This is a genomic window from Pseudomonas sp. NPDC087615 (assembly GCF_044743445.1).
In the GTDB taxonomy this organism is placed as follows: domain Bacteria; phylum Pseudomonadota; class Gammaproteobacteria; order Pseudomonadales; family Pseudomonadaceae; genus Aquipseudomonas; species Aquipseudomonas baetica_A.
In genome coordinates this window covers 59,260-101,527 of record NZ_JBIUWM010000015.1, presented here as the reverse complement: position 1 = coordinate 101,527, position 42,268 = coordinate 59,260, and the positions used below count along the sequence as shown (strand labels likewise).

42 protein-coding genes (1 of these 42 cut by a window edge) are annotated in these 42,268 nt (G+C 59.7%); 23 read left to right on the top strand and 19 right to left on the bottom strand.

Features of this window, described 5'->3' with window-relative positions; all coding sequences use genetic code 11:
• Window positions 1-437: 437 nt before the first annotated feature.
• The 6 genes from ACIOU6_RS10220 (at window position 438) to ACIOU6_RS10195 (ending at window position 6,622) form a co-directional block, all read left to right on the top strand.
• A complete protein-coding gene (locus tag ACIOU6_RS10220) occupies window positions 438-1,727 on the top strand; it encodes an OprD family porin (RefSeq protein WP_401135864.1) in 1,290 nt (429 codons plus the stop codon).
• Between the two features lie 206 nt (window positions 1,728-1,933).
• Window positions 1,934-2,758 (top strand): NAD(P)-dependent oxidoreductase, encoded by an 825-nt coding sequence (locus ACIOU6_RS10215; protein ID WP_221733602.1) that lies wholly within the window; start codon window positions 1,934-1,936, stop codon window positions 2,756-2,758.
• Between the two features lie 51 nt (window positions 2,759-2,809).
• Window positions 2,810-3,703, top strand: coding sequence for an SMP-30/gluconolactonase/LRE family protein (locus ACIOU6_RS10210; RefSeq protein WP_401135860.1), 894 nt, complete (start codon window positions 2,810-2,812; stop codon window positions 3,701-3,703).
• A 60-nt stretch (window positions 3,704-3,763) separates the two neighbouring features.
• Entirely contained in the window at window positions 3,764-4,735 is a 972-nt protein-coding gene (locus ACIOU6_RS10205; RefSeq protein ID WP_401135857.1) for a TRAP transporter substrate-binding protein, read from the top strand.
• A 79-nt stretch (window positions 4,736-4,814) separates the two neighbouring features.
• Entirely contained in the window at window positions 4,815-5,342 is a 528-nt protein-coding gene (locus tag ACIOU6_RS10200; protein ID WP_401135855.1) for a TRAP transporter small permease, read from the top strand.
• Window positions 5,342-6,622, top strand: coding sequence for a TRAP transporter large permease (locus ACIOU6_RS10195; RefSeq protein WP_221733606.1), 1,281 nt, complete (start codon window positions 5,342-5,344; stop codon window positions 6,620-6,622). Before ACIOU6_RS10200 ends, ACIOU6_RS10195 begins: the two co-directional genes overlap by 1 nt.
• A gap of 48 nt (window positions 6,623-6,670) precedes the next feature.
• On the opposite strand, the gene ACIOU6_RS10190 is transcribed toward ACIOU6_RS10195, so the two are convergent.
• The 3 genes from ACIOU6_RS10190 to ACIOU6_RS10180 form a co-directional block, all read right to left on the bottom strand.
• Complete coding sequence (locus ACIOU6_RS10190; protein ID WP_401135852.1) at window positions 6,671-7,471, bottom strand: sulfite exporter TauE/SafE family protein; 801 nt, start codon at window positions 7,469-7,471, stop codon at window positions 6,671-6,673.
• A 9-nt stretch (window positions 7,472-7,480) separates the two neighbouring features.
• A complete protein-coding gene (locus tag ACIOU6_RS10185; RefSeq protein ID WP_401135849.1) occupies window positions 7,481-8,725 on the bottom strand; it encodes an FAD-dependent oxidoreductase in 1,245 nt (414 codons plus the stop codon).
• A 168-nt stretch (window positions 8,726-8,893) separates the two neighbouring features.
• Window positions 8,894-9,235 carry a helix-turn-helix transcriptional regulator gene (locus ACIOU6_RS10180; protein ID WP_221733609.1) on the bottom strand — a complete coding sequence of 114 codons (342 nt, stop codon included), beginning with the start codon at window positions 9,233-9,235 and terminating at the stop codon, window positions 8,894-8,896.
• Window positions 9,236-9,347: 112 nt separating this feature from the next.
• Here ACIOU6_RS10180 and ACIOU6_RS10175 point away from each other — a divergent pair, with 112 nt between their 5' ends.
• Together ACIOU6_RS10175 and ACIOU6_RS10170 are read left to right on the top strand one after the other, a co-directional pair.
• Window positions 9,348-10,211, top strand: coding sequence for an MBL fold metallo-hydrolase (locus ACIOU6_RS10175; protein ID WP_221733610.1), 864 nt, complete (start codon window positions 9,348-9,350; stop codon window positions 10,209-10,211).
• Between the two features lie 125 nt (window positions 10,212-10,336).
• Window positions 10,337-11,188 (top strand): tyrosinase family protein, encoded by an 852-nt coding sequence (locus ACIOU6_RS10170; protein ID WP_221733611.1) that lies wholly within the window; start codon window positions 10,337-10,339, stop codon window positions 11,186-11,188.
• 13 nt (window positions 11,189-11,201) lie between these two features.
• On the opposite strand, the gene bkdR is transcribed toward ACIOU6_RS10170, so the two are convergent.
• Entirely contained in the window at window positions 11,202-11,690 is a 489-nt protein-coding gene (gene bkdR / locus ACIOU6_RS10165; RefSeq protein ID WP_007915088.1) for a Bkd operon transcriptional regulator BkdR, read from the bottom strand.
• 185 nt (window positions 11,691-11,875) lie between these two features.
• Between bkdR and ACIOU6_RS10160 the strand changes: the two genes are divergently transcribed.
• From ACIOU6_RS10160 to ACIOU6_RS10140, 5 genes are all read left to right on the top strand, one after another.
• Window positions 11,876-13,111: a 3-methyl-2-oxobutanoate dehydrogenase (2-methylpropanoyl-transferring) subunit alpha gene (locus ACIOU6_RS10160; protein ID WP_401135845.1), complete on the top strand. Its 1,236-nt coding sequence runs from the start codon at window positions 11,876-11,878 to the stop codon at window positions 13,109-13,111.
• 1 nt (window position 13,112) lies between these two features.
• The gene (locus ACIOU6_RS10155; protein WP_007952909.1) at window positions 13,113-14,171 is read left to right on the top strand and encodes an alpha-ketoacid dehydrogenase subunit beta; all 1,059 of its coding nucleotides are present in this window, start codon (window positions 13,113-13,115) and stop codon (window positions 14,169-14,171) included.
• Window positions 14,172-15,446 (top strand): dihydrolipoamide acetyltransferase family protein, encoded by a 1,275-nt coding sequence (locus tag ACIOU6_RS10150; RefSeq protein WP_221733613.1) that lies wholly within the window; start codon window positions 14,172-14,174, stop codon window positions 15,444-15,446.
• 7 nt (window positions 15,447-15,453) lie between these two features.
• Window positions 15,454-16,827, top strand: coding sequence for a dihydrolipoyl dehydrogenase (lpdA, locus tag ACIOU6_RS10145; protein WP_221733614.1), 1,374 nt, complete (start codon window positions 15,454-15,456; stop codon window positions 16,825-16,827).
• A gap of 231 nt (window positions 16,828-17,058) precedes the next feature.
• Window positions 17,059-18,078 carry a branched-chain amino acid aminotransferase gene (locus ACIOU6_RS10140; RefSeq protein WP_221733615.1) on the top strand — a complete coding sequence of 340 codons (1,020 nt, stop codon included), beginning with the start codon at window positions 17,059-17,061 and terminating at the stop codon, window positions 18,076-18,078.
• 62 nt (window positions 18,079-18,140) lie between these two features.
• On the opposite strand, the gene ACIOU6_RS10135 is transcribed toward ACIOU6_RS10140, so the two are convergent.
• From ACIOU6_RS10135 to ACIOU6_RS10125, 3 genes are all read right to left on the bottom strand, one after another.
• Window positions 18,141-18,962: a TIGR03915 family putative DNA repair protein gene (locus ACIOU6_RS10135; protein ID WP_221733616.1), complete on the bottom strand. Its 822-nt coding sequence runs from the start codon at window positions 18,960-18,962 to the stop codon at window positions 18,141-18,143.
• Complete coding sequence (locus ACIOU6_RS10130) at window positions 18,959-20,179, bottom strand: putative DNA modification/repair radical SAM protein (RefSeq protein ID WP_401135840.1); 1,221 nt, start codon at window positions 20,177-20,179, stop codon at window positions 18,959-18,961. Before ACIOU6_RS10130 ends, ACIOU6_RS10135 begins: the two co-directional genes overlap by 4 nt.
• Window positions 20,180-20,273: 94 nt before the next feature.
• Window positions 20,274-21,032, bottom strand: a complete 759-nt coding sequence (locus ACIOU6_RS10125; protein WP_401135837.1) for an ArsR/SmtB family transcription factor — start codon at window positions 21,030-21,032, stop codon at window positions 20,274-20,276.
• A 78-nt stretch (window positions 21,033-21,110) separates the two neighbouring features.
• Between ACIOU6_RS10125 and ACIOU6_RS10120 the strand changes: the two genes are divergently transcribed.
• Window positions 21,111-22,220, top strand: a complete 1,110-nt coding sequence (locus ACIOU6_RS10120) for a cytochrome P450 (RefSeq protein ID WP_221733619.1) — start codon at window positions 21,111-21,113, stop codon at window positions 22,218-22,220.
• Here the strand turns inward: ACIOU6_RS10120 and dmeF are convergent.
• The 4 genes from dmeF to ACIOU6_RS10100 form a co-directional block, all read right to left on the bottom strand.
• Window positions 22,217-23,146 carry a CDF family Co(II)/Ni(II) efflux transporter DmeF gene (gene dmeF, locus ACIOU6_RS10115; RefSeq protein WP_401135833.1) on the bottom strand — a complete coding sequence of 310 codons (930 nt, stop codon included), beginning with the start codon at window positions 23,144-23,146 and terminating at the stop codon, window positions 22,217-22,219. The two genes, ACIOU6_RS10120 and dmeF, sit on opposite strands and share 4 nt — an antisense overlap.
• 11 nt (window positions 23,147-23,157) lie before the next feature.
• Window positions 23,158-23,433 carry a metal/formaldehyde-sensitive transcriptional repressor gene (locus ACIOU6_RS10110; RefSeq protein WP_042559693.1) on the bottom strand — a complete coding sequence of 92 codons (276 nt, stop codon included), beginning with the start codon at window positions 23,431-23,433 and terminating at the stop codon, window positions 23,158-23,160.
• Window positions 23,434-23,608: 175 nt separating this feature from the next.
• Window positions 23,609-24,928: an Nramp family divalent metal transporter gene (locus ACIOU6_RS10105; RefSeq protein ID WP_401135830.1), complete on the bottom strand. Its 1,320-nt coding sequence runs from the start codon at window positions 24,926-24,928 to the stop codon at window positions 23,609-23,611.
• Window positions 24,929-24,990: 62 nt separating this feature from the next.
• A complete protein-coding gene (locus tag ACIOU6_RS10100) occupies window positions 24,991-25,530 on the bottom strand; it encodes a chalcone isomerase family protein (protein WP_221733622.1) in 540 nt (179 codons plus the stop codon).
• Window positions 25,531-25,675: 145 nt separating this feature from the next.
• Here ACIOU6_RS10100 and ACIOU6_RS10095 point away from each other — a divergent pair, with 145 nt between their 5' ends.
• Both ACIOU6_RS10095 and ACIOU6_RS10090 read left to right on the top strand, forming a co-directional pair.
• Entirely contained in the window at window positions 25,676-26,449 is a 774-nt protein-coding gene (locus tag ACIOU6_RS10095) for a hypothetical protein (protein ID WP_221733623.1), read from the top strand.
• 84 nt (window positions 26,450-26,533) lie between these two features.
• A complete protein-coding gene (locus ACIOU6_RS10090; RefSeq protein WP_221733624.1) occupies window positions 26,534-27,097 on the top strand; it encodes a hypothetical protein in 564 nt (187 codons plus the stop codon).
• Here the strand turns inward: ACIOU6_RS10090 and ACIOU6_RS10085 are convergent.
• The 4 genes from ACIOU6_RS10085 to ACIOU6_RS10070 form a co-directional block, all read right to left on the bottom strand.
• Window positions 27,087-27,803 (bottom strand): alpha/beta hydrolase, encoded by a 717-nt coding sequence (locus tag ACIOU6_RS10085; RefSeq protein ID WP_401135826.1) that lies wholly within the window; start codon window positions 27,801-27,803, stop codon window positions 27,087-27,089. The two genes, ACIOU6_RS10090 and ACIOU6_RS10085, sit on opposite strands and share 11 nt — an antisense overlap.
• A 186-nt stretch (window positions 27,804-27,989) precedes the next feature.
• Window positions 27,990-29,102: a succinylglutamate desuccinylase/aspartoacylase family protein gene (locus ACIOU6_RS10080; RefSeq protein ID WP_221733626.1), complete on the bottom strand. Its 1,113-nt coding sequence runs from the start codon at window positions 29,100-29,102 to the stop codon at window positions 27,990-27,992.
• Window positions 29,103-29,298: 196 nt separating this feature from the next.
• Window positions 29,299-30,078, bottom strand: coding sequence for an ABC transporter substrate-binding protein (locus ACIOU6_RS10075; RefSeq protein ID WP_221733627.1), 780 nt, complete (start codon window positions 30,076-30,078; stop codon window positions 29,299-29,301).
• Window positions 30,079-30,322: 244 nt separating this feature from the next.
• Window positions 30,323-30,751 (bottom strand): rhodanese-like domain-containing protein, encoded by a 429-nt coding sequence (locus tag ACIOU6_RS10070; RefSeq protein WP_401135822.1) that lies wholly within the window; start codon window positions 30,749-30,751, stop codon window positions 30,323-30,325.
• A 102-nt stretch (window positions 30,752-30,853) separates the two neighbouring features.
• On the opposite strand from ACIOU6_RS10070, the gene ftrA reads away from it, so the two are divergent.
• Window positions 30,854-31,828: a transcriptional regulator FtrA gene (gene ftrA, locus ACIOU6_RS10065; protein WP_221733629.1), complete on the top strand. Its 975-nt coding sequence runs from the start codon at window positions 30,854-30,856 to the stop codon at window positions 31,826-31,828.
• 148 nt (window positions 31,829-31,976) lie between these two features.
• On the opposite strand, the gene ACIOU6_RS10060 is transcribed toward ftrA, so the two are convergent.
• A complete protein-coding gene (locus ACIOU6_RS10060; RefSeq protein WP_221733630.1) occupies window positions 31,977-32,315 on the bottom strand; it encodes an FKBP-type peptidyl-prolyl cis-trans isomerase in 339 nt (112 codons plus the stop codon).
• A gap of 163 nt (window positions 32,316-32,478) precedes the next feature.
• Here ACIOU6_RS10060 and ACIOU6_RS10055 point away from each other — a divergent pair, with 163 nt between their 5' ends.
• Complete coding sequence (locus tag ACIOU6_RS10055; RefSeq protein ID WP_401135819.1) at window positions 32,479-33,558, top strand: diguanylate cyclase domain-containing protein; 1,080 nt, start codon at window positions 32,479-32,481, stop codon at window positions 33,556-33,558.
• A 9-nt stretch (window positions 33,559-33,567) separates the two neighbouring features.
• Here the strand turns inward: ACIOU6_RS10055 and ACIOU6_RS10050 are convergent, their stop codons facing one another.
• On the bottom strand, window positions 33,568-33,873 hold the full coding sequence (locus ACIOU6_RS10050) for an RcnB family protein (protein WP_221733632.1): 306 nt from the start codon (window positions 33,871-33,873) through the stop codon (window positions 33,568-33,570).
• A 246-nt stretch (window positions 33,874-34,119) separates the two neighbouring features.
• Here ACIOU6_RS10050 and ACIOU6_RS10045 point away from each other — a divergent pair, with 246 nt between their 5' ends.
• The 4 genes from ACIOU6_RS10045 to ACIOU6_RS10030 all read left to right on the top strand — a co-directional run bounded on the left by ACIOU6_RS10045 (window position 34,120) and on the right by ACIOU6_RS10030 (window position 38,064).
• Window positions 34,120-34,716, top strand: a complete 597-nt coding sequence (locus ACIOU6_RS10045) for a LemA family protein (protein WP_401135815.1) — start codon at window positions 34,120-34,122, stop codon at window positions 34,714-34,716.
• Between the two features lie 23 nt (window positions 34,717-34,739).
• Complete coding sequence (locus tag ACIOU6_RS10040) at window positions 34,740-35,615, top strand: M48 family metalloprotease (RefSeq protein ID WP_401135812.1); 876 nt, start codon at window positions 34,740-34,742, stop codon at window positions 35,613-35,615.
• A 375-nt stretch (window positions 35,616-35,990) separates the two neighbouring features.
• A complete protein-coding gene (locus tag ACIOU6_RS10035; RefSeq protein ID WP_401135810.1) occupies window positions 35,991-37,283 on the top strand; it encodes an MFS transporter in 1,293 nt (430 codons plus the stop codon).
• A 13-nt stretch (window positions 37,284-37,296) separates the two neighbouring features.
• The gene (locus tag ACIOU6_RS10030) at window positions 37,297-38,064 is read left to right on the top strand and encodes a substrate-binding domain-containing protein (protein WP_401135807.1); all 768 of its coding nucleotides are present in this window, start codon (window positions 37,297-37,299) and stop codon (window positions 38,062-38,064) included.
• On the opposite strand, the gene ACIOU6_RS10025 is transcribed toward ACIOU6_RS10030, so the two are convergent.
• Complete coding sequence (locus ACIOU6_RS10025; RefSeq protein ID WP_401135804.1) at window positions 38,054-38,968, bottom strand: LysR family transcriptional regulator; 915 nt, start codon at window positions 38,966-38,968, stop codon at window positions 38,054-38,056. The two genes, ACIOU6_RS10030 and ACIOU6_RS10025, sit on opposite strands and share 11 nt — an antisense overlap.
• A gap of 251 nt (window positions 38,969-39,219) precedes the next feature.
• On the opposite strand from ACIOU6_RS10025, the gene ACIOU6_RS10020 reads away from it, so the two are divergent.
• Window positions 39,220-41,028, top strand: coding sequence for a monovalent cation:proton antiporter-2 (CPA2) family protein (locus tag ACIOU6_RS10020; protein ID WP_221733637.1), 1,809 nt, complete (start codon window positions 39,220-39,222; stop codon window positions 41,026-41,028).
• Window positions 41,029-41,140: 112 nt separating this feature from the next.
• Here the strand turns inward: ACIOU6_RS10020 and hcnC are convergent, their stop codons facing one another.
• A protein-coding gene (gene hcnC, locus ACIOU6_RS10015) for a cyanide-forming glycine dehydrogenase subunit HcnC (protein ID WP_401135801.1) crosses the window boundary here: on the bottom strand, window positions 41,141-42,268 show its 3' portion. It continues 132 nt past the right edge of the window; 1,128 of the gene's 1,260 nt are visible here — the last part of the coding sequence; its start codon lies beyond the right edge, outside the window; the stop codon is at window positions 41,141-41,143.

The following is a 42,268-nucleotide window of genomic DNA, read 5'->3' as shown; positions in this document are numbered from 1 at the left end:
AGCATGGCGTGCACTCCTGCCGTTGAATAAGGCGATGGAGTGATTAGGGCGCAAAGGCGAGGATGGCGCACCTGTCAGATCTGACAGGTGCGCAAGGTGTTCCGACGAGTGGTCGTGGATGGCAGCGTCAAAAACACAAGATTGCAGCCTTTTGCAACTCGCCGAAGATTGTCGGGGCGTAAACGTGGTCTGCCCCTCGACCCGTTGGAGCTAGCTCGCGAAAGCGGTGGGGCAGCCAATAGAAATGTGGAAGTACCGGCGCCTTCGCGGGCAAGCCCGCACACAGGGAATAGGCGTGAATCCGGGATCGGCCCGCACTTTGAGAGTCATCGTATAACTTCCTGTTGACATTCCCCTGAAGCTCCGCAAATATCGCCTCCCAATGTTGTACGACAACGCACAACATAAATAAAAACAAGAAACAAGGGAGCGCCATAGTGAGCACATACGTCCGCAAATCCGTTCGTCATTCCCGCACGACTTTCATCCGCTCTCCCCTGAGCCTGATTGGCTGCAGCAGCCTCGTCTTGTTGGCGCCGCTGAGCGCCAGCGCTGAAGGCTTCGTCGATGATGCCAAAGCCACGCTGAACCTGCGCAACGCCTACTTCAACCGCAACTTCACCAACCCCAACAACGCACAGGGCAAGGCTGAGGAGTGGACGCAAAGCTTCATCCTCGACGCCAAGTCCGGCTTCACTCAAGGCACCGTCGGTTTCGGCCTGGACGTGCTGGGGCTGTATTCGCAGAAGCTCGATGGCGGCAAAGGCACCGGCGGCACGCAGCTATTGCCGATCCACGATGATGGGCGTCCGGCCGACAATTTCGGTCGCCTGGGTGTGGCACTCAAAGCCAAGGTATCGAAGACCGAATTGAAGGTCGGCGAGTGGATGCCGGTGCTGCCGATCCTGCGCTCCGACGATGGTCGCTCCCTGCCGCAGACCTTCCGCGGGGGCCAGATCACCTCCACCGAAATCAATGGCCTGAGCCTGTACGGCGGCCAGTTCCGCGCCAACAGCCCGCGTAACGATGCGAGCATGGAAGACATGTCGATGAACGGCAAAGGTGCGTTCACCTCAGACCGTTTCAACTTCGGCGGTGGCGAATACACCTTCAATGACAAGCGCACGCTGGTCGGCGTGTGGTACGCCGAACTCAGCGACATCTATCAGCAGCAGTACTTCAACCTCAGCCACAGCCAGCCTATGGGTGACTGGACCCTGGGCGCCAATCTCGGCTTCTTCAACGGCAAGGAGAATGGCAGCGCGCTGGCGGGCGATCTAGACAACAAAACCGCATTCGCCCTGCTCTCGGCCAAATACGGTGGCAACACTTTCTATGTCGGCCTGCAAAAGCTCAGTGGCGATAACGGCTGGATGCGGGTCAACGGTACCAGCGGCGGCACCCTGGCCAACGACAGTTACAACGCCAGTTACGACAACGCCAAAGAACGCTCCTGGCAGGTCCGCCACGACTACAACTTCGTCGCCCTCGGCATCCCCGGCCTGACCCTGATGAACCGCTACATCAGCGGCGATAACGTGCACACCGGGACAATTACCGACGGCAAGGAATGGGGTCGCGAGTCTGAACTGGCCTACACCGTACAGAGCGGGCCGCTGAAAAATCTCAACGTCAAATGGCGCAACGCGACGATTCGCCGGGACTTCAGCAACAACGAGTTCGATGAGAACCGGATTTTTATCAACTATCCGATTTCGTTGCTGTGAACCACTGAAGCCTCATCAAATCCCCTGTGGGACCGGGATTGGTCGCTCCCACAGTAGATCGCATGACGAGGCAGTTTTTTTGATTTGGCCCTTGCGTCATTTACACCAAAAGTCGCGTTGACAAGACCGGGAAACCCTACCGATACTTCGACGCAGTCATACGACAACCTACAACAAACCTAATAACAATGTGTTCAGGGATTGCCATGACGTCTGATTCTGATTCCCGCGCCCCCTTCAACCGCCTGCTGCTGACCGGCGCCGCTGGTGGTCTGGGCAAAGTTCTGCGTGAACGCCTGCGCCCGTACGCCCATGTCCTGCGGCTGTCGGACATCGCCGCCCTCACCCCGGCCGCTGATGATCGCGAGGAAGTCGTGCTCTGCGATCTGGCCGACAAACAGGCGGTTCACCAACTGGTCGAAGGCGTGGACGCGATCCTGCATTTCGGCGGTGTCTCCGTCGAGCGCTCGTTCGAAGAGATCCTTGGCGCCAACATCTGCGGCGTCTTCCACATCTATGAAGCGGCACGTCGCCATGGTGTGAAACGCGTAATCTTCGCCAGCTCCAACCACGTCATCGGCTTCTATCAGCAGGACGAGCACCTCGACGCCGGTTCTGCTCGCCGCCCCGACAGCTACTACGGACTGTCCAAGTCCTACGGCGAAGACATGGCCAGTTTCTATTTCGATCGCTACGGCATTGAAACCGTCAGCATCCGCATCGGATCTTCGTTCCCTGAGCCACAGAACCGTCGAATGATGCACACCTGGTTGAGCTTCGACGACCTCACCCAACTGCTCGAACACTCGCTGTATACCCCGAACGTCGGCCACACCGTGGTGTACGGCATGTCCGATAACAAGGACGTCTGGTGGGACAACCACTTGGCCAGCCACTTGGGTTTCGAAGCCCGGGACAGCTCCGAAGTGTTCCGCGACAAGGTCGAAGCGCAGCCAATGCCGGCGGCCGATGACCCGGCGCGGATCTATCAGGGCGGCGCTTTCGTCGCGGCCGGCCCCTTCGGTGACTAACCACTCTGCTGTCCACTTGATCCCCCTCCAATAAAAACCAAGGGAATGAGTATGCAAGCCGAATTGATCGTCGACGCCCGCAACGCGGTCGGCGAAAGCCCGGTCTGGGTCGCGCAGGAAAACGCTCTTTACTGGGTGGATATTCCCAATGGCGGGCTGCAACGCTGGAGCGCTGACACCGGGCATGTCCACGCGTGGAAAGCCCCCGAAATGCTCGCCTGCATCGCCCGTCACAGCCGTGGCGGCTGGGTGGCGGGCATGGAGAGCGGTTTCTTTCACTTGCACCCGCATAGCGATGGCAGCCTCGACAGCGAATTACTCGCCCAAGTCGAACACAGCCGTGGAGACATGCGCCTCAACGATGGTCGCTGCGACCGTCAGGGCCGTTTTTGGGCGGGCAGCATGGTGCTGAACATGGGTTTGAACGCCCCCGAAGGCCGGCTCTATCGCTACGGCGCCGGCCAGTCTGGAGTGATCGAAGCGCAACTCGATGGCTTTATCGTGCCCAACGGCCTGGGCTTCAGCCCGGACGGCAAGACGATGTACCTGTCCGACTCGCACCCCAACGTGCAACGGATCTGGGCATTTGACTACGACACCGCCAGCGGCACGCCGTCGAACCGCCGCGTGTTCGTCGACATGAATCACTACAGCGGTCGCCCCGATGGCGCCGCCGTTGACGCCGACGGTTGCTACTGGATCTGCGCCAACGACGCCGGACTCGTTCATCGTTTCACCCCCGACGGGCGACTCGATTACTCACTGCCCGTGCCGGTGAAAAAACCGACCATGTGCGCCTTCGGCGGTAGCCGGATGGACACCCTGTTCGTCGCCTCGATCCGCCCCGGCGACGATCACGACCCGCAGTCTCTGGCCGGGGGCTTGTTCGCTTTGAATACCGGCGTCAAAGGCTTGCCGGAACCGATTTTCGACAATTTGCTGTAACCCGCCTCTGCTGCACCGCTTTGCCTTGAACACAAAAATAACAAGACTGGAGACACCCTCATGGACTTCAAACGCACCTTGCTCGTCGCCGCACTTCCCCTCGCGTTCACCCTCAGCAGCGCCGTTCAGGCGCTGGAAATCAAGTTCGCCGATGTCCACCCGGCCGGATACCCGACCGTGGTCGCCGAAGAGCAACTGGGCAAAACCCTGGTCGCCGAGAGCGACGGCAAACTGACCTTCAAGATGTTCGCCGGTGGCGTGCTCGGCTCGGAAAAAGAAGTGGTCGAACAGGCTCAAGTCGGTGCGATCCAGATGGCCCGCGTCAGCCTCGGCATCGTCGGCCCGGTGGTGCCAGACGTGAACGTGTTCAACATGCCGTTCGTGTTTCGCGACCAGGCCCACATGCGCAAGATCATCGACGGTGAAATCGGCGACGAGATTCTCGACAAAATCACCAATTCCGAATTCAACCTGGTCGCCCTGGCCTGGATGGACGGCGGCACCCGTAACCTCTACACCAAAAAACCAGTGCGCAAACTTGAAGACCTCAAGGGCATGAAGATTCGTGTGCAGGGCAACCCGATGTTCATTGAAACCATCAACGCGATGGGCGGCAATGGCATTGCGATGGACACCGGCGAGATCTTCAGCGCCTTGCAAACCGGCGTGATCGACGGTGCAGAAAACAACCCGCCGACCATGCTTGAACACAACCACTATCAGAACGCCAAGTTCTACAGCCTGACCGGGCACTTGATCCTGCCCGAGCCAATCGTGATGTCGAAAACCACCTGGAACAAACTCACCCCGGATCAACAGACCCTGGTGAAAAAAGCGGCCAAGGCCGCGCAAGCCCAGGAGCGCACGCTGTGGGACGCCAAGACGGTGAGCAGTGAAGAAAAACTCAAGGCTGCCGGTGTCGAGTTCATTACCGTCGACAAAAAACCCTTCTACGAGGCCACCGCTTCGATCCGCGAGAAATACGGCGCGCCTTACGCCGATCTGATCAAGCGTATCGAAGCCGTTCAGTAACCCTCCCTGCCCTCAACGAAAGGCCCGGCAGCGCAGACCTCGATGGATGTCTGCGCCTGCCCGGTTACGGTGGAACCCGATGAAGAATCTGCTGCTGGGCATCAACGACCGGATCTACATGGCCTGCATATGGGTCGCCGGTCTGTCGGTGCTGACGATTTCCCTGATCATCCCTTGGGGTGTGTTTGCCCGTTACGTCCTCGGTACCGGTTCGAGCTGGCCGGAGCCGACGTCAATCCTGCTGATGATGGTCTTTACCTTCGTCGGCGCCGCCGCCAGTTATCGCGCTGGCGCACACATGGCCGTGGCCATGCTGACCGACCGCATGCCACCGCCACTGCGCAAATGCATGGGCATCGTGTCGCAATTGCTGATGGCCACCATTTGCCTGTTCATGACCATTTGGGGCGCCAAACTGTGCCTGTCGACCTGGAACCAGTTCATGAGCGCCCTGCCCACTTTGCGCGTGGGTATCACCTACATGCCCATCCCGATCGGTGGTGCGCTGACCATGATTTTCGTGCTGGAAAAATTGTTTCTGGGTGACCAGAGCAACCGCCGCGTGGTGCGGTTCGATCTGGTTGAAGAAAACGAAGGGGCTGCCTGATGGACGCGTTGATTCTGTTGGGCAGTTTTATTGTCTTGATCCTGATCGGCATGCCAGTGGCCTACGCCCTCGGGCTGTCGGCGTTGATCGGCGCGTGGTGGATCGACATCCCGTTCCAGGCCCTGATGATTCAGGTGGCCGGCGGGGTGAACAAGTTTTCGCTGTTGGCGATCCCGTTCTTCGTCCTCGCTGGCGCGATCATGGCCGAAGGTGGCATGTCGCGGCGGCTGGTGGCGTTTGCCGGGGTGCTGGTGGGATTCGTGCGCGGCGGCCTGTCGCTGGTCAACATCATGGCCTCGACGTTTTTTGGCGCGATCTCCGGCTCCTCGGTGGCCGATACCGCTTCGGTCGGTTCGGTGCTGATCCCGGAAATGGAGCGCAAAGGCTATCCGCGCGAGTTCTCCACGGCGGTCACCGTCAGTGGTTCGGTGCAGGCGTTGCTGACGCCGCCCAGCCATAACTCGGTGCTTTATTCCCTGGCGGCTGGCGGCACCGTGTCTATCGGCTCGCTGTTCATGGCCGGCGTCGTGCCCGGCCTGATGATGAGCGCGTGCCTGATGGCGCTGTGCTTGATCTTCGCGAAAAAACGCAACTACCCCAAAGGTGAAGTCATACCGCTGCGTGAGGCCCTGAAGATCTGCGGCGAGGCGATGTGGGGCATGATGGCGATGGTGATCATCCTGGGCGGGATTCTCTCGGGGATTTTTACCGCCACCGAGTCGGCGGCCATCGCCGTGCTGTGGTCATTCTTCGTGACGATGTTCATCTATCGCGACTACAAATGGAGCGAACTGCCGAAACTGATGCACCGCACCGTGCGGACCATTTCGATCGTGATGATCCTGATCGGCTTTGCCGCCAGCTTCGGCTACATCATGACCCTGATGCAGATCCCGGCGAAGATCACCACGATGTTCCTGACCCTGTCGGACAACCGCTACGTGATCCTGATGTGCATCAACGCCATGCTGCTGTTACTGGGCACGGTGATGGACATGGCGCCGCTGATCCTGATCCTGACGCCGATCCTGATGCCGGTGATTCTGGGCATTGGCGTTGACCCGGTGCAGTTCGGCATGATCATGCTGGTCAATCTGGGGATCGGGCTGATAACGCCGCCGGTGGGCGCGGTGCTGTTTGTCGGTTCGGCGGTGGGCAAGGTGAGTATCGAGAGCACCGTGAAAGCGCTTATGCCGTTTTATGCGGTGCTGTTTCTGGTATTGCTGCTGGTGACGTATGTTCCGGCGATTTCGCTGTGGTTGCCGCATTTGGTGCTGTAAACCGTAACGGTGGTGAGGGAGCGTGCGCCCCTCACCATAAGTTTCAACTCAAGCCCGCAGCAACATATAAGCGGCCACCACCACACACACACTGGCAAACCCCACCTGCAAGGCCCGCGCCGGCACCCGCGCGCTGAGCTTGCGGCCGATGATCATGCCGACAATGCTGGCGACGATAAACGCTACGCCCTGACTGTCGATTCGAACGCCGGCATGAAGCGCGCCGATCACACCGATGGCGGAAATCAGACTGATCACCATCAACGACGTCGCGACAATCCCGCGCATCTGCACATCGGTCAGTTGCTTGAATGCCGGCACGATCAGGAAGCCGCCTCCCACACCAAGCAACCCGGACACCACACCGGTAATCGCGCCCAGCGCCGCAAGCGTGGCGGTGCATTTGGCCGTCCAGTCCAAGCGCCCGGTTTGTTCATTGAGCATGCAATTCTTCTGGCCCCAACTGGCATGGCCATGATCGCTGGGGCCCTGCTCCTGACGCTCACGGCGCAGCATGCGCCAGGCCACCATGACCATCAGCAGGCTGAACAGAATCATCAGGATCTTTTCCGACAATTGATGCGCGAAGTAGATCCCCAGCGGCGAAAACACGGCGCCCAGTGCGGCAATCAGCAGCGCCGCACGATAACGCACCAGGCCATGGCGAAAGCCGTCGATGGCACCGACCGCCGCCGCACTGCCGACCGCAAACAACGCCACCGGCGCTGCCTGGGTCATCGTCCAGCCAAGCCCGAGTACCAGCGCCGGCACCGCGAGAATCCCGCCGCCCGCACCCGTCAGCCCAAGAACCAACCCCATCAGCACACCAAACAGACTTGCCAGCAACATAAGGAGTCCTCAGTCAACTTTGGACAGGGAAGTCAGCCACTCGCGTCCCTTGAGCATGCCGTGCCAGTAGAACCACGGCAGCAACGTTGCCTTGAGTAACCACGCCGAACGACGCGGTACCGTTGGGTCAAGGGGAAAGGTCGGCAACAACTTCCCGGCATAACCGAACTCGGCGAGGATCACCTTGCCCTTCTCCACCGTCAGTGGGCATGAGCCATAACCGTCGTATTTCAGCGGCAGCGGCTGTTGCTTGCGTTGGGCCAACAGATTTTGCGCCACCACCACGACTTGCTTGCGCACCGCCGCCGCGGTTTTCGCATTGGTTGTGCCGCAGATATCACCCAGTGCGAACACCTCGGGATAACGCGGGTGCTGCAGGCTGTGCTGATTGACCTCGCACCAGCCGGCGGCGTCGGCCAACGCACTTTGTGCGATGAAATCCGGGGAGACCTGCGGCGGCACGACGTGCAGCAGATCGAAGGTTTTTGCCTCACGGGTGACGTTGCCGTCAGCGTCCTTGATCTCGAACCATGCCGTTTTCCCGGGGCCGTCGACCTTGACCAGATTGGAATTGAAGGCCAGTCGGGCGTTGTACTTGTCGATGTACTTCATCAGTGGCGGCACGAACGTCGCTACGCCGAACAATGCGGCGCCAGCGAGGTTGAATTCAACATTGACATTATTCAGCACGCCGGTTTTGCGCCAGTGATCACAGGACAGGTACAGCGCCTTTTGCGGCGCCCCGGCGCATTTGATCGGCATCGCCGGTTGCGTGAACAGCGCTTTGCCAGCCCGCAATTTTTGCACCTGGTCCCACGTGTATTGCGCGTGCTGATAGCTGTAGTTGGAGGTCACGCCGTGCTGACCAAGGCTTTGCTGCAAGCCTTCGATTTTTTCCCAGGCCAGACGCAGGCCGGGGCAAACGATCAGGTTTTGATAGCTGACGATACGTTGATCGTTGAGGGTGAGTTGGCGAGTCTGCGGATCGACGTTGGTCACCGCTGCCTGCACCCAGTTGACTTGACGCGGTAGCACCTTGGTCATCGGTCTTACGGTGTCTTTCACGTCGTAGGCGCCAGCGCCGACCAGCGTCCACGCCGGTTGGTAGTAGTGCTGGGCGCTCGGTTCAATCACGGTAACGTTCAAGTGCGGATCGCGCTTGAGCAAACTGGCGACGAAAGCGATGCCGGCCGTACCGCCGCCGATGACCACGATATCTGCACTGATGGATGGGCCACCGTGTTGATCGTTCATTGCTTGTTCCTTTTGCTGCACGCAAGAATGGTGTCGCCTTGACGCAAATCCAGATATGGCAGCGGGCTTGCTCGCGAAGGGGTTGCGTCAGTCAATCGAGAGGTCGACTGATCCACCGCTTTCGCGAGCAAGCCATCCCCCACACTGAGTTTGTGGGATGGCTGACATTTATGAGTGGCCCCAGCTTTTGACTACCGCCCCGCAATACAAACCGGAGAGGGTTTTCATCACCTGGATGACTTCAGGACTGGCCAGGCCGTAAAAAATGTATTTGCCTTCGCGGCGCGTCGCGACCAAACCTTCATCACGCAGGATGCCGAGTTGCTGAGACAAGGTCGGTTGACGCACGCCGGTCATTTTTTCCAGTTCGCCGACGTTGCGCTCGCCCTGAGTCAACTGGCACAGGATCAACAAGCGGTCCTCGTTGGCCAGGGCCTTGAGCAAGGCACAGGCCTTGGAGGCCGAGGCGCGCAATTGCGCAACTTCACATTCGCTCAAACTGGATTGCATTTGCAGGAAGCCCTCAACGTCACTTAAGCTGCGAACATTATGTTTTTACATAAAGTGTTGCAAGCGACTTTTCGCCGCCTGACTTTTCTCCCCTCTGCACAGGTTCATGCCCATGCCCGCGCTGATTGAAGCTTTCCTCGACCCCACCTCCTGCACCTACACCTATGTGGTCTATGAGGCGGATGGCGGGCAATGCGCGATCGTCGACCCGGTGCTCGATTACGACGGCGCCGCCGGGCGCACCTGCACCGCTCAGGCCGACAAAATCATCACCTTCGTCCGCGCGCACAACCTGCAAGTGCAATGGCTGCTGGAAACCCACGCCCATGCCGATCATCTGTCCGCCGCACCGTATCTGCGTCGGGAACTGGGCGGGAAGATCGCTATAGGCGAATCAATCAGCAAAGTACAGAACGTGTTCAAGGCATTGTTCAATCTGGAGCCGGAGTTCTGCGTCGACGGCTCACAGTTCGATCATCTGTTCGCGCCGAACGAGTCATTCAGAATCGGCAACCTCAAGGCCACCGCCCTGCATGTCCCCGGTCACACCCCAGCTGACATGGCTTACCTGATCGACGGCGAACAGATTCTGGTCGGCGACACGTTGTTCATGCCCGACGTTGGCACTGCGCGCTGCGACTTCCCCGGCGGAAATGCTCATCAGTTGTTCAACTCGATCCATAAACTCCTGGCCTTCCCGGCGAGTGTGAAACTTTACGTTTGCCACGATTACCCGCCTGAAAGTCGCCAGGCACACTGCCAGACAACCGTCGGCGAGCAGCGCAAAAGCAATATCCATGTGCATGACGGCATCGATGAAGCGGCGTTTGTAGACATGCGCACAAAACGCGATGCCGGGTTGGGCATGCCGACGCTACTGCTGCCGGCGATCCAGGTGAATGTGCGAGCTGGGAATTTTCCGGCGCCAGAGGACAATGGCGCGGTTTACCTCAAGATCCCCCTGAATCTGTTGTAGGAATATTCTCTTAACTATCTGAAGTAACAGACTTTCCTACATTCTCCGGCGATAGAGATGAACTGGAGAAAATCCCGCCGGCAGCCAGACTTCATTGGGCATACATTCAATGGAGTCTTTACAACATGGATATTCGTCAAAACCACCGTGACATGACAACGGCGCAAAAATCCGCCTTCATCGATGCGGTTCTGCTACTTAAAAACAACGTCGACAGCGTCCTGCGCCCCGGGCAACAAAGTCGCTACGATGACTTTGTACAAATCCACAAAAACTCGATGGGGCGAGGCAACCCACTGACGCCTGCCCCACATCGCAGCCCCTTGTTCTTCCCTTGGCACCGAATTCTGATCCGCCAGTTTGAACGGGCGTTGCAGGTTGCCGCCAACAACCCAGGCATTACCCTCCCTTATTGGAACTGGCAAATCACAGGGGCGGACAATCCCTTCACCTCAGGTTTCATGGGCGGGAACGGTGACAACACACAAGATCAGCGCGTAACAAGCGGCCCATTTTCCAGTGAACAATCTCAATTCAACGTCGCCGTTTGGGACGAAGGCACCGGCAATCCGGGAATCCGCCGCAATCTGGGAGCAGTCGACACCTTGCCCTTACCCGAAACGGTTATTTCTGCCTTGAACAGAACGCCCTATTGGCAAGCCACCGATCAAGCAGGCTGGGAAAACTTCGCTGAACGCGAGCTTCACAATCCGGTGCATGCCTGGATCGGTGGCAGCATGGCCGAAGCCTCCTCGCCCAACGACCCGATCTTTTTCCTGCACCACTGCTACCTTGACCTGCTGTGGGAGCGCTGGAAGCACCAACACCCCAACACCCCTTCCTTTCCATCGGATGAAGTGAGCGGATCGATACTGGTGTTTCACCCCGCCAACGAGCCTGCGCCCTGGACGCAAACCTACACCGTGCAGCAGACGCTGTTCACTGATGAACTCGATTACCGCTACGAATACGTCTGACGGTACCTGACGCTCAGTTGCCCAAGGTCAAACCGTTCGCCGGCAATGGCAACGCGGTTTTGTAGCGCACTTGCTTGAGTGCAAAGCTCGACCGGATGTTCGCCACTCCCGGCACCTTGGTCAGAAAATCCATCATGAACCGCTCCAGCGACTGAATGGTCGGCACCAGGACCCTGATCAGGTAATCCGGGTCGCCGGCCATCAGGTAGCACTCCATTACCTCGGGGCGGTCGGAAATCGCTTCCTCGAAATGCTGCAGCGCTTCCTCGACCTGCTTTTCCAGGCTGACATGAATGAACACATTGACGTGCAGGCCGAGCAGATCGGCGTCCAGCAAAGTGACCTGCTCACGAATCAGCCCCAATTCTTCCATTGCTTTGACCCGGTTGAAGCACGGGGTTGGCGACAGATTCACCGAGCGTGCGAGGTCGGCGTTGGTGATACGCGCATTCTCCTGAAGGCTGTTGAGAATGCCGATGTCGGTACGGTCCAGTTTGCGCATGAGACAAAACCACCTGTTTTTTATGTTTATGCAGAATATTTATCTGCAAATGATCTGCGGCGCAATAAAACAGAGATAAATATTCTTCTTGGCCGGGCCTATGATTGTTGTAGGACAAGATTTCTTTTATCGAAGAATGACTGCCAGCTCACTACAAGAAATTCACAAGATCGAGCGTAGAAGCCATGACCCAAGCGTATGAACCGCTGCGTCTGCACGTCCCTGAACCTTCAGGCCGCCCAGGCTGCAAAACCGACTTTTCCTACCTGCATCTGACCGATGCCGGTACGGTGCGCAAACCTCCCATCGACGTAGAACCTGCCGACACCGCCGACTTGGCCCGTGGCCTGATTCGCGTGCTCGACGATCAAGGCAACGCTCTTGGCCCTTGGGCTGAAAACGTGCCGGTGGAGATTCTCCGCAAGGGCATGCGCGCCATGCTCAAGACGCGGATCTATGACAACCGCATGGTCGTCGCCCAACGTCAGAAAAAGATGTCCTTCTACATGCAGAGCCTCGGCGAAGAAGCCATCGGTAGCGCTCAGGCCCTGGCGCTGAATATCGACGACATGTGCTTCCCGACCTACCGCCAGCAAAGCATCCTGATGGCTCGCGAGGTACCGCTGGTCGACTTGATCTGCCAACTGCTGTCCAACGAGCGCGATCCGCTCAAGGGCCGTCAGTTGCCGATCATGTACTCGGTGAAAGAGGCCGGGTTCTTCACTATTTCCGGCAACCTCGCGACCCAGTTCATTCAGGCCGTAGGCTGGGGCATGGCTTCGGCAATCAAGGGCGACACCAAAATCGCCTCGGCGTGGATCGGCGACGGCGCCACCGCCGAATCGGACTTCCACACCGCCCTGACTTTCGCTCACGTTTATCGAGCGCCAGTGATTCTTAACGTGGTCAACAATCAGTGGGCCATTTCGACCTTCCAGGCCATCGCCGGGGGCGAAGCCACCACCTTCGCTGGACGCGGCGTCGGTTGCGGCATTGCCTCGTTGCGCGTCGATGGCAACGATTTCTACGCGGTCTACGCCGCCTCTGCCTGGGCTGCCGAACGCGCCCGCCGCAACCTTGGTCCGACCATGATCGAGTGGGTCACCTACCGCGCCGGCCCGCACTCGACCTCCGACGATCCTTCCAAATATCGCCCTGCCGATGACTGGAGCCACTTCCCGCTGGGCGACCCGATTGCCCGCCTGAAACAGCACCTGATCAAAGTCGGCCACTGGTCGGACGAAGAACATGCCGCCGTCAGTGCCGAACTCGAAGCTGAAGTGATTGCCGCACAGAAACAGGCCGAACAGTACGGCACCCTCGCCGGCGGCCAGATCCCGAGCGCCGCAACCATGTTCGAAGACGTCTACAAAGAGATGCCGGAGCACTTGAAGCGCCAGCGTCAGCAGTTGGGGATCTGACATGAACGATCACAACAACAATATTCAGTTGGAAACCGCCATGACCACGACCACCATGACCATGATCCAGGCCCTGCGCTCGGCCATGGATGTGATGCTTGAGCGTGATGACAACGTCGTCGTGTTCGGTCAGGACGTCGGCTATTTCGGTGGTGTGTTCCGTTGCACCGAAGGCTTGCAAACCAAGTACGGCACCTCGCGAGTATTCGACGCGCCGATCTCCGAAAGCGGCATCGTCGGCGTCGCCGTCGGCATGGGCGCTTACGGTCTGCGCCCGGTGGCCGAGATCCAGTTCGCCGACTATGTCTACCCGGCTTCCGACCAGATCATTTCCGAAGCGGCGCGCCTGCGTTACCGCTCGGCTGGCGAGTTCACCGCACCGATGACCCTGCGCATGCCTTGCGGTGGCGGCATCTACGGCGGCCAGACCCACAGCCAGAGCATCGAGGCGATGTTCACTCAAGTCTGCGGCCTGCGCACCGTCATGCCATCCAACCCGTATGACGCCAAGGGCCTGCTGATCGCCTCCATCGAAAACGATGACCCGGTGATCTTTCTTGAGCCAAAGCGCCTGTACAACGGCCCGTTCGATGGGCACCACGACCGCCCGGTCACGCCGTGGTCGAAACATCCCGCCGCACAAGTGCCGGACGGCTACTACACCGTGCCGCTGGACGTCGCCGCGATCACCCGTCCGGGCAAGGATGTGACCGTGCTGACCTACGGCACCACCGTTTATGTGTCGCAAGTCGCCGCTGAAGAGAGCGGTGTCGACGCCGAAGTCATCGACCTGCGCAGCCTGTGGCCGCTGGATCTGGAAACCATCGTCAAGTCGGTGAAGAAAACCGGGCGCTGCGTGGTGGTCCACGAAGCCACCCGCACCTGCGGTTTCGGCGCCGAGCTGGTGTCGCTGGTGCAAGAGCATTGCTTCCATCACCTGGAAGCGCCAATCGAACGCGTCACCGGTTGGGACACCCCCTACCCGCACGCGCAAGAGTGGGCGTATTTCCCTGGGCCGTCCCGAGTGGGTGCGGCGCTGAAACGGGTCATGGAGGTCTGAATGGGCACGCACGTTATCAAGATGCCGGACATCGGCGAAGGCATCGCAGAAGTAGAACTGTCGCAATGGCACGTCAAGGTGGGCGATCTGGTCGTTGAAGATCAGGTGCTGGCCGATGTGATGACCGACAAGGCGATGGTCGATATTCCGTCGCCGGTACACGGTAAGGTCATTGCGCTCGGCGGTCAGCCGGGCGAAGTGATGGCAGTCGGCAGTGTGCTGATCAGCATTGAAGTGGAAGGCGCGGGTAACTTGAAAGAGTCTGCCCCCCCTGCCCCCGTCAAAGAGGCAGCGGTTGCCGTACCTGCGAAAGCCGAAACTCCCGTTGAAAACAAATCCGCCGCCGCAGCGCGTCCAGCCCCTGCCTGCCAAGGCCCGATGGTCGCCCGTGAGGCCGATGAACGCCCGCTGGCCTCACCGGCCGTGCGTAAACATGCACTGGATCTGGGTATTCAATTGCGTCTGGTACGCGGCACTGGCCCGGCCGGCCGCGTCTTGCACGACGACCTCGAAGCCTATCTGGCGCAAGGTCAATCCAACGCCTCGGCGCCTGCATCGGCGGCCTACGCCCAGCGTCACGACGAAGAGCAGATTCAAGTGATCGGCATGCGCCGCAAGATCGCCCAGCGCATGCAGGACGCCACTCAGCGTGCCGCGCACTTCAGCTATGTCGAAGAAATCGACGTCACCGCGATCGAAGAACTGCGCGTGCATCTGAATGAAAAGCACGGGGCGAACCGTGGCAAGTTGACCTTGCTGCCATTTCTGGTACGCGCTCTGGTGGTTGCCCTGCGCGACTTCCCGCAGATGAACGCCCGTTACGATGACGAGGCCCAGGTCATCAACCGCCTCGGCGCAGTGCATGTCGGCGTCGCCACGCAAAGCGATGTCGGCCTGATGGTGCCGGTGGTGCGTCACGCCGAGGCGCGCAGCCTGTGGGACAGCGCCGCTGAAATTTCGCGCCTGGCCAACGCGGCACGCCATGGCAAGGCCAGCCGTGATGAACTGTCAGGTTCGACCATCACCCTGACCAGCCTCGGGGCGCTGGGTGGCATCGTTAGCACGCCGGTGCTGAACCTGCCGGAAGTGGCAATCGTCGGCGTCAACAAAATCGTCGAGCGGCCAATGGTCGTCAAAGGCCAGGTGGTGATCCGCAAGATGATGAACCTCTCCAGCTCCTTCGATCACCGTGTGGTCGATGGCATGGACGCGGCGCTCTTCATCCAGGCCATCCGTGGCTTGCTCGAACAACCCGCCACTTTGTTTGTGGAGTAAGGCGCGCATGCAAACTTTGAACACCACGCTGCTGATCATCGGCGGCGGCCCCGGCGGTTATGTGACGGCGATTCGCGCCGGACAACTGGGTATAGCGACGATACTGGTCGAAGGCCAATCGCTGGGCGGCACCTGCCTGAACATCGGCTGCATTCCGTCCAAGGCACTGATCCATGTGGCTGAGCAGTTTCATCAGACTCAGCATCACCATCAGCATTCGGCGCTGGGCATCAGCGTTTCGGCACCGACGCTGGACATTAACAAGAGCGTCGAGTGGAAGGATGGCATTGTTGATCGCCTGACCACAGGCGTCGCCGCCCTGCTGAAAAAGAACAAGGTTCAAGTCATCCAAGGCTGGGCCGACGTCATCGACGGCAAAACCGTCGAAGTGGCTGGCACTCGCATCCAGTGCGAACACTTGGTGCTGGCCACCGGTTCCACCAGCGTTAACTTGCCGATCCTGCCCATTGGCGGTCCGATCATTTCCTCCACCGAAGCTCTGGCGCCAAAGTCAGTGCCCAAGCGTTTGGTGGTGGTCGGTGGCGGTTACATCGGTCTGGAGTTGGGTATTGCTTATCGCAAGCTCGGTGCCGAGGTCAGTGTGGTCGAAGCGCAGGATCGCATCCTGCCGGCCTACGACGCCGAACTGACGCAACCGGTGCACGAAGCGCTGAAGCAACTGGGCGTAAAACTGTATCTCAAGCACAGTGTTCTGGGTTTCGACGGCACTTTGCAGGTGCGTGATCCGAACGGCGACACCCTTAATCTGGAAACCGATCAGGTGCTGGTCGCAGTCGGTCGCAAACCCAACACTCAGGGCTGGAACCTCGAAGCGCTGAATCTGCAGATGAACGGCTCGGCGATCAAGATCGACAGCCGCTGCCAGACCAGCATGCGCAACGTCTACGCCATCGGGGACCTGAGCGGCGAGCCAATGCTGGCTCACCGCGCCATGGCTCAAGGCGAAATGGTCGCCGAGCTGATCAGCGGCAAAACCCGCGAATTCAACCCGACCGCCATCGCTGCCGTGTGCTTCACCGACCCGGAACTGGTGGTGGTCGGCAAGACGCCGGACGAGGCCAAGACAGCCGGGCTGGACTGCATCGTTGCCAGCTTCCCGTTCGCCGCCAATGGCCGGGCGATGACTCTGGAGTCGAAAAGCGGCTTTGTGCGGGTGGTCGCTCGTCGGGACAATCATGTAATTGTCGGCTGGCAGGCGGTGGGTGTCGGCGTTTCCGAATTGTCGACTGCGTTTGCGCAGAGCCTGGAAATGGGCGCGCGCCTGGAAGACATTGGTGGCACGATTCACGCGCATCCGACACTGGGTGAAGCGGTGCAGGAAGCGGCGCTGCGTGCTCTTGGACATGCGTTGCATCTGTAAAGGAGGGTGGCAGTGATGGCCTCTTCGCGAGCAAGCCCGCTCCCACAGGGGGAATGCATTTCAAATGTGTGCGGGCTTGGTGGCGAATTCTTGAGGCCAACACGATTTATCTGTCTGTCATCCGATAGTCCGGGCTGCGAAACCGCTCAAGAATGAAGTATTGTTGTGCCCATCCAAAAAACGTCAGAAGCCTTGAACCGTTTCGACGGTTGTTCAGTGATAGAGGGTGTCATGGGTAACGAAAGCATCAATTGGGACAAGCTGGGTTTTGACTACATCAAGACCGACAAACGCTATCTGTCGTACTTTCGCGATGGCGAGTGGGACAAAGGCACCCTGACCGAAGATAACGTGCTGCACATCAGCGAAGGCTCGACGGCCCTTCACTATGGCCAGCAGTGCTTCGAAGGCATGAAGGCCTATCGTTGCAAGGACGGTTCGATCAACCTGTTCCGCCCGGACCAGAATGCCCTGCGTATGCAACGCAGCTGCGCGCGTCTGCTGATGCCAATGGTGGAAACCGAGCAGTTCATCGAAGCCTGTAAGGCTGTGGTTCGCGCCAACGAGCGTTTCATCCCGCCGTACGGCACTGGCGGCGCGCTGTACCTGCGTCCGTTCGTGATCGGCGTGGGTGACAACATCGGCGTGCGTACTGCTCCCGAGTTCATCTTCTCGATCTTCTGCATCCCGGTTGGCGCCTACTTCAAAGGCGGCCTGACCCCGCACAACTTCCAGATTTCCAGCTACGACCGCGCCGCCCCACAAGGCACCGGTGCAGCCAAGGTCGGCGGGAACTACGCGGCCAGCCTGATGCCCGGTTCCAAAGCGAAGCAAGCCCACTTCGCCGACGCTATCTATCTGGATCCGATGACCCACACCAAGATCGAGGAAGTCGGTTCGGCCAACTTCTTCGGGATCACCCAGGACAACAAATTCGTGACCCCGAAGTCGCCATCGGTACTGCCGGGCATCACTCGTCTGTCGCTGATCGAACTGGCCAAATCGCGTCTGGGCCTGGAAGTGGTTGAAGGTGATGTGCTGATCGACAAGCTCTCCGACTTCAAGGAAGCCGGCGCTTGCGGCACTGCTGCCGTGATCACCCCGATCGGTGGCATCAGCTACAACGACCATCTGCACGTATTCCACAGCGAAACCGAAGTCGGCCCGGTGACCCAGAAGCTCTACAAAGAGCTGACCGGCGTGCAAACCGGCGACATCGAAGCGCCAGCGGGCTGGATCGTCAAGGTTTGATCTAACCGCTGATGTACGAAAGCCCCCGCGGAGTGATCCGTGGGGGCTTTTTATTTGATCTTTTATTTATGCGCAATACGTTTACCCGACCGACCAGCAATCCCGCTCGCTTGCCCATCCTGTTGCTTGCCCATGCGCGCCTGAGTAATAAGCCCGGGAATCAACTCCCCCTCCGGCAGGTTCTTCCAGAAGCGCACCGGCAAATGCCCTTGCATGACTTTTGGATTCAACCGCGCCGGGTTGAAGATGTGGCTGTAATAGGTCAACCAGAGATCGCCATGCGGATCATCGACGTTCTGCGCCAATTGCTGCCACTCCACGGGGCACCGGCGCTGATGAATCAATTGTTCGCCGTCGTAATACACCCCGTCACGGGGTGTGGCAATCAACCAGCGGTGGCGGCCCATGCGTGCGACGAAATGCTCACTGGCGCGGTGCAGGATGTCGTGGGCCGGTTCATGCCACGCCACGTATTGCGGCCCTGGCAGATCTTTCGGTCGCTCGATGAAGCGCACGAATGCATGGAGGTGATGCGCTTCGCGCTGTACTTGCTTGATCCGTCGCTGCAATTCACTGCCCAGTTTGTCGCCCGCCATCATCGCCGTGCGGTCGCCATGACTGACGCGCCACAACACTTCATACAGCAGGCTCCAGCGCTGATCGCCCCGATAACTGGCCGCACGCTCCAGGGTGTCGAGCAAGGTACGCGGGATGCGCGCCTGAAACGGCCCTTGGCCTTTAGGCACAGACTGGTCGCCGGCAAACAGATCGCCCACCCCTTCCGAGGCCCAGCTCACCAGGCTCGGATCGATTTCATGGCTCAGTAACCAGCGAGCCTGTTGCCGCCAGGTGTCGAACAGGTCATCGCAATCCAGATCGATCATCCCCACAACCCCATCTGTTGCGGCATCGGCCGGTCGCGCAATTGCTGATACAGCATATGACTGGTGACCTCGGCTTGCTGCGGATGGTAATCGCTGGTGATGATGAACGGCTTGGCTTTGGCCGGTACGCACCGCATGCGCGCTACGTCCTCGTAGCGAATCCGCCGCTGTCGGCGCAGCTCCACCAGGCGTTCGGTGGTGCGCAGGCCAATGCCGGGAATACGGGCGATCAGGGCCGGTTCAGCACGATTGAGGTCCAGCGGAAACACCTCGCGATTCTGCAACGCCCACGCCAGTTTCGGATCGATATCCAGCGCCAGATTCCCCGGCCCCTTGAGCAGCTCACCGGCGCTATAGCCATAGCTGCGCAAGAGAAAATCGGCCTGATACAACCGATGCTCACGCATCAAGGGGGGCGCAGCCAGCGGTACGCTTTTCGGGCTGTCGGGGATCGGACTGAACGCCGAATAGTAAACCCGGCGCAGCCGGAAGTTGCCGTACAACGCCTGCGCACTGTGGAGGATGGTGCTGTCGTCGGTGTCATCGGCCCCGACGATCATCTGGGTGCTTTGTCCGGCCGGCGCGAATTTAGGCGCGCGTGGTTCGTTGCGCACGGTCTGCTCACCGGTGTAGATGGTCTGCATCGCCTGTTTGATCGAGACAATCTGTTTCTCCGGCGCCAGGGTTTGCAGGCTGGCATCGGTGGGCAACTCGATGTTGACGCTCAAGCGATCAGCGTAACGTCCGGCCTCCTCGATCAGCGCCGGGTCGGCTTCGGGAATGGTCTTGAGGTGGATGTAACCGCGAAACTCGTGCTCTTCACGCAGAAGCTTCGCAACCCGCACCAGTTGCTCCATGGTGTAGTCCGCCGAACGGATGATCCCGGAGCTGAGAAACAGCCCGCTGACACAGTTGCGCCGATAGAAATCCAGGGTCAACGCCACGACTTCTTCCGGCGTGAAACGGGCACGCGGCACGTCGCTGGAACGGCGGTTGACGCAGTATTGGCAGTCATAAAGACAGAAATTGGTCAGCAGAATCTTCAGCAGCGAGACGCAGCGCCCGTCCGGCGTGTAGCTGTGGCAAATGCCCATGCCATCGGTCGAGCCTAATCCGCTCTTGCCCTCGGAACTGCGCTTGGGCGCACCGCTGCTCGCGCAGGATGCGTCGTACTTGGCGGCGTCGGCGAGGATGCTGAGCTTGTCGATGATTTGCATGGCGAAGGCTCTTTACTGGTTGCATATACAGTATCGAGTCTATTGGATTGGCACAAGCTGCAAAAACAGATCAAAAGATCGCAGCCTACGGCAGCTAAAGGGGAACGCTGTGATCTGCAGGCGTTGCCGCGACTTGCGATTTTTTGATCTTTGCTTGCGCCGCCAACTCGATACCGAATCGCGCACTGAGCGCTCTGTGCCCCGCCGCTGTCAGCGCCAATGCCCGACTGTCCAGATCCTGCGTCACCCATTTGCGCTCCAACGCTGTTTGCAGCAGCGCAGCGCCCAGCGAACCCCCCAAGTGCGGCCGGCGCATGCTCCAGTCCAAGCACGGGCAGGCAAACTTGCGGCGCAGTGCATTCAAGTCCTGCACTTCAATACCCAACCCTGCAAATAACGCCGCGCCACTGTCACTCAAGCGATACGCCTGCTCGTCGGTTTCCACCAGCCACCCGGCATCGATCAAACGGTCATGCAGCAACACCGCCAACGTTCCGGCCATGTGGTCGTAACAGGTGCGGGCAAATTGCAGGCGATCCGGCGTGTGCGGCTTGAAGGTCGGCGCGGCGCTCTGGCCAATCACCATCAGGGCTTCCAACGCCCGGGCGACGCGTTTGTCGGCGAGGCTGTAATAACGATGGCGGCCCTGCACATGCAGACGCACCAACGCCAGATCCTTCAGTTTGCTCAGGTGCGCGCTGGCGGTGGACGCACTGACTTCGCCGATAGCCGCCAGCTCCGTGCTGGTGCGGGCGTGACCGTCCATCAGCGCGCAGAGGATTTTCGTCCGGGCCGGTTCCGCGATGGCGGCGGCCACTTGCGAGACGCCGATGTCTTGATGTTCTGCGTGCATATTTCGCTCCCCGACGAATCATCGCCGTTACGGTCTGGAGATAGTAGCAACACTTTCCCCTCCGACAAGGCTACAAACATGGACCCGATCATCGCTGCGACTCATGCCGACCCCTACCCGTATTACGAAACACTGCGCGCCGAGGGTGGGCTGATGTTTCATCCCGAACTGAAATTGTGGGTCGCCAGCACAGCCCGTGCAGTTTGTGCGGTACTGGCTCATGCCGAGTGTCGGGTGCGTCCGGCACACGAGCCGGTGCCCAAAGCGATTGCCGAGGGCATGGCCGGTAAAGTCTTCGGCCAGTTGATGCGGATGAACGAGGACGAACACCAGCGCTGTCCACGTTCGGCCATCGAGCCGGCATTGACGCTGATCAACAGCGGTGAAGTTCAGGCGTTGGTGAACGCACGCCTGATCTGCGCGAACGCCGATGGCGTACACAAAGCCATGTTCAGGGGGCCGGTCTGTGTAGTCGCGGTGTTGCTCGGGTTCGCTCCCGCACAGGCTCGGGCAATCAGTGAGTTGACCGGGGATTTTGTCGCGTGCCTGTCACCGTTGAGCAATGACGTGCAACTGGCGGCCGCCCACGCAGCGGCGCAGCAGTTGCACGGATATTTCACTGAGTTGCTCGCCGGCCCGCGGGAGCAAACGACTTTGCTGGCCGGCATCACGCAGCGATTCGAGGGGAGCGAGCAAACCCTGATCGCCAACCTGATCGGTCTCTGCTCACAGACGTTTGAAGCGTGCGCAGGATTGATCGGCAATGCGCTGGTGGCTTTGCGGCGAGCGCCAGCGCTACGCACAGCCTCCATTGAGGCGCTACTGGCTGAAGTGCAGCGCTTCGACCCTGCGGTGCAGAACACCCGGCGATTTGTCGCGACCTCCTGCGACATCGACGGGATTCGCCTTGAGGCGGGCGAGGTGATTGTGCTGCTACTGGCCTCGGCCAACCGTGATCCTGCACTCAATGAAAACCCCGACCGGTTTGCACTGGATCGCCCCAACCGCCGCAGTTTCAGTTTTGGCAGCGGTCGCCATCAGTGTCCGGGGCAAGCGCTGGCGATGACGATTGCCAGCGCAACGGTCAAGGCAATCGTCGATCTCGGCATCGATCTTGATCGCCTGAGCTGGCACTACCGCCCTTCTCTTAACGGGCGCATTCCACTGTTCAGCGAGGTACAGCGTTAGGCGCTGTGCAATTCGATGGTCAGGTGCGATAGCTCATGCACCGGCGCCAGCCGTTCGCGAACGGCCTCAGCGGTGATACCTGCACTTGCCACCACGCTGACAATCGCCGCCCGCGCCTGCGGGCCGACCTGCCAGACGTGCAGATCGCTGATCCGCATATCGCCCGAGGTTTCCAACAACTCTCGGATTTCGGCGGCCACCGGCTCATCGGTGGCGTCGAGCAATACGGCAGCGCTGTTACGCATCAGGTTGTAGGCCCATTTGGCGATGACAATGGCGCCGACAATACCCATGGTCGGGTCCAGCCACACCCAGCCGAGATAGCGCCCGGCCAGCAACGCGGCAATCGCCAGCACCGACGTCAGGGCGTCGGCCAGCACATGGACGTAAGCCGAACGCAGGTTGTTGTCGTGATGGTGATGATGATCGTGACCGTGGTCGTGGTGATGCCCATGGTCATGACCGTGGTGCCCCATCAGCAAAAAAGCGCTGACCAGATTCACCGCCAGCCCCACCACTGCAATCACCGTCGCCTCGCCAAATGCCACGCTGGTGGGCTGGAACAGCCGCACAATGGACTCACCGGCAATCGCCAGTGACACCAGACCGAGCACCATGGCCGAGGCGAATCCTGCCAGGTCACCGACCTTGCCGGTACCGAAACTGTAGCGGCGGTTGTTGGCATTACGCCGGGCAAACCCGTAGGCCGCCGCCGCAATGCCCAACGCGCCGGCATGGGTCGCCATGTGGAAACCGTCGGCCAACAGCGCCATGGAACCGGTGATGTAACCTGCGGCGATTTCGCCAATCATCATCACAAAGGTCAGCACCACCACCCATAACGTGCGACGGGCATTGTCGTCGTGGGAGGCGCCAAGAAACTGGTGATCGTGGCTGAACGGGTCAGCCTTGGAGGTCAGGGTCATGATATGGCGCTCTATTTGGAGTAGCGACGGATGGCTTGCAACAGGTCTTCTGCGCCTTGGGCACGCGCCTCGTCGCTGAGATCAGGATGGGCCACATGTTCGCGGGTGTGGGCTTCGATGAATTGCTCCATCAAGCCATTGACCGCGCCGCGAATCGCCGCCACCAGGTGCAACGTCTTGGCGCAGTCGGCGTCCCCTTCCAGCGCCTTCTCCACCGCTTGAACCTGTCCGGCAATGCGCCTTACGCGGTTAAGCAGTTCGTCTTTGTGTTCGTGGATGTGCGACATACCTATACCCCCTACCCCTATATGGCGGGCATATTCACCGATTGCATCGGCAGAGGCAAGGTGGTTGTGGAAAGAGGAGACGAATGGACCTCACGGCAAGCCTCAAACGCCCCCCCTACATCGCATGGGCGGGCTTGCTCGCGAAGGTGTTCGAATTGATTACTCAGTCAGACGCTCAGACCGCCAACTGCAAAATCAGCCAGCTATTGGCCCCGCTGATCAGCACAAACAAGCCCCACGCCAGCACACGGGTCGGCCAGCGGTTCACGAATGGCCCCATCAGTTTCTTGTCGTTGGTCATGCGAATCAGCGGATACAAGGCAAACGGCAGTTGCAGGCTCAACACCACCTGGCTGAGCACCAGCAATTTGCCCACTGCGCCGTCACCCATGAGCCAAACACCCATGAACGCCGGAATCAGCGCCAGTCCTCGAGTGATCAGCCGCCGTTGCCAGCAGGGAATCCGCAGATTCAGGTATCCCTCCATGATCACCTGGCCGGCGATGGTGCCGGTAAAGGTCGAACTCTGCCCAGACGCGAGCAACGCCACACCGAACAGCACGCTGGCCAGCGCGCCGCCAACCAGTGGGTCCAGCAAGTGATAGGCATCCTGGATCTCTACTACGTCGGTATGACCGGACTGGTGAAAAGCGGCCGCCGCGAGGATCAGAATCGCCGCGTTGACCAACAACGCCAACGCCAGCGAACCGATGGTGTCGATGCGCGCAAGTTTCACCGCGTCCTGTTTGCTCGCCAGATCCTTACCGATCATTCGTGTCTGCACGATGGACGTGTGCAAATAAAGGTTATGCGGCATGACGGTGGCACCAAGAATGCCGATTGCCAGGTACAACGGCGCGGCGTCGCTGATGGCGGCCAGTGACGGTTTGAAGCCCTGAGCCACGTCCGGCCAGTACGGCTTGATCAGCAACAATTCAACGAAAAAACACACGCCAATGGTGGTGACCAACACCAGCATGATCGCTTCGAGGCGGCGGAACCCGCGATTCTGCAGGGCCAACACCAGCAACGTATCGAACGCTGTCAGCGCGATACCGAAAGTCAGCGAACAACCAAGCAACAAGTGAAACGCCAGCGCGCAACCAAGGACTTCGGCAAGGTCAGTGGCAATAATCGAGATCTCCGCCAACACCCATTGCAGCCGCGCCGTCGGGGTGCTGTAGCGCTCGCGGGACAATTGCGCCAGATCGCGGCCGGTGGCGATGCCCAGACGCGAACACAGGCATTGCACGACCATGCCTGCCAGACTCGCCAGCAGCACGACAAACAGCAGGCTGTAGCCAAACCGCGAACCCGCTTCGATTGCCGTCGCCCAGTTGCCCGGATCCATATAGCCGATCGACACTAGCAAGCCAGGGCCGGCGAAGCGCAGCACGCGCTTGAAAAACGAGGCATTGGGATCTACCGCAACGCTGCCAGCCACTTCCGGCGGGCAAAACGGCGCGGTGGCGATTTTGGGCAAGCTGAATTTCACGCACACATCCAGAAACAAGTCGAAAGACGCAGCTTAGACGTTTCGCCCCCTGTGATGAAAGCTCAAGATCCGGCCACACCCAGTAGTTGCTGACGCAATTCGGGACTGCGTGTACGTGGACTCAACCAGATATCAAAAAATGCGCGGGCGAACTGCGGGTCGTCGATTTCGTGCTGCAACTGTTGGCCAACAAAAAACCGCGCCCCCTGCCCCGGCAAATAAACCCCGGTAATGCGGGTGCCTGCGCGGACGTCGACGAACGCCTGCTGCATCTGCGTCTGCCAGACGGCCAGTTGCGCCGGGCTGATGGAAGAACCCGCCAGACGTTTGATCTCATCAACACTGGCCTCGACCAGATCGTCGCGAGAAATCTTGCGCAGGTAGATCAGCTCCAGGGCAAAGGGCTGCCCGTCCACCAGAGGCTGCGCGGCGCTCCACAGCCGCGCGTTATAAACGTCGAAACCGAACACACTGAAATCACCGGTGCCGATGATTTTGGCGCCAGGCACTTCGTCCTGCCAGTTGGCCCAGGCAGGTGCCACCAGCAAGGCCCACAAGCCGATGGCGCAGCACCCACGCCAGACATTCTGTGTTCTGCTCATCACGTCATCGACTCCGGCAAACCCTGATAGACGAAGCATAGCCTGTATGCCTCCGAGACTTTGTATACAAAAAATACCCACGTGTGCAGCAATCCACTGACAGCGATGCTACCGTGACCGCCTCTCACCGGACGGAGACACCTGCGTGCTGATCCTCAAGTTGCTGTTGATTCCCGGTTTTCTGCTGCTGATATCTTTGGCGGGTAAACGCTGGGGGCCGAGCGTGGCCGGGTGGCTGTCGGGGTTGCCGGTGGTCGTTGGGCCGATCCTGTTTTTCCTCGCCATCGAACAGGGCGCGCCGTTTGCCGCGCAATCAGCGGTGGCCGCTTTGTCAGCGATGTTCGCGATGATTGCGTTCTGCATCACCTACGCGCAGGTCGCGCAGCGGGCCAACTGGCCTTGGGCGTTGAGCATTTCCCTGACGGTCTGGGCCTTGCTGGCGCTGGTACTGTCACTGATTCCGGCATCAATGCCGTTTTCGGTGCTGGCGGCGGCGGTTGCCCTACTGGCGGCGCCCTACCTGTTTCCCAACGTGCAGCCGCCGCTCAGCAGTCCGGTTCCGAAGTCGGACAGATTGATCTGGCGGATGCTCGCCGGCGCTGCGCTGACGCTGGTGGTGACCATGCTCGCAAGTACCGTCGGCGAACGCTGGAGCGGCCTGCTTGCGGTGTTCCCGGTGCTTGGCAGTGTGATGGCGGTGTTTTCCCAGCAAACCCGTGGCCCTGAATTTACCGCCGCGCTGCTACGGGCGACCGCGACGGGGATGTATTCGTTTTCGGCGTTTTGTCTGGTCTCGGCACTGACATTGCCGAGCCTGGGCCTTGGTGGATTTGCCTTGGGAGTGGCGGTGTCGGTGGCGATGCTGGGCGTCACCAAGCGGCTACTGGCCCGCCCCGCCCCCAGGCAACAGACGCAATAACCCGTCAGACGAATCGCGCTGGAATGCCCTGCATGCTCCGTGGGATGATCGCCCGCCTCGCGCGACCATTCACCGGAGATTCCCATGTCATTGCTGAGCAAAAAAGCCGTCGTCCTGTTAGTCGCGGCTGTCGCCGGTCTAGGCGCCATCAACGCTCAGGCGGCCAAGCCCAAGGAAAAAGCCGCCACCGAGAAGGTCTCGATGCTGGGCGGCAAGTTCACCTTCGTGCTGCCCAAAGGCTTCGTTGCCGACCCGCTACCCGCTAGCCCGACCGGCGCCAAGGGCACCATGTACACCAACCAGGCGACTAAAACCGTGGTCATCGCCGCCGAAAACCAGATTCCCGAAGGCAACAACGTCAAGGACAACGACAGCGAGTTCCTCGACGGTAGCGTCTCTGACTTCATCGACGCCCAGCGCAAAGCCTTGCCAGACTTCAACAAACTCAGCGAAAAAAGCCTGACCCGCAAAGGCACTGGTCTGGGCCTGCGTCAGGTCGACAGCACCGCCACCCAGGGCGGCGGCCAGACGCTCAACACCACGTTGATGGCCGGTTCCGGTACGAAGATGGCACTGGTCCAGGTGATCTCGCGGGTCAGCGACAAGCAAGGTCACGATGCGCTGGTGAAAACCATCCTCAAGGATTGAGCTGCTGCAACCAGCCATTCAGATCCCGCAGTTCGGCCGCGCTGATGCTGTGGCCGACCCCGGGATAAGCGTGAAACTGCGGTGTGTACTTGAGCTTCTGCAGCCGCTCGTTGGCGGCCGTGCCGTCGCGATACGGCACGCGATCATCGGCGGTGCCATGGCCGATGAAGATGCTCAGCGGCAGCGGTTGTTGTTCAGGCTTGAGCTCGGTTTTCAACACCGGCAATAAACGCCCGCTCAACGCCGCGATGCCGCCCACGACCACGGGTGGGCGCAGTCCCACCTCGTAGGTCATCATGGCGCCCTGACTGAAACCGATCAGGTACACCTTGTCCGGCGTGGTGTGATATTTCTTCGCCGCTTGCGCGACAAAATCCCTTAGCTTCTGACCGCTGACCTTCAGATCATCAGTCTCGCCGTTGTAGGCGCCTTCGCCTTTTTTGCGAAACCACTGGAATCGCCCTTCACCCAACGCCAACGGAGCCTGCACGGAGAGGTAGTTGTACTGCGCCGGCAGCTGGAATTTCATGCCGATCAGATCGGCCTCGTTACTGCCGTAGCCGTGCAGGAATATCACCAGCGGACGCGGATCGGCGTCTGGGTGAACTTGTTCGATGTACTTGAGCGGCAGATCGCTTTGCAGAGTGGTTTGAGCCTGAACAGCGCTGGACGCCAGCAGGGTCAACAGAGCAAACACCTTCAACATAAGTTTTCCTTCACGGGGTGCAGGGTTTGGGGTGAGCCTAACACCCTGAAGCGAGGTTCCAAATGACGGGGGGTTGCTGATGTCGCCTTCACTGGCAAGCCAGCTCGCACAATAATCTGTGCCACTCACAAAACCCGTGGGAGCGGGCTTGCTCGCGAAGAGGACCTTGAACACAGCAAAAATCTGTCAGTCGTTCGTCAGTTTGCCCGTGCGAAACGGCACTCGCCCCGCCACTTTCGCCTGCCAAATGCCCGGCTCGGTATAGCGCCCGCGATCAATCGCAAACAATACCCCGCTGGTGCCGGCGTGGATCGTGGTCACACGATCCTGCAACGGATCAACCACTTCAAACAACGCATCGCCCTTCTCTACCCACTCGCCCGCATTGCGCAGGAAACTCACCACACCGTGGTGCGGCGCGAACAGGTATTCGGTGCCTTCGAACGGCATGCCTTCACAGCACTCTTTCGGCGTTGCCGGCCATTCGCCGCTGATGAACCCTTGTTCGGCGAGAAACCCGAGAATGGCCTCGCAATTGGCCTGGGCCTGATCGACGCGTGTATCGCCCATGCTGCCCAACTCCAGCGTTGTCGCGAGGTTGGCCGGTGGAATCGCCGCGTTGGGGAACGCCCGCGCCAGGCGCAACCAGGGCGTCGAGCAGGACTCATCGAACGAACTGCCGCCGGAGTCCTCACACAGCAACGCCACGCCAGCCTTCAACCGCGCCGCCAGCGATTGCCACCGCGGCCAGTGTTGCGGCAACGCGTAGAGGTGAATCGAGGCTTCAAAATCGCAATGCAGGTCGAGGGTGATGTCGGCATCACAGGCATGGCGCAGCAACAACCGGTGCAGCGCTTCCAGTGGCGAGGCCGGTGCCGGCAGGTCATCGAAGACCTGGCCCATGGCCTGGCGAATCAGCGCGATGTTGGCGTCAGCATCGGCGCCCAATTGATCACCGATCAACGCCGCCACCGGGGCGCTGAGCTCGACGAAGGCACGGTTGAAATTCTTGCCGCTGCCCAGTTCGAAACGGCCCATGTGCGCGCCTTGCAGGTGTTGATCCAGGCCGATCGGGTTGGCCACCGGCACCAGCTCAACCACACCTTGCAAACGGCCTTGGGCTTCGAGTTCGTTCAGGCGTTGTTTGAGCTCCCACGCAGTGCGCATGCCTGGCAGTTCATCGGCGTGCAGGCTGGCCTGAATGTAAACCTTGCGGGTGCCGGCGCCGTAACGAAACACGCTGAGGGAACGTTCGCTGCCCAGGTGGCTCCAGGGCAGAACATGGTCGATGCGTTGCATGGGTAACTCCTGAATAACGGATCACTGAGATCCCCTGTGGGAGCGGGCTTGCTCGCCAATACGGTGTATCAGCCAACGAAGCGGTTGAATGTCAAACCGTATTCGCGAGCAAGCCCGCTCCCACAACGTTCTCGTGTTGATCAGAGCGTAAAAAAGTGGCCACCGCGTTAACGGGGCCACTTTTTTCTACGGCGTATTAATGGCCGTACACGTCAAAGTCGAAGTACTTGTCCTGCACTTGCTTGTACTTGCCGTTGGCGCGGATTTCGGTGATGGCCTTGTTGAATTGCTCAGCCAGCGCGGTATCGCCCTTGCGCACTGCAATACCGGCGCCGCCGCCGAAGTATTTGGCGTCTTCATAGGTCGGGCCGACGAATTCGAAGCCTTTGCCGGCGTCGGTTTTCAGGAAACCGTCGCTCAGGTTGACCGAGTCGGCCAGCATCGCGTCGAGGCGACCGGAGACCATATCGAGGTTGGCTTCCTGCTGCGAGCCGTAGCGCACCAGATCAATACCGGCCGGGACCAGCACTTCGGTGGCGTAGCGGTCGTGGGTACTGGCACGCAGTACGCCGACTTTCTTGCCTTTGAGCTCGGTCAGCGGGTCTTTGACACCTGAACCTTCCTTCATCACGAAACGTGCAGGCGTGTGGTAGTACTTGATGGTGAAATCGACGTTTTTCTTGCGATCGTCAGTGATGGTCATCGAGGACAGGATCGCGTCGATCTTCTTCACTTTCAGCGCCGGGATCAGGCCGTCGAATTCCTGCTCGACCCAGGTACATTTGACTTTCATCTGCTCACACAGCGCATCGCCGATATCCACGTCGAAGCCGGCGAGTTTGCCGTCAGGGGTTTTCATCGAGAATGGCGGGTAACCGGCTTCGATACCGATGCGGATCGGCTTGGCGTCTTCGGCCACAGCGGTCAGGGACAACATCGACAGTGCCAGGGCACCAAACATCACTAGCTTCTTCATTTATAACTCCTGTGTGCGGAGGCTTTTATTGGCAGCTTCGATTCAACGTTCGGTCATGGCCAGTTAACGGCAAAAAACCGAAGTGGCCGGCAGTCTATGGCGGCGCGCACAGGGCAAATTGTTTTTAAGCGACAAATACTTACAGAAGATCGGCGCACCGGCTGACCGGGGTCAACAGGTGCGCCGTCGTGGTGCAAAGGCTGTAGGACAAGCGCTGCTTTCGTTCAAAAAATCTTGAAAAGCGTCAGCATTCGCAACCGAGTGACACTGCGGCAACAGACGAATCACTGAGCGAAAATCCCTCATCCAGCCAGCCGGTCACGCCGCCGATCATTTCCTTGACCGGGTAACCCAGCGCCGCCAGTTTCACCGCTGCCTTGTTGGCGCCGTTGCAATGTGGTCCCGCGCAATAGACCACGAACAGCGTGTTTTTCGAGTAGCTCGCCAACCCTTGAGCCGTCAGCAAACGCCCCGGCATATTGATCGCGCCCGGCACATGGCCACGCTCGAAAGCCAACGGTCCGCGCACATCAACCAATACAAAGTCGACCTCACCGGCCTCTTGGCTGCTGAATACGTCGGAACAATCGGTTTCGAAGGTCAGACGGTTGCTGAAATGCATCAGGGCAATCGCCGAGGTAGCGGCAGGAATTTCGCGAACAAGGCTGGGCATCGGGTATTGCTCCTTCATCTGATCGGGTATGAACAGACTTTATCGAGCCGCAGCCTGCCGCTACAGTGGCGGACAAGACACTCATCGGGAATTTTCCGCCAAATGCCAACATCACCAGGTCTGGTCGCGATTCTGGCCTACGACGGCCTCTGCACTTTCGAGTTCGGCATCGCCGTGGAGATCTTCGGCCTGGCCCGGCCGGAGTTCGATTTTCCTTGGTACGAGCATGCGATTGCTGCGGTCGATCAAGGGCCGATGCGCGCCATGGGCGGGATTCAGGTGTTGGCCGACGGCGGTCTGGAACTGCTCGCCGAGGCACGCACCATCATCATTCCCGGCTGGCGCGACCGAAATGCGGCGGTGCCTCCAGCCTTGATCGATGCGTTACGGCAAGCCCATGAGCGTGGCGCTCGCTTGTTGTCGATTTGTTCCGGGGTATTTGTCCTGGCAGCCACCGGCCTGCTCGACGGCCACGGCGCCACCACCCATTGGCGCTACACCACGGAATTGGCGCAACGCTATCCGGCGATTGCGGTTGATCCGGATGTGCTCTACGTCGACGCCGGCCAGTTGATTACCTCGGCAGGCAGCGCAGCCGGCATCGACGCCTGCCTGCACCTGGTGGCGCGGGACTGCGGCACTCAAGTCGCCAACTCGGTGGCGCGACGCCTGGTGATGTCGCCGCAGCGTACCGGCGGGCAGGCGCAGTTCATTCCAACCCCGGTAAGCGCGACGCCACGCAACGATCTGTCGCGTGTTATGCATTGGGCACGCGAGCGTTTGCACGAGCCGTTGGAAGTGCGCGATCTGGCGAGTGAAGCGGCGATGAGTGAGCGCACGTTTTTGCGGCGCTTCAGCGAGGCCAACGGTCAGTCGCCCAAGGCGTGGTTGCAGCACGAACGTCTGGCCCGAGCACGGGAGTTGCTGGAAAGCACCGATCAACAGAACGAGCAAATCGCCGAGCGCTGTGGCTATCGGTCGGTGGAGAGCTTTCGCGTGGCATTTCGTGGCGTGGTCGGGGTGCCGCCGTCGGTGTATCGGGAGCGGTTTGGGCGTGGGAGCAAGGCGATTTCTTGAGATGGCCTTGAAGGGCTCTTCGCAAGCTCGCTGCCACAGGAATCGGTGGGGTTTGCGGATTTTGTGAACACCCTACAAACCTGTGGGAGTGAGCTTGCTCGCGAAAGCATCGGCACATGACTGCTGGAGTAACAGACGGGTGCGAGCCTCAATCCTCCCGCGTCAAAACCTCCAGCAACTCGATCTCAAACACCAGATTCGAATGCGGCGGGATCTTGCCCATCGTCCGCTCGCCGTACCCCAAATGCGCCGGCACCAGCAGTTTGCGTTTGCCGCCGACCTGCATGCCCATCAATCCTTGATCCCAACCCTTGATCACCCGGCCAGTGCCGATCACGCACTGAAAAGGTTTGCCCCGGGTGTGGGACGAATCGAACTCCGTGCCGTCTTCCAGCCAGCCGGTGTATTGGGTAGTGATCAGCGCACCTTTGACGGCGGCTTTGCCCTCGCCTACCTGAAGATCGATGACCTGCAGTTCATCATTCATGACATTCACTCTATTGTTCAACTGGCCGCCGTTTTCCCAGAATTGCCGGGTATTGGCAAGCCGTCAGCGACGATCAACGTGGTATCCGAACCGAGTGATGAACCCTTAACATAGCCAACCGCCATTACTTCCCGGATCGACTTGCCATGCTGGCAGCGCCCAAATGACTCAGCTCTTTATCAGCCTTGCCATCGGCGCGGTGATGCTTGCCGTCATCGCCCTGTTGATCTGGCGCGAGCGTGGTTTGCGCCAGCAGCTTGCCCAATACCGTGATCTGCTGACGCGCGCCGCCGAAGGCCGGAACATTCATCAGGACGGCGACGCCGAGCGTTTCAAGCGCAGCCAGTATTTCGCGCGGATCGGCACATGGGATTGGGAAGTCGACACTGACCGGCTGTACTGGTCAGACGCGATCTACGGCATGTTCGGTTTCAACATCGGCGAAGTGACACCCTCCTATGCGTTGTTCTGTTCCTGCGTGCATCCGGACGACCGCGTCAGGGTGCGCGCCGGCGAACTGCGTTGCCTGGAAACCGGTGAAAACCACGACGAGGAATATCGCGTGGTCTGGCCTGACGGCACGATTCGCTGGCTACGGGAAACCGGCAATGTGGTGCGCAATGAACACGACGCGATGATCAAAATGATGGGCGTAGTGCGCGACATTACCGAAGAAAAAGCCTCGGCCAGTTACCTCAAACACCTCGCCCACTTCGACCCGTTGACTGGTCTGCCCAATCGGCTGGTGCTTGAAGAACGGCTCTGCGAAGCGCTGGACCATGCGCGCCAGAGCTGCACGCGGGTGGCGCTGGTCTTCGTCGACCTCAACGGTTTCAAAACCATCAACGACCAGTACGGCCACGCTGCCGGCGACCGGGTTCTGATCACCACCGCCACTCGCCTGAAACGCATCCTGCGCGCCAGCGACACCGTCGCGCGCATCGGCGGCGACGAGTTCGTGGTGATCCTGCAAGACCTCGCACCCGGCATCAACCTGCAGGACGAAGCCCGCAGCATCTGCCAAAAGATCTTCATCGAACTGTCTCCACCGATCAGCATCGGCAACGACCAGCGCCATATCGGTACCAGCCTTGGCGTGGCGGTTTTTCCCGATCATGCGACGGCGATGGATCGGTTGCTGCACATTGCCGATCTGGCGATGTATGAGGCCAAACGCAGCGGGAATAATCAGTATCGGTTGGGTGAGGAAAGCCCTGCGCGTCTAAAGGCGCAGGGCTTTTGAATCCTGGGTTTAACGCGGAACCGGTTTCATCTCGACAATCGTGCCGTTGGTGATCATTACCATGACGTACTGGTCATTGATCTGCACCCACTGGGCCTGATCGACCGGTTTTTTCAGGCCCTTGGCTTTCCAGTCGAGGGCTTTCTCGCTGCGCTGATAAACGTCTGGTGCGCGGTCATTGACCTTCAACTCGCGGTCACTGACCGGAGATTGCACGGCGGGTTCGCTTGAGGTTTGCGCCGCTTGAACGAGTGGGCTGATCCCGGCGATGCCGGCGACGAGGGCCAGGCTGGCGATTAGGGTTTTGCTGTTCATCGGTGAACCTCCTGAGATGTCTGATACCTGAACTCCGACTGCGCGGTGCTGGAATCATTCCTTGTTTTTTTTCGGGGCTGGCTGGGGGATTGTAGTTGTCCGTCGGGACGCGATCGCAGGCAAGCCAGGCTCCCACAGGATGGCGCGATGTTCGAACGATGTGTAATCAGCTCGATCCACTGTCAGCGTGATTTTTTTGCGCTACCATGCCGCGCAAAATCGCACCGCGTGAACAAGGACATCACCGTGAAAACCTATCTCGTCGTCAGTCTGGTTTTGCTCGGACTCTGCGCCCTCTATGCCGTCAGCCTTTTCAACTCGCTGGTGGCGCGGCGAAATGAAATCAAGAATGCTTTCGCCCAAGTCGAAGTCCAGCTCAAGCGCCGTTACGACTTGATCCCCAATCTGGTGGCCGTTGCCAAGGGTTATATGGCCCACGAACGCGAAACCCTCGAAGCGGTCATCGCTGCGCGCAACGCTGCAGTGGCCGTACTTGAGGCCACGCAAGCGCAACCGCGCAACGCAAAAAACATCGAGCAGTTGGGCCAGGCGGACAGCACGCTCAGCAGCGCGGTGGGTCGGTTGCACCTGACGCTGGAGGCCTATCCCGATCTCAAGGCCTCGCAGAACATGCAGCAACTCAGTGAAGAGCTGAGCAGCACCGAAAACAAAGTGAGCTTTGCGCGGCAGGCTTACAACGATGCGGTGATGACCTACAACACCCTCAAACAGGGTTTCCCTGCGGTGCTGCTGGCAACCGGTTTCGGTCATGGTACCGATGCGGCTCCGCTGAAATTTGCTGACACGCTGGCCATCAAGGTCGCCCCGAAAGTCTCTTTCTAACCCTCGTTACCCAAGGACGGCCCATGAATTTTTTTGAAAATCAACGCAGGGCCAGACGCCAGACGACACGCTTGGTGAACCTGATGATCTTGTCGCTGCTGGCTCTGACAGTCCTCACCAGCCTGCCCTTCGTCTTCCATGGATTCGAAAATTACCTGAGCGGCACCGGCAGCCTGCTGGATGCGCTCATGGCGATGGCCGTCATTGCATCAGTGGTCAGCGGCATCGTTCTGATCGGCGGCCTGCTGAAATACCACGAACTGCGGGCGGGCGGAAAAGTGGTCGCCCAGAAACTCGGCGGACGGTTGATCAGCGACAACGGCAACACATTGGATGAGCAACGACTGATGAACATCGTCGAGGAAATGGCGATTGCCTCAGGTACCGTCGTGCCTGCGGTGTATGTGTTGCCGGAAGAAAGCATCAACGCCTTCGCGGCGGGGTTCACCCCCCAAGATGCGGTGATCGGCGTGACCCAGGGCGCAATTTCACTGTTGTCCCGAGACGAGCTGCAAGGAGTGATCGCCCATGAGTTCAGCCACATCTATAACGGTGACATGCGGCTCAACACTCAACTTGTGGCGGTTGTCTACGGCCTGCTGATCCTCGGGATTGCGGGCGCCTATATTCTCGCCAATCAACTCAAAAGTAATAAAGGTGAAAAACGTGATTCGGGGATCATGATTCTGCTGGGGGTTTTCGGTCTGGTGCTCTGCGTTGCCGGATTTATCGGTAATGTTTTCGGCAGCCTGATCAAGGCAGCAGTGAGTCGCCAACGCGAGTTCCTGGCGGATGCCAGCGCGGTCCAATTCACGCGCAATCCGCAGAGCATCGTCGGCGCCCTGAAAAAAATCGGTGCGCAAGGTTCATCTATCGGTGCTGCCCGAGCCGGTGAGTAAAGTCACTTGTATTTCAGCGCGGGCGTCTCGAACCCGCTGAGTCGCCTGTTCGCTACCCACCCTGAGCTGAACGAGCGCATCCGGCGGATTGATCCGCACTGGGATGGCAGCTTCACCGTTCGCAATGCCGCTGAGAAAGCAAACGGTCAGCAGTAGAGGCCGACAGGTTCAATGGATTGATTGGCGAAACTTATGCCATCGCTGGCAAGCCAGATCCCAGAGCGGTTCAGCGCCCCTCACTGATCCGCTTTGCGCATCAATCCATACCAACAATGCAATTAACAGATTGTTACACCTGCGCCACTATCCACCCCAATAAAAACCGTGCGCCGCTTCCCCGTAGCGCACGTCATAAAAGCGGTGGAGTACTTTGTCATGACAGCCTCAATCCCACACGGCGGCTCGCGGGCCGGCGCCATTTTCCGGGTGACCTCGGGCAACTTCCTCGAACAGTTCGACTTCTTTCTGTTCGGTTTCTACGCCACCCAGATCGCGGCGGTGTTCTTTCCGGCGAGCAGTGAATTCGCCTCTCTGATGATGACCTTTGCGGTGTTCGGCGCAGGCTTTTTGATGCGCCCACTGGGGGCCATCGTGCTCGGTGCGTACATCGATGACGTCGGTCGTCGCAAAGGGTTGATCGTTACGCTATCGATCATGGCCAGCGGCACGATATTGATCGTGCTGGTGCCCGGATACGAAACCATTGGCCTGTTCGCCCCCGCACTGGTGTTGATCGGACGGCTGCTGCAAGGCTTCTCGGCCGGTGCCGAATTGGGCGGGGTTTCGGTTTATTTGTCCGAAATCGCCACGCCCGGTCGCAAAGGCTTTTTCACCGCTTGGCAGTCGGCCAGCCAGCAAGTGGCAATCATCGTTGCCGCCGCGCTGGGCTACGCGCTGAACGCTTGGATGGCGCCGGACGTAATTGCCGATTGGGGCTGGCGTATTCCGTTTTTCGTGGGCTGCATGATCGTGCCGTTCATCTTTGTGCTGCGCCGTAACCTGGCGGAAACCGAAGCGTTTGCGGCGCGCAAACACCGCCCTAGCATGAAAGAAGTGTTCCGCACTCTCGGCCAAAACTGGGGCGTAGTGCTCGGTGGGATGCTGATGGTCGCCCTGACCACCACCGCGTTCTATCTGATCACGGTGTACGCGCCGACTTTCGGCAAAACCGTGCTGCACCTGAGCACCTCCGACGCACTGCTGGTGACCTTGCTGGTGGGCGTGTCGAACTTCTTCTGGTTACCGATTGGCGGCATGCTGTCCGACCGCATTGGCCGTCGCCCGTTGCTGATCGCCATGTCGCTGCTGGCGCTGGCCACGACTTATCCGGCGCTGTCCTACCTGGTGCAGGCACCGAGTTTCAGCCACATGTTGCTGTCGCTGTTGTGGCTGTCGTTTATCTACGGGATGTACAACGGCGCCATGATTCCAGCCCTCACCGAGATCATGCCCGTGGAGGTGCGCGTCGCCGGTTTCTCGCTCGCCTACAGCCTGGCCACCGCGATTTTTGGCGGTTTCACCCCAGCGATGTCCACCTTCCTGATCCAGTACACCGGCGACAAAGCCGCGCCGGGTTACTGGATGAGCATCGGTGCACTGTGCGCGTTGTGCGCCACCCTCTATCTGTATCGCCGCGCCGGCGGCCGTCTGCAACCTGCCGTTGCTTAAGGAACGTATCGCCATGAAAAAACTGTTCAACCTGACTGTCCTCGCCCTCCTCGCTTTCAGCGCACTGGCACACGCCGAAGAGGTACGGGTGATGACCTCGGGCGGCTTCACCGCCGCCTACAAAATCCTCGGGCCAAAATTTGCCGCCGCGACGGGCAACACGCTCGACACCATCCTTGGCCCGTCGATGGGCAAGTCCCCGGAAGCGATCCCTAATCGCCTGGCGCGCGGCGAACAGGCCGACGTGGTGATCATGGTCGGCTACGCGCTCGACGACTTGATCAAACAGGGCAAAGTCGACCCGGCCTCACGCGTTGAACTGGCGGATTCGCGGATCGGCCTGGCGGTGCGCCAAGGCGCGCCGAAACCGGACATCAGCAGCGTCGAAGGCCTGAAGAAAACCCTGCTCGACGCACAATCGGTGGCCTACTCCGACAGCGCCAGCGGCGTATACATCGAGCAGCAGTTGTTCAAGAAACTGGGCATCGAAGATCAACTGAAACCAAAAGCGAAGATGATCACGAAAATCCCCGTGGGCTCGGTCGTTGCCACGGGCGATTATCAGTTGGGCTTTCAGCAGGTCAGCGAGTTGCTGCCGGTGCCGGGGGTGAGTTTTGTGGCAAAGATTCCTGAGTCGGTGCAGTCGGTCACACGGTTTGCTGCCGGGATTCCAGTTGGCGCACAGCATCCGCAAGCAGCCAAGGCGCTACTCGCCTACCTCGCTGCACCGGCCGCCCAGGCTGACGTGCAGGCCACCGGGATGGATTCGGTCAAGCCTTGATCGTTGGCGGCTGGACTTTCATTTCCACCACCAGCCGCTCCAGTTCCAATGCCGCCGGGGTCAATGTGCGACCCCGGCGCTTGAGGATACCAACACTGCGCATCACTTGCGGGTCGGTCAATGGCACCCGCGTCAGGATCGGATGATCCGGCCCCGGAAGCGCCATCATCGGTACCGCCGCCACACCCAGACCGGCCTCCACCAGACCAATCATTGTCGTCACATGCCGGGTTTCGCAGATGCTTTGGCGCTGCGGCACCACACCGCTCAACGCCTGATCGAGCAGAAAACGATTGCCGGACGTCTTGTCCAGCGAGATGTAGTCCTGCTGATAGAACTCATCCCACGTCACGCTGTTGCGTCCGGCCAACGGATGATCACGCCGGCAGGCAACCACATAGCACTCCTGCACAAGCGGTTCAAAATCGACTTTGGCATCCTGTGTGCCCATAAAACTCAAACCGAAATCCGCCTCGCCGTTGACCACTGCGCTGAGGACGTCGTGAGCGCTGGAATCGAGCACTTTGACTTTGATCCGCGGGAACTGCTTGTGATAACGGGCAACCACCCGCGGCATGAAGTAGTAAGCGGCGGACGGCACGCAGGCGACAGTGACATGGCCCAATCGGGTCGAGGCAACTTCGCTGATCCCCAGCAACGCCACGTCGAGATCATCCAGCAAACGCTCGACACTGGGCATGAAACCGCGCCCGGCCTGGGTCAGGCTGACTTTGCGGGTGGTGCGTTCGAACAGCTTTACGCCAAGCGCGTCTTCGAGTTTTTCGATGCGCCGGCTCAGCGCCGGTTGCGACAGACGTACGGTGTCGGCGGCCTTGCGGAAACTGCCCTGTTCGACCACGGCGCGAAAGGCTTGCAAGTCGTTGAGATCGAAGTTGATGGCCATGGCAGGACTCGGCGGATTGATTCACAAAGATTATGAATGTAACCAATTGATGCAAATTATTACAGGCTTCACGAAGATCTCGCCGCGGGAGCGGGCTTGCTCGCGAAGGTGATGTGTCAGGTGACATCTATTTCAACCGACCCGCCGCATTCGCGAGCAAGCCCGCTCCCACAGTGGATCTTCAGTGGATTGGAGGTCTGCCTAGACCTTATCCTTGTCGCCCCCGCCGTACCGCTGTCAGGAGTCAATCAATGCCCCATGAAGGCAATCTGTTGCAAGCCGCTGTCGTGTTTCTGTTCGCGGCCGTACTCACCGTGCCACTGGCCAAGCGCCTGCAACTGGGCGCGGTGATCGGTTATCTGCTTGCCGGGGTGATCATCGGCCCGTCGGTGCTGGGCCTGATCGGCAATCCGCAAAGCGTTGCGCATATCTCGGAACTGGGCGTGGTGTTGCTCCTATTCATCATCGGCCTTGAGTTGTCGCCACGACGGTTGTGGGTGATGCGCAAATCGGTGTTCGGCGTTGGTCTGGCGCAGGTGCTGCTGACCGCCTCGGTAATCGGCGTACTGGCGCTCTCGGTCTTCGGCCAACCGCTCAACAGCGCGATTGTGCTGGGCCTTGGCCTCGCGCTGTCGTCCACCGCGTTCGGCCTGCAAAGCCTTGCTGAACGCAAGGAACTGACCAGCCCTCACGGGCGCTTGGCGTTTGCGATTTTGCTGTTTCAGGACATCGCCGCGATCCCGTTGATTGCGCTGGTGCCCATGCTCGCCGGCAGCGCTGAGAACACCAGTAGCGCCGAGAGTCTGAATCACGCGTTACAGGTACTCGGCGGGATCGCTGTGGTGGTGGTGGGCGGGCGCTATCTGCTGCGTCCGGTGTTCCGAGTGGTGGCGAAAACCGGCTTGCCGGAGGTGTCCACCGCCACGGCATTGCTGGTGGTGATCGGCACGGCGTGGTTGATGGATCTGGTCGGTGTGTCGATGGCGTTGGGGGCGTTTCTTGCCGGTCTGCTGCTGGCGGATTCGGAGTATCGCCATGAGTTGGAAGCGCAGATCGAACCGTTCAAAGGCCTGCTGCTCGGGCTGTTTTTCATCAGTGTGGGCATGGGCGCCAACCTTAGCCTGCTGCTGAATGCGCCATTCACGGTATTGGGGCTGACGCTGCTGCTGATCGGCCTGAAGCTGCCATTGCTGTTTGTGGTGGGGCGTCTGGCGGGTGGGTTGAATAGAGTCAGTGCCATTCGCCTCGGTATCGTCCTGGCTGCCGGAGGGGAGTTCGCCTTTGTGGTGTTCAAGATCGGCCGCGATCAGGGCCTGTTCGAGCCGCGCCTTTACGACTTGCTGGTGCTGACCATCACCCTGTCGATGGCGGTGACGCCGTTGCTGCTGTTGGTCTGCGCACGACTGGTCAGCCCCAAAGTGCAACCGGTGGAGGTGCCGGAAAAATTCCGTGAAATCCAAACCGATGCACCGCGCGTGGTGATTGCGGGCATGGGCCGGATGGGCCAGATCGTGGCGCGGATTCTGCGGGCACAGAACATCAAGTTCGTGGCATTGGACACCTCGGTGGAAACCATCGAACTGTCGCGCAGTTTCGGTGGCGTGCCGGTGTTTTATGGCGACCCGATGCGCCCGGAAATCCTCAACGCCGCCAAGGTCGGCGAGGCGGAATATTTTGTGATTGCCACGGATGATCCGGACACCAACATCAAGACCGCCGAGATCGTGCGCAAGCTCTACCCGCACATGAAGATCATCGCCCGGGCGCGTAACCGTCAGCATGTGCACCGCTTGGTGGATATCGGCGCTGAAGCGATTCGAGAGACGTACTATTCGAGCCTGGAAATGAGCCGGCGCACGTTGGTCGGTCTTGGGCTGACACACGCTCAGGCCGATGCGCGGATCAAGCGCTTCAAGCACCACGACGAACAGGTGCTGGAGGCGCAACACGCGGTCTACGACGACGCGGCCAAAGTCCTGCAAACCGCCCAGGAAGCCCGGGCAGAACTGGCGCGCTTGTTTGAGTCGGATCAGTTGGAAGAGGAATCGCGCCAGGCCTGAGAATCAGGCGCCGCGCGGGCCGCCATCGCGGGCAAGCCCGCTCCCACAGGGTTTCGCGTCGTGTACAGAATGCTGGTACGACTCGATCACTGTGGGAACTGGCTTGCTTAGGTCAGGCCATCTCTAATTCGAGCGCTGGCTCGACCGGTGCCACTTCAAACCGATCCGCCAGAAACGGCGTGATGTCCAACGGCAATGGCTCATCGTTGACCAGTTTGTCCAGCAGTACACCGGTAATCGCCGAAGTCAGAATGCCGGTGCGGAAATGTCCGCAGGCATTCAGATAGCCCTCCACCCCGCGCATCGGCCCAAGGATCGGCAACTCATCCGGCGACCCCGGACGCAACCCCGCCCAGGTGCGTTTGAGATTGACGTCCTTGAGCTCCGGCAGGCAGCGCACCGCGCCCTGCACCAGCCCGGCGATTTCCGGGTAGGTGGTGGTGACATCGAAGCCTTTGTCTTCGGTGGTGCTACCGATCAGGATCTCGCCGTTGTCCTTTTGCGCCACATAGCAGTCACTGGTGGTCAGGCAACCGTTGAGGATCTTCGGCATGCGCTCGGTCAGCAGAATCTGGCCTTTTACCGGCTTCACCGGGATGCGGATGCCGGTCGCCCACTCACTCAAATCCGCCGCCCAGGCGCCGCCCGCGTTGATCAGCGTCTTGCAGTGGAACACACCCGCCTCGGTCGTCTGCACGCCGGTCACGCGGGTGCCGTGGTGCAACACGCCTGTGACGTTGGTGTTGACGAAGATGTCGACGCCATTCTGCCGCGCGCCATCCATGTAGGCATCGGCGAGGCGGAACGGGCTGACCTGGTGATCGCAGAGAAACTCCAGCGCCCCGCACGCTTCATGGCTGACGCTCGGTTCCGCTTCGCGCAGTGCGGCTTGATCAAGCCAGCGCACCTGATCGGCCAGATGCGCAATGCAGCCGACGATGTGTTCGGCGTAGAGCCGATCCTCGTCGTCATAAATCACGAATTTCAGGCCGGTCTTTTCGAACTTGAAATCCATGCCGTGGTTGTCCTTCAACTCGCGGTGCAACGCTGGGTAAAGCGCGTTGGATTGCAAGGCGAAATCGAAGAACGATTCCGGCAGGATGTGCGGCGTGCTGGCGTCCACCGCCACCGCCGCGCCCTGGGTTTCGCGCTTGCGGTTGGCCGACATCATGCGGAAGAAAATCACCCCGCAGCCAAGCCCTACCGACTCACCGATGGCCCATAAACCGCCGGCCGAAGC

Excerpts from the sequence above, each read along its gene's own strand:
- ACIOU6_RS10175 (WP_221733610.1), top strand. The coding sequence starts at position 9,348 with ATGCCCGCGCTGATTGAAGCTTTCCTCGACCCCACCTCCTGCACCTAC.
- ACIOU6_RS10055 (WP_401135819.1), top strand. The coding sequence starts at position 32,479 with ATGACTCAGCTCTTTATCAGCCTTGCCATCGGCGCGGTGATGCTTGCC.
- ACIOU6_RS10040 (WP_401135812.1), top strand. The coding sequence starts at position 34,740 with ATGAATTTTTTTGAAAATCAACGCAGGGCCAGACGCCAGACGACACGC.
- ACIOU6_RS10050 (WP_221733632.1), bottom strand. The coding sequence starts at position 33,873 with ATGAACAGCAAAACCCTAATCGCCAGCCTGGCCCTCGTCGCCGGCATC.
- ACIOU6_RS10155 (WP_007952909.1), top strand. The coding sequence starts at position 13,113 with ATGAACGATCACAACAACAATATTCAGTTGGAAACCGCCATGACCACG.
- ACIOU6_RS10085 (WP_401135826.1), bottom strand. The coding sequence starts at position 27,803 with ATGTTGAAGGTGTTTGCTCTGTTGACCCTGCTGGCGTCCAGCGCTGTT.
- ACIOU6_RS10195 (WP_221733606.1), top strand. The coding sequence starts at position 5,342 with ATGGACGCGTTGATTCTGTTGGGCAGTTTTATTGTCTTGATCCTGATC.
- ACIOU6_RS10110 (WP_042559693.1), bottom strand. The coding sequence starts at position 23,433 with ATGTCGCACATCCACGAACACAAAGACGAACTGCTTAACCGCGTAAGG.
- ACIOU6_RS10100 (WP_221733622.1), bottom strand. The coding sequence starts at position 25,530 with ATGAGCAGAACACAGAATGTCTGGCGTGGGTGCTGCGCCATCGGCTTG.
- ACIOU6_RS10160 (WP_401135845.1), top strand. The coding sequence starts at position 11,876 with ATGACCCAAGCGTATGAACCGCTGCGTCTGCACGTCCCTGAACCTTCA.
- ACIOU6_RS10030 (WP_401135807.1), top strand. The coding sequence starts at position 37,297 with ATGAAAAAACTGTTCAACCTGACTGTCCTCGCCCTCCTCGCTTTCAGC.
- ACIOU6_RS10200 (WP_401135855.1), top strand. The coding sequence starts at position 4,815 with ATGAAGAATCTGCTGCTGGGCATCAACGACCGGATCTACATGGCCTGC.
- ACIOU6_RS10170 (WP_221733611.1), top strand. The coding sequence starts at position 10,337 with ATGGATATTCGTCAAAACCACCGTGACATGACAACGGCGCAAAAATCC.
- ACIOU6_RS10120 (WP_221733619.1), top strand. The coding sequence starts at position 21,111 with ATGGACCCGATCATCGCTGCGACTCATGCCGACCCCTACCCGTATTAC.
- ACIOU6_RS10075 (WP_221733627.1), bottom strand. The coding sequence starts at position 30,078 with ATGAAGAAGCTAGTGATGTTTGGTGCCCTGGCACTGTCGATGTTGTCC.
- ACIOU6_RS10180 (WP_221733609.1), bottom strand. The coding sequence starts at position 9,235 with ATGCAATCCAGTTTGAGCGAATGTGAAGTTGCGCAATTGCGCGCCTCG.
- ACIOU6_RS10190 (WP_401135852.1), bottom strand. The coding sequence starts at position 7,471 with ATGTTGCTGGCAAGTCTGTTTGGTGTGCTGATGGGGTTGGTTCTTGGG.
- ACIOU6_RS10130 (WP_401135840.1), bottom strand. The coding sequence starts at position 20,179 with ATGCAAATCATCGACAAGCTCAGCATCCTCGCCGACGCCGCCAAGTAC.
- ACIOU6_RS10205 (WP_401135857.1), top strand. The coding sequence starts at position 3,764 with ATGGACTTCAAACGCACCTTGCTCGTCGCCGCACTTCCCCTCGCGTTC.
- ACIOU6_RS10020 (WP_221733637.1), top strand. The coding sequence starts at position 39,220 with ATGCCCCATGAAGGCAATCTGTTGCAAGCCGCTGTCGTGTTTCTGTTC.
- ACIOU6_RS10090 (WP_221733624.1), top strand. The coding sequence starts at position 26,534 with ATGTCATTGCTGAGCAAAAAAGCCGTCGTCCTGTTAGTCGCGGCTGTC.
- ACIOU6_RS10060 (WP_221733630.1), bottom strand. The coding sequence starts at position 32,315 with ATGAATGATGAACTGCAGGTCATCGATCTTCAGGTAGGCGAGGGCAAA.
- ACIOU6_RS10140 (WP_221733615.1), top strand. The coding sequence starts at position 17,059 with ATGGGTAACGAAAGCATCAATTGGGACAAGCTGGGTTTTGACTACATC.
- bkdR (WP_007915088.1), bottom strand. The coding sequence starts at position 11,690 with ATGCGCAAACTGGACCGTACCGACATCGGCATTCTCAACAGCCTTCAG.
- ACIOU6_RS10070 (WP_401135822.1), bottom strand. The coding sequence starts at position 30,751 with ATGCCCAGCCTTGTTCGCGAAATTCCTGCCGCTACCTCGGCGATTGCC.
- dmeF (WP_401135833.1), bottom strand. The coding sequence starts at position 23,146 with ATGACCCTGACCTCCAAGGCTGACCCGTTCAGCCACGATCACCAGTTT.
- ACIOU6_RS10035 (WP_401135810.1), top strand. The coding sequence starts at position 35,991 with ATGACAGCCTCAATCCCACACGGCGGCTCGCGGGCCGGCGCCATTTTC.
- ACIOU6_RS10135 (WP_221733616.1), bottom strand. The coding sequence starts at position 18,962 with ATGATCGATCTGGATTGCGATGACCTGTTCGACACCTGGCGGCAACAG.
- ftrA (WP_221733629.1), top strand. The coding sequence starts at position 30,854 with ATGCCAACATCACCAGGTCTGGTCGCGATTCTGGCCTACGACGGCCTC.
- lpdA (WP_221733614.1), top strand. The coding sequence starts at position 15,454 with ATGCAAACTTTGAACACCACGCTGCTGATCATCGGCGGCGGCCCCGGC.
- ACIOU6_RS10150 (WP_221733613.1), top strand. The coding sequence starts at position 14,172 with ATGGGCACGCACGTTATCAAGATGCCGGACATCGGCGAAGGCATCGCA.
- ACIOU6_RS10210 (WP_401135860.1), top strand. The coding sequence starts at position 2,810 with ATGCAAGCCGAATTGATCGTCGACGCCCGCAACGCGGTCGGCGAAAGC.
- ACIOU6_RS10215 (WP_221733602.1), top strand. The coding sequence starts at position 1,934 with ATGACGTCTGATTCTGATTCCCGCGCCCCCTTCAACCGCCTGCTGCTG.
- ACIOU6_RS10080 (WP_221733626.1), bottom strand. The coding sequence starts at position 29,102 with ATGCAACGCATCGACCATGTTCTGCCCTGGAGCCACCTGGGCAGCGAA.
- ACIOU6_RS10185 (WP_401135849.1), bottom strand. The coding sequence starts at position 8,725 with ATGAACGATCAACACGGTGGCCCATCCATCAGTGCAGATATCGTGGTC.
- ACIOU6_RS10125 (WP_401135837.1), bottom strand. The coding sequence starts at position 21,032 with ATGCACGCAGAACATCAAGACATCGGCGTCTCGCAAGTGGCCGCCGCC.
- ACIOU6_RS10025 (WP_401135804.1), bottom strand. The coding sequence starts at position 38,968 with ATGGCCATCAACTTCGATCTCAACGACTTGCAAGCCTTTCGCGCCGTG.